This is a genomic window from Dyella silvatica (assembly GCF_026283955.1).
Lineage (GTDB): Bacteria > Pseudomonadota > Gammaproteobacteria > Xanthomonadales > Rhodanobacteraceae > Dyella_C > Dyella_C silvatica.
Genome location: NZ_JAPDPE010000034.1, coordinates 1 through 41,590, shown reverse-complemented (window position 1 = coordinate 41,590; position 41,590 = coordinate 1). Strand labels below are relative to the sequence as shown.

26 protein-coding genes and 2 pseudogenes are annotated in these 41,590 nt (G+C 61.2%); 7 read left to right on the top strand and 21 right to left on the bottom strand.

The features are described 5' to 3' along the window. Window positions 1–131 precede the first annotated feature (131 nt). The 3 genes from OUZ52_RS09005 to OUZ52_RS08995 form a co-directional block, all read right to left on the bottom strand. Complete coding sequence (locus OUZ52_RS09005; protein WP_266158053.1) at window positions 132–1,271, bottom strand: aminotransferase class I/II-fold pyridoxal phosphate-dependent enzyme; 1,140 nt, start codon at window positions 1,269–1,271, stop codon at window positions 132–134. A gap of 16 nt (window positions 1,272–1,287) precedes the next feature. Continuing rightward, window positions 1,288–1,968: a helix-turn-helix transcriptional regulator gene (locus OUZ52_RS09000; RefSeq protein ID WP_266158052.1), complete on the bottom strand. Its 681-nt coding sequence runs from the start codon at window positions 1,966–1,968 to the stop codon at window positions 1,288–1,290. Window positions 1,969–2,107: 139 nt separating this feature from the next. Then, window positions 2,108–3,427, bottom strand: coding sequence for a hypothetical protein (locus OUZ52_RS08995; protein ID WP_266158051.1), 1,320 nt, complete (start codon window positions 3,425–3,427; stop codon window positions 2,108–2,110). A gap of 736 nt (window positions 3,428–4,163) precedes the next feature. Between OUZ52_RS08995 and OUZ52_RS08990 the strand changes: the two genes are divergently transcribed. From OUZ52_RS08990 to OUZ52_RS08970, 5 genes are all read left to right on the top strand, one after another. Continuing rightward, window positions 4,164–4,613, top strand: a complete 450-nt coding sequence (locus tag OUZ52_RS08990; RefSeq protein ID WP_266158050.1) for a PaaI family thioesterase — start codon at window positions 4,164–4,166, stop codon at window positions 4,611–4,613. Window positions 4,614–4,690: 77 nt separating this feature from the next. After that, window positions 4,691–5,197, top strand: coding sequence for a DUF2165 family protein (locus OUZ52_RS08985; RefSeq protein ID WP_266158049.1), 507 nt, complete (start codon window positions 4,691–4,693; stop codon window positions 5,195–5,197). A gap of 823 nt (window positions 5,198–6,020) precedes the next feature. Further along, window positions 6,021–6,746 (top strand): ATP-binding cassette domain-containing protein, encoded by a 726-nt coding sequence (locus tag OUZ52_RS08980; RefSeq protein WP_266158048.1) that lies wholly within the window; start codon window positions 6,021–6,023, stop codon window positions 6,744–6,746. Continuing rightward, window positions 6,743–7,471: a DUF6624 domain-containing protein gene (locus tag OUZ52_RS08975; RefSeq protein ID WP_266158047.1), complete on the top strand. Its 729-nt coding sequence runs from the start codon at window positions 6,743–6,745 to the stop codon at window positions 7,469–7,471. Before OUZ52_RS08980 ends, OUZ52_RS08975 begins: the two co-directional genes overlap by 4 nt. A gap of 201 nt (window positions 7,472–7,672) precedes the next feature. After that, a complete protein-coding gene (locus OUZ52_RS08970) occupies window positions 7,673–8,488 on the top strand; it encodes a hypothetical protein (protein ID WP_266158046.1) in 816 nt (271 codons plus the stop codon). A gap of 15 nt (window positions 8,489–8,503) precedes the next feature. On the opposite strand, the gene OUZ52_RS08965 is transcribed toward OUZ52_RS08970, so the two are convergent. The 4 genes and pseudogenes from OUZ52_RS08965 to OUZ52_RS08950 all read right to left on the bottom strand — a co-directional run bounded on the left by OUZ52_RS08965 (window position 8,504) and on the right by OUZ52_RS08950 (window position 17,978). Further along, the gene (locus OUZ52_RS08965) at window positions 8,504–12,721 is read right to left on the bottom strand and encodes a beta strand repeat-containing protein (protein ID WP_266158045.1); all 4,218 of its coding nucleotides are present in this window, start codon (window positions 12,719–12,721) and stop codon (window positions 8,504–8,506) included. Between the two features lie 82 nt (window positions 12,722–12,803). Beyond that, window positions 12,804–14,498 (bottom strand): ShlB/FhaC/HecB family hemolysin secretion/activation protein, encoded by a 1,695-nt coding sequence (locus tag OUZ52_RS08960; RefSeq protein ID WP_266158044.1) that lies wholly within the window; start codon window positions 14,496–14,498, stop codon window positions 12,804–12,806. Continuing rightward, window positions 14,495–15,831 (bottom strand): annotated as a pseudogene (locus OUZ52_RS08955) (CHAT domain-containing protein). The gene OUZ52_RS08960 and the pseudogene OUZ52_RS08955 overlap by 4 nt, the downstream one beginning before the upstream one ends. An 896-nt stretch (window positions 15,832–16,727) precedes the next feature. Further along, complete coding sequence (locus OUZ52_RS08950; RefSeq protein ID WP_266158043.1) at window positions 16,728–17,978, bottom strand: sensor histidine kinase; 1,251 nt, start codon at window positions 17,976–17,978, stop codon at window positions 16,728–16,730. Between the two features lie 308 nt (window positions 17,979–18,286). Here OUZ52_RS08950 and OUZ52_RS08945 point away from each other — a divergent pair, with 308 nt between their 5' ends. Together OUZ52_RS08945 and OUZ52_RS08940 are read left to right on the top strand one after the other, a co-directional pair. Beyond that, window positions 18,287–18,865 (top strand): OmpA family protein, encoded by a 579-nt coding sequence (locus OUZ52_RS08945; protein WP_266158042.1) that lies wholly within the window; start codon window positions 18,287–18,289, stop codon window positions 18,863–18,865. Between the two features lie 9 nt (window positions 18,866–18,874). Continuing rightward, complete coding sequence (locus tag OUZ52_RS08940) at window positions 18,875–19,264, top strand: DUF4280 domain-containing protein (RefSeq protein WP_266158041.1); 390 nt, start codon at window positions 18,875–18,877, stop codon at window positions 19,262–19,264. A gap of 105 nt (window positions 19,265–19,369) precedes the next feature. Here OUZ52_RS08940 and OUZ52_RS08935 read toward each other — a convergent pair whose 3' ends face one another. The 14 genes and pseudogenes from OUZ52_RS08935 to OUZ52_RS08870 all read right to left on the bottom strand — a co-directional run. Beyond that, a complete protein-coding gene (locus OUZ52_RS08935) occupies window positions 19,370–21,142 on the bottom strand; it encodes a DUF3300 domain-containing protein (protein ID WP_266158040.1) in 1,773 nt (590 codons plus the stop codon). 247 nt (window positions 21,143–21,389) lie between these two features. Next, the gene (locus OUZ52_RS08930) at window positions 21,390–23,810 is read right to left on the bottom strand and encodes a hypothetical protein (protein ID WP_266158039.1); all 2,421 of its coding nucleotides are present in this window, start codon (window positions 23,808–23,810) and stop codon (window positions 21,390–21,392) included. A 24-nt stretch (window positions 23,811–23,834) separates the two neighbouring features. Further along, window positions 23,835–24,476, bottom strand: coding sequence for a peptidoglycan-binding domain-containing protein (locus OUZ52_RS08925; protein ID WP_266158038.1), 642 nt, complete (start codon window positions 24,474–24,476; stop codon window positions 23,835–23,837). A gap of 287 nt (window positions 24,477–24,763) precedes the next feature. After that, complete coding sequence (locus tag OUZ52_RS08920; RefSeq protein WP_266158037.1) at window positions 24,764–25,420, bottom strand: PGRP and LysM peptidoglycan-binding domain-containing protein; 657 nt, start codon at window positions 25,418–25,420, stop codon at window positions 24,764–24,766. Between the two features lie 15 nt (window positions 25,421–25,435). Then, entirely contained in the window at window positions 25,436–27,010 is a 1,575-nt protein-coding gene (locus OUZ52_RS08915; RefSeq protein ID WP_266158036.1) for a hypothetical protein, read from the bottom strand. Next, window positions 27,003–28,274 (bottom strand): OmpA family protein, encoded by a 1,272-nt coding sequence (locus OUZ52_RS08910; protein WP_266158035.1) that lies wholly within the window; start codon window positions 28,272–28,274, stop codon window positions 27,003–27,005. Before OUZ52_RS08910 ends, OUZ52_RS08915 begins: the two co-directional genes overlap by 8 nt. 19 nt (window positions 28,275–28,293) lie before the next feature. Next, window positions 28,294–30,594 (bottom strand): type VI secretion system Vgr family protein, encoded by a 2,301-nt coding sequence (locus OUZ52_RS08905; protein ID WP_266158034.1) that lies wholly within the window; start codon window positions 30,592–30,594, stop codon window positions 28,294–28,296. Window positions 30,595–30,797: 203 nt separating this feature from the next. Next, the gene (tssH, locus tag OUZ52_RS08900; protein WP_266158033.1) at window positions 30,798–33,449 is read right to left on the bottom strand and encodes a type VI secretion system ATPase TssH; all 2,652 of its coding nucleotides are present in this window, start codon (window positions 33,447–33,449) and stop codon (window positions 30,798–30,800) included. 53 nt (window positions 33,450–33,502) lie between these two features. After that, entirely contained in the window at window positions 33,503–34,633 is a 1,131-nt protein-coding gene (gene tssG / locus OUZ52_RS08895) for a type VI secretion system baseplate subunit TssG (protein WP_266158032.1), read from the bottom strand. Between the two features lies 1 nt (window position 34,634). Continuing rightward, window positions 34,635–36,545, bottom strand: coding sequence for a type VI secretion system baseplate subunit TssF (tssF, locus tag OUZ52_RS08890; protein ID WP_266158031.1), 1,911 nt, complete (start codon window positions 36,543–36,545; stop codon window positions 34,635–34,637). 77 nt (window positions 36,546–36,622) lie between these two features. Then, window positions 36,623–38,464 carry an MltA domain-containing protein gene (locus tag OUZ52_RS08885; RefSeq protein WP_266158030.1) on the bottom strand — a complete coding sequence of 614 codons (1,842 nt, stop codon included), beginning with the start codon at window positions 38,462–38,464 and terminating at the stop codon, window positions 36,623–36,625. A 191-nt stretch (window positions 38,465–38,655) separates the two neighbouring features. After that, window positions 38,656–39,731, bottom strand: a pseudogene (locus OUZ52_RS08880) (IS3 family transposase). A gap of 199 nt (window positions 39,732–39,930) precedes the next feature. Beyond that, the gene (locus tag OUZ52_RS08875; RefSeq protein WP_266158029.1) at window positions 39,931–40,491 is read right to left on the bottom strand and encodes a suppressor of fused domain protein; all 561 of its coding nucleotides are present in this window, start codon (window positions 40,489–40,491) and stop codon (window positions 39,931–39,933) included. Next, on the bottom strand, window positions 40,488–41,590 hold a 1,103-nt coding region (locus tag OUZ52_RS08870), incomplete at its 5' end, for an RHS repeat-associated core domain-containing protein (RefSeq protein ID WP_323135330.1). The genes OUZ52_RS08875 and OUZ52_RS08870, both read right to left, overlap by 4 nt.

Sequence of the window (41,590 nt, the reverse complement as noted above, 5' to 3'; positions counted from 1 at the left end):
TACCGCCAATCATGCGCATCGCGAGTCGATGCTGGCCGTGGGCAGTTCGCACAAGGTCATGCTCGACAAGCCCGATATGGTGGTGGCGGCCATTACCAAGATGCTTGGCAAGGTAACCCAGCCGTGAAGGCTTACCGTGGCGCTCGGCCTGCCTGGGCCTTCAGCCATTCGCGCATGGCCTGGATGCCTTCCGGCACAAAGGAGCGGCCAAAACCGATGCGAAAGAAGTGGTTTGGAACATCATCCAAGTCGGAGCGATAAACGCTGGCCGGCAGCAACAGCACACCGGCCTCCTCGACCAGTCGCCGGGTAAAGGATTCCACGCCGTCGGCGCCGTTGTAGCGGATAAAGCCGATGCAGCCCCCATCTGGCACGTGCCAATCGAACAGCTCGGAAAATTCAGCGAAGAAGGCGTCGAGTACGCCGATATTGTTTTCGACGATGCCGCGATTGCGTTGCAGAATGGCCTCGCGCGCCTTGAGGGCCATGCATGCCAGGTGCTCGGACGGCGCCGCGTTACAAATGGACAAATAATGTTTGTAGCGCTCGAAGCGGATCAGCATCGAGCGGTCCTGGCAGGCCAGCCAGCCGATACGCAGCCCGGGCAGGCCATAGGCTTTGGACATCACATTCAGCGAAATACCTTTCTCGTAGACATCCGCCGCTTGCGCAAGTCGGGTGTGCGGGTCGCGTTCGATCAGGCGATAGACTTCGTCGCTGAACAGCCATAGGTCGTGCTGGCGGCATAGCGCGACGATGGCCTCGAACGATGCCGGTGGAATGATGTGGCCGGTGGGGTTGTTGGGAAAGTTGATCGAAATCAGCTTGGTGTTCGGCCTGATCGCCGCTGCGAGCTTTTCGATATCCAGATGCCAGTGATGCTCGCTGTCCAGCGATACCCCGGTGACCGCGCAAATGGATAGGGGAATGGTTTCTGCCGACTGATAGTTGGGGACAACGACGATGGCGTGATCACCCTCGTCGAGCAGTGCGCGCATCGCGACATAGATGCCCTCCTGCGCGCCGCAGAAGCACAGGATCTGCTCGGCACTCAGGTTTTCATAGGTCTTGGCAATCTCGCTGCGCAGCGACGGCGAGCCCCAGGTCTCGGTGTAGCCCAGACTGCTGCGCTCGAAGTTGGCGCGATCCTCCGGTGTGGCCATGTGCAGCAACTCACCCAGCGTCAGGCTTTGCAGATCCGACGCCGCCATGTTGTAGCGAGCCTTGAACTCCCACTGCGAGAAGTGAACTTCCAGCGCGAAATCACGCATGTTGTGGCCCATGGATTTATATCGCCTGTTTCGTGCGTGGTCGTGGTTTGGATGGCCGCCTGGTTGGCGTTTTGGATGGCCTTTGGGCTAGGCGTGTTGCTTTGAGGCGGTTGTAGATCGTGGCGCGCGAGCAGTCGAGCAGTGTCGTCATATAGGCGATGCCGTTGCGTATGCTGAACAGGCCGCGCGTATCCAGCATCGCGATAAGTTCGTCGGTTTCCTCGGTGGTGAGGCCGGCCAGCGTGGTGCCGCGCTGGGTCAGGAATACGCCGACGATTTCATTGACGCCTTCGCGCCAATCCCCCGAGAACAGCAGTGCAGGTTGCGGCTCGCGCTTGGGCAGCGTTACCAGCGCGGATAGTTGGTCCAGTGCACGGGCAAACGGCTCCAGGTCGTGGTTGATGCATAGCAGTCCGATCGGCTTGTCGCGGCCGTCTCGCAATACGCTGGTAATCGATCTGAGCCGCCTGCCATCCCAGTTGGTCTTTGGGTAGGGGCCGATGATGTCGACGGAAAGATCGGCCAACCCATCCTCGTCATTCAGCGATAAATCGCCTTGCCGGCGGCGGGAGTAGGCATTGGCGATATAGGCAATGCGCCCGCTTTTGAGGTCATGCAGCACGACTTCGGCATGCGGGGCGAGCAGCAGTGCGATGGCATCGCAGATCGGCTGGAAGGGTTTCAGTGCGGTTGGCATGAGTGAGACAATATGTCTAATTTATACATATTGTCAAAGTATCGGTCATGGCATGGAGTGCGCCGGAGGGGCGGATGCACCTTGGCGACAGGACGCCCCGGGCGTCAACAGCCGGGGCGCCATCTGTCATCGCGCAGACTCAGGGAACTCCTGGCGCGGGCGATGCCTGCGAGAACGCCCAGACAAAATCCATCGGCATGTACTGCAGTGTCGGCGGGGTAGCGCTATTCCAGAACATCGACGGCAGCAGGGGGCCGTTGCTGCTTTGACCGCCAGAAGTGAAGCCGAAGCTGGGATTGATCTGCCCGCTGTTGTTTACCGAAGCCTGCCCATGGCAGGTAATGCATGAGGACGATGGCACGAAGCCGGCCTCGGTAATGGAGTTGCCCAGCAGCGTCGCTTGTCCCGTGGTATTGGTAAACAGCGTTTGCGAACCCTTGAGCCGATAGTTCTGCCACTCCGCCGATAAGCCGGCCGCGGTGAATTTGGCGAGCAGGGCGGGGGTCAGTGTGCCTGGCGGGTAGCCGCCATTGACGGGCGTTTTGGGTGCGACATCCGCCGGGGTCACGCCAAAGGCATCGTGACAGCCGATGTAGTCGCAACGCCCCGAATTGCCGACCCATTCCCAGGTGGCCCAGGTCCAGTTGCCAAGGCGCTTGGTCATGATGTGCAAGGCGATTAAGCCGTAGAGATTGCCTTGGGAATCATAGTTCCAGTGGTACTGCGACTTTTGCGCGGCGGTAATCGGTGTCCAGCGGGCCTTTATTTCGATCGCGGTGGATGGAAAGGTAATCGGCACACCCGCCGTAAAGGCATTTCTCAAACCCTGCGTGTAAAAGAGCTGGTTGTCGATGATGAATTGAAAGTCGCTCTGATTGCGCCGTACTTCCTCGCCGCCGCCGGCTTGGATTTCCAGGATCTCCGGTGTCATGCCGACAGGCGGTTTCTTGGGGTTGAGCTTGAACAGCTGAGCGGCGTCGACCGGCTTGCGGAAAATTTCCATTTGCAACGGCTTACGCATTTCCAATTGCCGCCGGATCACATTCTGGAAAGGCAGCACCAGGCGCTTCAGCGGAAAGTTGGTCGCTGTGCTCGGCCATTGCGGTGGATGCGCCGGATCAGGTGATGCCGGAAACGTAAGGCCGTCATCGGCCCAGGTTTCCCATAGGGCATCGTTGGTGGTGACGTTGTTCGGCCCTACCTGATGCTGTGAAGGCGAGGCCTTGTTGATGCCGATAAAGATCTGCCAGTTACTCATGTCCGGCTCATTCATGTCCGGATTGGGATCTGGCTGGCCGCTCAACCAGCCGACACCAGGCCCGCGCAGGTGGAGCAGGGCCGGATTGATAGCCTGATTCTTGACGGTATTTTGAATGGCGGCGGCATCGGCCTGATTGATTCCGATAAAACTGCAGGCACAAACCATCGCTGCCATCACGGCAGGAACGAATATTTTCATAAACCCCTCCCCGAGATGTGAACCTCCGCGTTCACTTATTAAGATATATAGCAATATAAATGTTCATGCAACATGAAGTGTGATTATCAAGGTGATATTTGATTGTCGCAAGAAAATGCACTCATCGATTCATGGTGGTGATTTAAAGAGGTTGCCTCGATTTAATTGATGGGCTGCCACCTTCCATTAATAACCGATGGCTATGCAAGGGCCGAATTGGCTCTGCGGCGGCTTATGCCGCGATCGGCTTATAGAATCAAAACATCGCAAGTCATCAGGCCATTCAACTTCACCGTTCGTCAGGGCTGTCTCACGCAGTCAATATGGTCGGTGGCGGGGTGGTCTAAATAATGGCCTGAGCGAAGGCCGTTCGATGATCTTGAATTAGTGGACACGCATCAGGCGGTAATAAACATCGGCGTGTGTGGTTAGGACTTAGAGACACGAGATAAAAGCGTGTGTCGCCGCTGAAGCATGGTCGGCGACTATCCACGTCTATCCATTGAGCCCTGCAGGCGGGCACTTGCCAGATACCTTGCGCGTACCACTAACCGCGGGCGCAACGATTCGTCAACGCGTTTGATGAGAAACTGCCCGCCCCGGCTTTAGGGATGCGACGGTATAGGTGCGGGCGCACTTTCGCTGCTACGTATTGAACCGAGTGCTGTTCGCTCCGCGGCCACTTGCCGACTCGTCTCGGCGACTCATTACAGCAGCCAGGTTTGGAGATCCACTCATGAGCATGATCAAAGAGATAGGCCGTGGCCTGAGCGGGCTCGAGCAATTGCGCGCCTTTATCGCCGCAGGCCAGCGCCCAGGTATTGCCGTGTCGCTGGACTTCGACCTGATCGAGGCGGATGAAGGGTACGCCGTGTTCGCCGGCAAGCCAGGGCCGCATGCCTACAATCCGATGGGTGTGGTGCACGGGGGTTATTCCGCGGCCTTGCTCGACTCGGCCTGCGGTTGCGCCGTACATACGCGACTCACTGCCCAGCAGGGCTACACCACGCTGGAACTGAAAGTCGCTTATCACAAGGCCATGACCGAGGAGACCGGCTTGGTGCGCGCCGAAGGGCGGGTGCGCAGCATCGGCCGCCGAGTCGCCTTTGCCGAAGCCAGCCTGATCGATGTGCAGGGCCGTCTCTATGCATCGGCTACCTCCACGCTGCTGGTCATGGATGCATGACGTGCTGGCGCTGTCGGTGCTGAGGGGCGCCGCTGGCTTGCGGCTTCAACAAGATAACTGACATGGGTTGTACCTCGATGCCTATCCGCCCCTTTCGCCTGCCGAAGATTTTGCTGGTCGCTGCCTTGGCGCTGCTAATCAGCTTGATCGCTTTTGGCAACATGACCGATTACGGCAGCAACTTCGCCTACGTCCAGCACGTCATGTCGATGGACACGATCTTTCCCGGTTCCAGCATCACCTACCGCGCCATCACCACGACATGGATGCAACACGCCGCTTACCTGCTGATTATTGCTGTGCAGACATTGACTGCATGGCTGTGCTGGGTCGGGGCATGGCGTATGTGGCGCCGCCGTGCCGCCTCGGTGGCGCAGTTCGAACAAGCCAAGAAGCTGGCCGTGATCGGCCTCAGCCTCGGCTTAGGGCTGTGGCTGGTGGGGTTCATGGCCATTGGCGGCGAATGGTTTGGCATGTGGATGTCAGTCCACTGGAACGGTGTGGCGACGGCTGCGCACCTGGTACTGATTCTGTTGGCCGCCTTGATCTACCTGGGGCAGCACGAGCCCGAGCCGACGAGTTGAGTCGAGATCGTCCACGCTTGCAGGCCACTGGATAGATGCCGATGCGCGATAGCAGCTTGATGTCGGCGACATGGTGAGCGACGCCAAGAGCAGGCCTATCGATTGTTTGAGCCGCCATGCGGGGTGAGCACGGCAAGCCGTTGCACTACGTCGCCTTTTGCGAACGTTCTAGTGGCGTATATCGCACATGGAGCAGGCGTCCTCGTGCGGCGACACAGGGTGATGCCGTGTCGCTTGCATCGTTTGATGACGAAAGTTTCCGAGTGAAATCAGACTCTATGTCGATGCTGGCGAATGAGGCGGTAAGGGCGGCCTGATACGTCGCGGATGCGCAAGTTATCGCGAAGATATACGCGTCGGTGAATGTATCAGGACTATCGAGATGATAAATATTTTTTATATCACTAGGACTCAATTGGATTGTTTGACGGTTTATTGATTGCCATGTCTGGTTGTTATGGAAATCGCTTGTTTATTAGGTGCTTGTTGAAAAACTCAGATCATTTCATTTCTGCTTTCAGTGGCTATGATTTGAATATTCAATGGATGAGTGCGATGACTTGTCTAGTGGAAAAAAGGCTTGAATTCCACATTCAAATTTGAAATCGCAAGATCTTTCAATTACGGTGTCCATGCTCGCCCTACGTATCGAGGACAGGGAATTTCAGCACTTGAGGACAGGATGTTCTTGCTAATTTGTTGAGCTTGAGTCGCTATCCAACGCATGGATCTCGTTACGTAGGTCGAGCCCCTTGTCTCTGCAACGACATCGGCGCACACGTCTTGCGGCAAGCAACGTCAACAAGATTTTCCGGGGGAGGTAGTGAAAAGTATTTTTCGGCCCGAGGTTCTTGAGGCACGGTTCCAGGGAGACGTTGAACCTATACGAATCACCTCTTCTAGAAGCGGGTGGATTTCGCTTAAGAATGTTGGATTTCGCTACTCGAAAGACGATTCATGGATCTTCCGTGGACTAAATCTACGCGTCGAAGCGAACGAATGTGTTGCCTTTGTGGGGCCAAGTGGTTGTGGCAAATCGACACTGATTAAGATTTTGCTCGGCTTGCTGGAGCCGGATGAGGGCGTCATCGAAATTGGTGGTATCGACCTTCGAAATCTTGGGTTAACCAACTATCGTCGAATGGTTGCCGGAGTGCTTCAGGACGATCATTTGTTTGCTGGATCGATGGCGGACAACATCTCATTCTTCAGCCAATCGGCAACACTTGAAGACATCATCAGCGCGGCGTCCATCGCCTCCATCCATGGTGACATTGCGAGCATGCCGATGGATTATGAAACGCTCGTGGGGGATATGGGTTCCGCGCTGTCCGGTGGACAGAAACAGCGTGTCATTCTCGCCCGCGCCATCTATCGCAACCCCAGCATTCTTATTGTGGATGAAGCAACAAGCCACCTAGATGCCGTTAACGAATGGGCGATTTCGGATCAAGTGAGGCAGTTGCGAAAGACACGCATCATTGTTGCGCATCGAAAAGAGACGCTCCAAACCGCAGACCGACTTATCAATTTGGCTGAAGCCCAATGACTACTTACTTTTTTATGCGACTGTTTTTCGTGATGGTCGTACTTGGCGTGTCGAGCACGACCCTGGCAACCGATGCCGACTACAGTCCCGAGGACTTAAAGGTCTTGGCGATCAAGTGCCCCAACGCCCGTGCTTGGCTGGCATTGCATGGAAACCAACAGGGAGTTCAATTAATTCAGACAGCCACATCCCAGCCTACCGACCCAGCGTTACGCGCCCAGCTTATCGAAATGTCCAAGGCCGATGCCGATGTCAGAAACGCGTGGATAAATGCAGGTTCACCGTATCCGTCCAAGCAGGCCGACGCCATGATGGCGTTGGATGCCAAGAACCTCCCTTTTCTTCAACAGATGGTTGCCAGGTATGGCTTTCCCACGGTGTCCCAGGTGGGACGCGATGGCATGGATGCGGCTTGGTTGCTGGTGCAACATGCCGACCGCGCGCCAGCTCTTCAGATCAAGGTGGCTAAGCTTATTCAGGCTCGGCGCGGCGCGGATTCCCCAAGATCGAATCATGTCGCGATGCTCCGTGACCGCATTTTGGACAACGCGGGAAGAAAACAGCTCTATGGTACCCAACTCACCATGCAGAACGGAAAGTGGCAGCCGAACCCCTCCGAGGGCACACCGGAAGAAATTGACAAGCGACGCGCCGAGGCAGCCATGTTGCCGCTGGCCGAAAACGTATGCGTCATAAACGCTCTAGTCCCACCAGGAAATAATTAGTCGTCATGCCTGTTTCAGCCGATGGAAGACGCTGCTGCGGATAGCCTTTGGGTACCATGCAAACAGCCGCTTTAGGCCACAAGCTGTATGTCTTTCTGCATCGCTAGCTTTTCTTTTCTGCGCTAGATAGTCGTGGCAGGATGCATGACGCCAAATAGCTTTGCTGAATTTTCTTGCGCGTTGCGGTGACGGAGGCTGGGAATGGAGATCGCTATAACGCCCGAAACCCTGCGTGGGCGGCGATTGATGATCGGCACCCCGATGTATGGCGGGCAGGCCACCGGGCCTTTTCTGCGTTCGCTTTGCGAGTTGTCTCAGTTGTGCGCCAAGCTCGGCGTGGCACTGGATACACGGTTCGTCTTGAATGAGTCGCTGATTTCACGCGCGCGGGCGGAGATCGCCGCCAACTTTCTGCAGTCCGACAGCACGCATCTGCTTTTTATCGATGCCGATATCGGCTTCAAGGCAGAGGATGCGTTGAGCCTGTTGCTGCTTGCCGACGAACACAGCCCTTATGACATCATTGCCGGCGCTTATCCGCGCAAGCAAATCGCCTGGGATCAATTGAGCCGAGCGATGGCGATGGGCATCACCGATGCGGAAACGCTAAGCCAGGTGGCCTCGCCACTGGTATTTAATCCGTTGCCAGGGGCGGGCGGCCGCGTGGCGCTGGGCGAGCCGCTTGAGGTTGCCGAAGTCGGCTGCGGCTTCATGCTGATCAGGCGCGCCAGTTTCGCGTTGTTCGAGCGGCACTATCCGGAGCAGCGTTATCGTAACGACGACCCTTCGGTACCTGAGGCGCAACGTGAGCGGGTGATGTATTTCGATTGCGGCATCGATCCGGTGAGCCGTCGCTATCTGTCGGAAGATTATTGGTTCTGCCAGCGCTTGCGCGCGGTCGGCGGGCATATCTGGCTGTGCCCGTGGATACAGCTGGAGCACATGGGCTCGATGATTTATCGCTCCGATCCGGCCCTGCTGGCACGCATTGGTGTGCCGCTGGCCGGCGGGCGCTGAGCCCGGCTGCGACGATCAGAAATCGCCGCAGCTGTTCTTTTGCCGGGTAGAAACGCAGTTGGCGAGATTGGGGCGTGAGCGCACGCGAGCCCACTCGCGAGTCAGCGTATCGCCGTCCTGGTCGCGGCTGCTGGTGGTCAGGTCGACCGCCGGACACAATGCCACGATGCCAAAGTTGCGGTCGTACACATACGAGGATGGCGTATCGCGTACCAGGTCGAGGGTATAGGTCTGCGCCGGCGCGGTGATGGTCAGCGCTGTCGCGTTGCTGCCCGCCTGGGCAAAGTAATAATTCATGGCGGTCAGGCCGCTGCCGTCGATGGCATAGCTGCCGGCCGGTGAGTTTGGGCCGGCCGGCGACTGGAACGACAGCGTGCCACTGGTGGCGCTGGTCGAGGTGTCGCCATTGCGGAAGCCGCTGAGGGTTCCACCGAACAGGCCATTTGGCTTGCCCACCGTGCGCTGTGACGGATCGGCGACATATTGCAGCATGGCAGGCGTGATTTGCAGGGCCGTCGCATTGCCAGGTGCCTGCAGCAGCACGTAATCCCCTGCTTGCAGGCCGCCACCGTTGATAGCGTAGGTACCGACGTTAGAGCCCTGGTTGGCGCTGCTGGTGAAACCGAGATTGCCGGTCGTCGCGGTCGCCAGCGTGTCGTTATTGCGGAAGCCGGTCACGCTACCGCCCAGTACGCCATTGGGGTCGCCGTAAATGCGGCTGTAGTCATTGGCGGTGTAGTACAAGGTCGCCGGCGTGATCATCAACGAACCGGGCACGATGGTCAGCAAATAGCCGGTCGGCGAAACAAAGTTGCCGCCGATGATATAGCTGCCGACATGGCTGGCCTGAGTGGCGCTGGTCACTGGCATGCCATTGATGGCGTTATTGACTTGATCGCCGAATAGAAGTCCATTGACAACATAAGTCAGTATCGGATTGGCCAGGCCATACTGCCGACTGAAGCTGTCCATGGTGATCGTCGCGGTAGGCTGCTTCCGGTATATGAATTGGCTGGCGTTGGCGGCCGGCGATACCGCGCAGGCCGCGCCGTAGGTGCAGCCGAACAGATTCGGTTGCGCCCCGTTACCGACCAGGCCGCCGCGATTTTCCCCGTTCCAGGTCGACGCCCATACGTGCCAGGAGCCGGGTGCGTTAATGGCGGCCCCGGCGGGATTCTGGAAGGTGCCGCTGACGCTGTTGGCGACCAGGTCGACCGTATTGCCGGCTACCGGGGCATTAAGCAGCACGTTGCCGTTGATGCTTTGCGCCAGCACATGGCCACCGGCGGAGATGCCGTTGCCGGTCAGCGCCATGGGCGTGTTCGAAGTGCTTCCCATGCCGCTGGCATTGACGGTGCCGATGCCGACGTCGCCGGCGTTGTGAAAAATGAAATCGCCTGCTGCGGAACCGGCCACGGTATCGGCCGAGATCTGGTTGGCATCGTTGCTCAGTTGCACGCTGCCTGCGCTGGATATCGCCAGCAAAGCCCCGGCGCTGATGGCGCCCACCTGGCTCACCCCGGCACTGCCGACCAGTGCAAGCGTGTGGTTACCCACATTCAGTACGCCACTGCTGTAGTCGCGCACCGAGCCACCGCCGCCTGCCTGTAGCACCAGGTTGCCGCTGTAGCTGATATTGCCGGCCTCGGCGGCCACGCTGACGTCGCCACGCTGCACGGCGCTGCCGAGCACCAGGGTGCCGGCCTGGATTTGGTTGAGATCGCTTTGCAGCAGGTTGATGCCGCCGGCGTAGGTATTGCCGGCGCCGATCTGAATCGGATCGGCAGTGTCCTCAATCACATTGCCGCTGGTGTCCACGCTGCCGCCGCGGATATTCACCGTGCCACTGCTATGCACGGTGCCGTCGAACAGAAACGGATTACTGGTATCGCCGAGCAGGTTATAGGCACGCAGCACGATGTTGCCGCTGCCCGCATCGATCGAGCTGGGCGCGCTATTGTTGCCAGCCCCTTCGAGCATGATGCCGCGGCCTTGTCCCAGCGATGATCCGGTCAGCAAGATGTCGCCGCTGGTGCTTTGCAGGCTGGTATTGCTGGTCAGGTCGATACCGTTGCTATAGCTGGGTTGATTGTTCGCAATGAACTGGTCGCCAACGCCGTAGCCACGCAAGTCGATGGTGCCGCTGCCGGTCTTCAGCATAATGCTGCCGCTGCCAAAGCCGGGGTACGAGGAGGAGATGCCATCGCCCACGCCGACGTTGGGTTGGCTGCTGCCGAATCCGCTCATGCGAATGTTGCCGCTGCTGGTCAGCAACTGGATCGATGGCACATTGGCAAGATCCATCAAGATGCCGGAGCCGCCCCCATCGCCACGGCCGACGATGCTGATATCGCCGGTACCCGTGTTGATCGTGAGCCCTGGCCCGAAGCCGCCCTCAAGGAGTACGCCGGTTCGCGACAGGCTGTTGCTGCTCAAGCCCCAGCCACGCAACAGCAACTGTCCGGCGGGGGCTGTGTCGCTGCCACCGGTGCGGGTATCGATGGTGACGCCATTGCCACCCAACGCGATACCGCGCGCGTAACCCTGGTTCGGGTCGCTTTGCCCGTACATCAGGATGTCGCCGCCGTTACTCTTCAGCGTCGTCATGTTGGAGAAGTTGATCGCGTTGCCGCTGTTGTAAGTCGACGAGATACTGTTGAAGTACATGTTCAGCGGGCCGGCATTGGAGATCATGCTGAAGTTGCCGTTGCTGCTGATGCTGGTGTTCGAATCGAAATGCAGGGCGAGCGGGGCGGTGCCGTTGTCTCGCTGAATCTGTACACCGCTATTGAAAACGATGTTGGTGCTGCCGCCTGCGCTGGTGGCCGCGGTGCCGATGCTTACATGGGTGCCGTTGTTGAGCGCGCGATTGACATCACTGTCCTGCACGGTGGCGCCGTTGATAACCAAGTACGGAAAGTCCGGGATCTGGCCGGTGACGTTGCCGTTGACGACTTGCAGATTGGCGGCTGCGTTGATCAGCCATTGACCGGGCATGCCGTTGGCGGCGCCGGCGTCGGCGTGGAACCCGGAGGTATCCATGCCGTTGGAGGTAAAGGTTTCGATGCTGCCGCCATTGCCGCCGCTGGCACCGCCGCGGGCGCTGGCACTGCCAAAGGCATACAGGGTCTGGTCACCGACCACAGCGATAGTGCCGCCGTTGCCATTGCCCAGAGCATTGGCCGACAGCATCGTACTAGAGGCCATGCCCAACACATTCGTGGCATGCATGCTGATCGGGCCGGCGTTGAGTCCATCAGTCACTATGTTTGCCGAGGCGTCGGTGCTGACGTCGTATCCGTTGATCGTGATCGTGCCACCGGACACGGTACTGGTGCCGCTGACGTCAACCATGCCTTGCACCACGACCGAGCCGTTGCTTCCGCCCGAGAGCACTATCTGGCCGCTGCGGTTTTGCAGCGAATGGGCCTGGGCGATGCCACTTTGATTGACAACGCCTAGGCCATTGCCTGGGTTCGCGCTTTCGCTGATCAGGGCGATGCTGCCGCCGTCGGCGTATAGCTGACCGTTGTTGGTGACCGTGTTGCCGAAGTTGTCCGGTATGTTGATCACCAACTGCGTGAGGCCGTCTCCGCCGATGTCATAGGTGACCTGCTTGCCACCCCCCATGACTATCGTTCCGCCGGGCGCGGTGATGGTGCCGTTGTTATTGATATTGCCAAGCAAGGCCACCGTACCGTTGGCTGCGGTAGTGATCTTGCCTAAGTTGTCGACACGGTTTTCGCTGCCGCTGAAGACATACTTGCCGCTGGCGAGGCCGCTGTTGAAGTCGGCGTTGCTGATATCCAGTACCGAGGCCACCAGGCCGCCGACGTTGACCTGGGCATTGCTGTTGAACAGTACCCCGGCCGTGTTGATGACAAACACGCGTCCATTGGCGGTGAGCAAGCCATCGATATTCGAGGCACCGCCGCTACCGACTACCCGGTTCAAGGTGACGCTGTCGGCGCTGGGCTGCTTGAAGTCCACGTGATAGGTGTTAGCGATATCGAAATTATTCCATTCGACGATGCCGCCCTTGCTGTGCTGGGTAACCGTCATGGTCTTGCCCACGGTACTAGGCAAATCGACCTGGCCGGATTTCAAGGTAAAACCGCCCGGCAGGTTCTGTGCCCAGCTGGCCGGCGCCAGCGCCAAGGCAATCGCCAGCGTCAGCGGGCGCCGCAGCGAGCGCCATGCCAGGGAAGAGCTAGGTGAATAGTGCGCCTTCATAACGGGTCTCCGTACCGCCATCGTCAGCAATGGCCGCTTTAAACGCAGCGAGCTAACGCAGCAGGCTGTGGTGTCTGCGTGGTCAGAAAAATTTCTGTATCTGTAAAAACACACGGGGTTTCTTGTCGTCGCCGCTGTTGGCGGCCGCGCGCGAGTCGCGCCACGCCACCGTCAGGTCAACCGCGAAATCGCCGGGCTTGGCCCAGTTCAAGCCCACGCCGGGGCCACGCAAACTGCGAATAAGCCGACCATTGGTGGCCTCATGCGAGCGATTGAGCCAGCCGCGCGAGACGTCGTAAAAAGCGTAGGTGGTGAGGTCTTTGCGTAGCGCGTAGCGGTATTCGAGGTTGGCGATAAAGCCCTGGTCGGCCAGCACTTCGCCTTGCGGATAAGCGCGCACGGTATCGTGTCCGCCCAGCGAGAGTTTTTCGGATGCATCGAGATCGTGATTGGCTAGCTGGCCGCCGATACCCAGGAACAAGGTCTGCTTGGCCGTCAGCGCCTGTAGTCGCGAGAACTGAAACGTCAGCTTGGTGAAGTCGCCGCTGGTGTGGTTGCCGTAGGGCCCCTGGTCAAGTGCACGAAGATTGGGATCGGCAATGCGCAGGTTGCCCAGGTAAAGCACGCCGTTACTGCTGAAGTAGCCGCCACCAAAAAAATTATCGCGCCGCTCCCACGCCCAGCCGACGCTGACACCTTGCACCCGCTTGTGCGATTCGTAATGCACCGCACGCAACTCATCGGTCAGCTCCTTGCGGTCGATCGCCAGACGCAGAAAGAAATTCTGGCTGCGTTGGCGAATCAGCGGAAAGGTCAATGAGCCGTCGTAGATGCGTGCGCGACCGATCGCATCCAGCGCCGCGAAGTTGCCGCCCAGACTGTAATCGACCTGGGTGGCACCAAGGCCGGCGCGGATACCTTGATAACCCAGTGGCGCTTCGTACGAGACACGCCCAAAGGCCGTGCCGCCGCGCTCGGAGATCAAGGCGCGCGCGTCGAGATTGTCGCCATAGCCCAGCGGGCTGTTCCAGCGTACCGAGCCACCTCCGCGCAAGGTGCCTGCTTCACGGGTGCCGTAATTGTCGATGCCTAACGAGACGTTGAGCGGATGGCCCCGCGAGATCTTGACGGTGAGATCGGTGGTGCCCGGATCGGCACCGGACGAAAGCGCCGACTCCGCCTTGATCCCGGGAATATCCGAGATCAGCAGCATGGTCCGCTCATAGGTCTGGCCATTCAGCGGCTGCCCCGGCACCAGCGGCGCCAGCATGGCGCGAACGCGTTGCTCGTCGATCGGCGCGCCCGGCGACACTTGCAAATGGATTTGCCCCAGCCGCCCTTCGATGATGCTGACTTGCACCACGCCGTCTTTCACTTGCTGAACCGGGACCACCGCAGTGGCGAAAACATAGCCGTGCTGGCGATACATCGCGGTGATGCGCTGCGCGACCTGATCCAGATCAGCCAGGGTAACCGGCTTGCCCAGATGCTCGGCGATCTCGCTGCGCAGCTGCTGTGGCGAGAACACGCTGGCGCCGCTGAACACGACATCGCGCAGCACAAAGCTCAGCTGAGAATCGGTGACCGGCGGCGCTGCCGGCAGGCTTTGCGGCGGTGGCAAGGCCGGCGCCTGGTTGTTCTGCGGCAGCGACGGTGCCGCTAGCGCCTGCGGGCTTTGCGTGGTCGACTGGCCGAAGGCGGGCAGGGCCATCATGCCGAGTACGATCGACAACGGCAGGCGACGGCGACGCAACCAGGCGTTCCTTGCAGACATCATGATTTGGCTCCTACGGTGAGGCGCCAATCACCGATCACATCGAACGGCGCCCAGAAAAACGGATGCTCCATACCCGACGCTTTCAGCACGGCGATCTGCGCGCGCTGCATGGCCAGCTGCACATCGGTGCCGCGAGCCAGTTCGCCATAGAGGGTGGACATCAGCAGCTTGGTGGCGTCGTCCGATACCGGCCACAGCGAAACGATCAGGCCCGAGCTGCCGGCCGACAGAAACGACCGCGTAAAGCCCAGCACCTCGTCGCCATCGGCGACCCGGCCCAGGCCGGATTCACAGGCCGACAAGGTCACCAGCGAGACCTTGGACAGATCCAGCTCCAACACCTCGCGCGCTTCCAGAAAATGCACCTGGCCGTTTTCGCTGGCCAGCAAGATGCGCGAATAAAGCGGATCAAGCGTGTCGGCCTGGCCATGCGCTCAAACTGACGCTTGGTCGCATCGCCGTGCAAATACAGCTCACTGCCTGGAAACGCCGTCGCCAGCGCCTTTACTTCGGCTTCTGAACCGGGCAGGGCATATTGCGGGGCCACATCCGGGTTACCAAAGGCCACCAGCGTGCCGCGGGCGGAGGTGCCGCGCTGAATCAACTGCATGGCGATGCTGATCGATGGCGTAAACGCGATCGGATGCGTCTCGATCAGATAATGGCCATCCACCCGCAAGGCCTGAAACGGCAGATAGTGCAGCGGGCCATGCGGGACAATGGTCAGGCGTACGCCGGCTGGTAGATTCAGCGGCTTGATCAACAGCTCGCCAAGCTGGTCGGCGGCACCCGTCGCGCTGCGTTTGCCGGCGATGATGGCATTGCGAAACGCGTCGACCAGTCGAACCAGATCCGCGCGTGGAATCGGATAGCTCTGTTCGCGAATACCGTCATTGGCGATCACCCAGACCAACAGCCGGCCAGGCAGCGCGTGGAACTCCACCACGCGCTCATCCGGGTGCAAGCGCTTTTGCAGTTCGCTGACCGTGATGGTGCCGGCAAGATCGCTATGCAGTTTGGCGCGGTCGCGCACCTCATCGAGCAGGGCGCGCGCGCGGCTGCGCTCGGACAGATCAAACGCCTGCGCCGCATCGCCGTTTTGCGAATACAGATCGATCGCCTGCTCGAACGCGTTCTGCACGTTGGAAAACAGACCGATCTTGAACTCATCGCTACGAAACTGCGCGCGCACCTCGTCCAGCTTGCGCAAGGCATTGCCCCAGGTCGCGGCAGCCTGGGTCTTGTCGCCCAGCGCCAGCTGGCTGCGGGCGATGCCATCTTCGGCCCAGAACCGCTGGTAGCCGGCATCGCTGCCGCTGGCCTTCTGTTCCATCTGTTGATACAGCGCCAGTGCGGCAGCGGGCTTCTTCTCGGCCAGCAGTAAACGAGCTTCGGTGCGCTGCACCTGATTGACCAGGCTGTCGTCGATCTGGGTGGCTTTGAGCGCCTGCAGTTGTTCGCGCGCACCGTTGGTATCGCCTTGATCGATCAAGACGTTGGCCAGCGATAACTGCACCAACGGGCGGTACTGGGCCGAGCTGGCTTCCATCGCCTGCCGGTAAGCGATCACCGCATCGGCATATCGGCCCTGGCGCGTAGCGACATCGCCCAGCACCTTGCGCGACGGGCCGACGACCTTGCTCGGATCCTTCAACGGAATTTTCAGCGCCTCGTTGGCAAACGCCGAAGCGCGCTCGTCGTCGCCGGCATAGCCATACACAATGGCCAGGTCGCGATACGCACGAGCCGAAAGCTCACTATCCTTGCCTTGTTGCGCCAGGTACAGCGCCTGGCTGGCGGCGCGCGCGCTGCGGCGAAAGTCACCATCCTCGGCCAAGGCAACGGCCTGGCTGCAATACTGATAGCCGTCCATCTTCAGCGGCTGTGCGCCGTATAGCAGGGCGCCATCCGCGCTTAATGCAAGCGCCGTATCGGCATCTTCCATGCGCGCCTGGGCATTGAGCGCGGCCGAGGTATCGACAGCCATCGGGTCGTGTGAATGCAAGGCCGGCAAATCCTGCGCCGCACTCGTGCTGGCGTAAGCGATGGCGACGGCGGCGGCAAGCCGGGCCAACGAGATCTGAAATCGCACGTGGTCTCCCTCCAAGGGGCGCGAGGCAGTCGGCATGCTTGCCGGGCCATTCGAGACTTGCAGGCTAGCCAGCGCGGAGGCCGCGGCCTATTTGCAGGAGGACATAGCCCGTTCGGCGGACGCGCCGGCAGGTCGGGCTATCGCCAGGTATACGGCATACGGCGCCGGCTACGCAGGCCGCTGTGTTGCGTGGGTGCTGCGTTGGGTAGTTCAAACCAGAACAGACTGCCGCGCCCCGGCTCGGAGCGCAGCCCGATGCGTGTGCCAAGCAGCCGAGCCAAACGTTCGGCGATGGCCAGGCCCAGGCCGTAACCTTCACGCCGATCGCCATCGCCGCCATGCAATTGCACGAACTCTTCGAAAATGCGTTGCTGGTGAATGGCCGCGATGCCCGGGCCGTTGTCGCGCACCTCGATCCGTACCGATGAACCACTGCGCCGTGCGGCAATCAGCACGCGGCCCTGCGCCTGGGTGTGGGTGACTGCGTTGGTGGCGAGCAGCAGCAACAGGTGCGAGGCCAGCTCCAGGTCGCCGTGCACGGCATGCTGGCCGTCGTGCCACCGCAGGGTCATGCCGCGCCGTGCGGCCTCGCTGCACAACCACGACTGATCGCGACGAAAGAGCTCGCCGGCGGTAAAACACGTCGTATGGGTGGCGACAACGCCGGCATCCAACCTGGAGATCTCCAACAAGGCATCCAGCAGCCGGGTCATCGTGCCGATGCTGGCGCGCATCTGCTGTAGCACCGCCTGCTGCTCGCCGATGCCTGGATGCATGCTGGCGGTAAACAGCTGCAGGGCCTGCAGCGGCTGGCGAAAATGGTGGCTGACCTGGGCGACGAACTGCGACTTGCCGCGTACTGCGGCCTGGCTTTGGCGCAGCTGATCCAGTGCGTCGATGGCGCTGTTGCGCTGGATCGACGCGCGGTCGAGGCGGTGCTCGGCGAGCAGCGCGGACAGCCGCTGCATCAGCCCGGCGAGCTCATTGAACTCGCCGCTGTCATGGCTTTCGAGCGGTGCTGGCTCGCGCCCCTCGACGACGTCGGCAAGCGCCGTCCGCAGCTGTTTCAGCGGCAGCAGCACGTGGTGGCGCAAGCTCCATCCGGACAACAGGGCCAGAAGCACGACGCCAGCGCCGCCGATGGCCGCGAACCAGCCACTGTGTTCTCGCAGGCTGAGAATCACCACCACTGAGCCAGCGGCGATGACACCGGGAAGCACGACATCGATGAACAGTCGCGACAGCAGGCCGAGACTGCGCCGCGAATCGATCGGCGCGCGGGTTACCCGCGCAGCATCGGCCGTGTCTTCGGTGGGAGCCGGATGGCGGGATATGGCGGCTGGCGTGGACAGCATGTCATCGGCTCGCAGGTCAACACGGTGCGGCATGATTTAGTGGGGCGCCGTCATCAATTTAATGGCGAGCCCGCTGCGGTTCGATACGGAATTCGGCCTAGGGATGGTCTGTTCTATTAGGCCTAGGCGTCAGCGTGGTCGTCCGCGCGAAGATCACCGCGGCGTTGCTGAACGCCGTCTGCGCCCGGTAGATCGGAACATTCCCGATAACATCGGGCATAGAGCGAATTGCATATCGAAAAAAAGCCGGCCGAACCACAGACTTTGCGGCGTCCATTGGTTGCTTCAGTACGTTTGTCGATTCAGCACGGCGTATTTCGCGTTGTGCCCAGGAGGATTCCATGAAACCCATTCGCGCACTGTCCCGCTTCGGTGGTGTCCTGGTGTTCGCGCTCGTTACGGTCGCGGCAGCGCAGGATGCCAAACAGCCGGCGCCGTCATCCGAGGTGCCGTCGGTGAAGTCGATCGTCGATCAACTCAAGGTGAACAAGGACGATTCGGTGAATACCGGGCCGACCCGTTCGCTGCGTCTGGGCTCGGCCGCCGCTGCCACCACCGCCGCGGCGCAACCGCCGCCGGCTTCGATCTCGATGCAGATCCAGTTTGCTTTCAATTCGGACCGCATCGAAGGCGTATCGGCAACCACCATGAGCAATCTCGCCAGCGCGCTGTCATCCGACGAATTGAAGGGACGTAGTTTCCAGGTGGTTGGCCACACCGATGGCGTCGGTTCGGCGGGATACAACTTGCGGCTATCGCAGATGCGCGCCGCCGCGGTAAAAAATTACCTGGTCGGTCACGGCGTCGCCGCCGAACGGCTTAAATCCGCAGGCAAGGGCGCTGACGAACTGCTTAACAAGGCCGATCCCACGGCGGCCGAGAATCGCCGTGTGGAGATCGTTGCCAGCGGCGGCGGCTGAGCGACGATCATGCCGCTTCACGTCGTCAACGGCGCCACTCTGATGTGCAGCTTCGGCGTGGCGCCTTCGTCGCTGGTGGTCTTGCCGATCAACAAGATGTTGTCGGGGAGTCAGCCCGCGGCGACCATTCAGGATCACCTGCCGATGACCAACATCATGCCGTTCGGCATGTGTATGTCGCTGGCCAATCCGCAAGTGGCGGCGGCGACAGCGGCAGCACTGGGTGTGCTGACGCCGCAGCCGTGCATTCCGAATACGCCTGCGCCGTGGATACCCGGCGCGCCGACGGTGCTGCTGGGCAATCAGCCCTGCCTCGACAATACCTGCACCTGCCAGTGCTTGTGGGCGGGAGTGATCAGCGTGGCCAGCCCCGGCCAGGTGACCGAGCAGATTCCCTGAATACCATCCGCTGAATACCAACGCGCCGGGTCAGGCACCCGGCGCGATTGGCGGCTCGCTTATCGCCGGTGTCCTTTAGCGGGCCTGATCTTATCGGGCCTGATGTTATCGAGCATGATGATTGCTCGGCGCCCGCGCGGATGCCGCGTGACCGCCACCACCGCCACCACCGGATGGACGGCTGGGCGGCGAGTACGAACGTGGCGCACTCGGCATCGGATGATAGGCCGGCGCACTGGGCCGATTGACGCTGGCGTAGTTGGGTCGCGGCGCCGGTGTGTACGCATGGGCTGGCTCACGCGGTGGCTGATACGGCCGGTTGTTTTCGGCCGGGCGATACGACGGTGCGCGCGCAGGCTGCTGATTGAACGATGCCATGTGTTGCGGTGCCGCTGGCGGTGCTGCTGCGTGCGCCTGCGCGAGCGGTCGCGATGCCGCCGCAAACGAGGGACGGCTGGCAGCGCGTTGCTGTGCGGCGAACGACGGCGAGTTGAAGTGAGACGAGTTAGCCGTATTGGTCAAGGCTGCGGCATGCATCGGGCCCATTGGCGCCGCGCGGTTCATGGCGCCAGCTCGTGCCGTGATGCCGGCAGTATTCATGCCTGCGGCATGCGCATTGGCTGCCAGAGGACTCTGCCGAAAGCCGGGGGTCGCCATGGCGTGCGAGAAGCGCGGCATGCTCATGCTGTTGAAGTTAGGCCGTGCCGCCGCGGCCATCGGCGTCGGCATGTGGGCTGCGGCCATGGCTCGATTGGCAGGATTGAACGCAGGGCGTGCGCCGGCTGCGCCAGGGGCGACCGGCGCATGGGCAAACGCTGCTCCCGCCGGGGCACCGGGCGGCATGTGTTGAAAGCCGTTGCCACGGAAGCCATTACCGCGAAAACCATTGCCGAAGTGATTGATCACCGTGGTCGAGTGCGAGATATAGGTCTGGTTGTTATAGACCACGGCTGGGCCGTGATAGCCCCAGCCACGATCGCCGTAGCCGTGGAAATGCGGGCCCCAGTGAATACCCCAGGCGCCCCAGCCCCACGGGTGTCCAAAGCCGAATCCGATGGCAATGCCCAGGCCAAAGCCGAGGCCGCCATAGTACGGGCCGTAATAGATCGGCCGCGGCCAGTCGTAGGCATAGCCGGGATACAGCACCACCGGGTCGCCGTAGATCACGGCAGGGTCGTAGGTGGGGACATAGACCACGTCGGGATTCGATGGTGCGATCTCGATCACTTGCGCCGGTGCCTCCACCACGGCAGGTCCGGCATAGACCGGCGGATCGTCGCTCACATCGCTGGTTACCGGCTCGGGCATCGTGTTGTCGCTGTGGCTGGGTACGGTGACCACGTTCATGTACGCATTCGACTTCAGGTGACCGCTGGCGGCGGCTTGCTCGCGCAACACCTGGATCGCGTTCATCACATCGGTCGGGTCGTTGACGTAAGCGTCACCCAGGGCGGTGGTCCAGGGCAGGTTGCTAGCCATCTGGTGCAATACGTCGGGGAAGGTCGTGAGCGACTTCACGCTGGGATCCCAGGGTTCTGGATCGACCGCGTTTTGCAGGGCCGAGCCCTTCAGGCCGGGGTTCTGTGACTGCCAGTCATAAGCCGCGCTGATCTGATCGGGATAGGTCGCGCCGGCAAGCACCTGCGCCACCAACTTGTCGGGAAAGATCGCGATCGGCGCCACCAGCTGCCGCAGCTGTTCCGCGGTTGGCGGCACATAGGTACTTTGCGGAGCCGACGCGGCGGGTGCCGGAGCAGTCGCCGCCGGCGCGGGTGCGGGCGGCGGGGTGTTGTCGTCCGCTTTGGGACAGCCTTCGAGCATGATGGTGCTGATCGATAGCGCGAGGACGGCCGGTGCGAATTTTTTCAGGGGCAACATGGCATACCCTTTTTTGATGGGCGCTTGCGACCTGCGCCAGAGGCTTGCGGCGGCATGGATAGCGAGGAGCTGCATGCTCCGCCTGATCCGGCCGGTTCGAGTGCAAGAACGTGGGCTGATCGGCATCGTTGACCCATTACGCCATCGCACGGTGGCGCGTTCAGCGCTGGTTGGTGCTGGGCGGATGAATGACGTCACACCACTGCGCTTATCGAACGCTGGCGTCACGAAATTTGAACAGAGCGACTCAGGACAACGGGTTTGCCATCGCACTGCCGCCGGGCAGCGGGGTTGACGAGCTGCCCTTGCTATCAGCGGCGTTGTCGGCGGCGCGCGCCGCGATGGCTTGCGCTTCGGTTTCGGGATCGACCCGGCCGGCCTGTTCGATTTGCCCGGCAGTTACCGTTGCGGCCCTGCCGCTGGGCTTGCGGGTGGCGGAGATTGGACCGCTGCCGGTTTTTTTTGCATCGGCTGTCGATGATGAGTCATTCGAATCGCCCTTGGCCGCCTTCATCACCTCGTCGGGGGTATCGAATACATCGTTTTTGAGCTGGTTGGCCTGTTGCGCCTTTTGGTTGGCCAGGCCGATAGCTTCACCGACGCCGTCGAATTGGGTGCCAGAGGTCAGCTGCTTGACGTCCGTGCCGATCTGCTCCTGCTTTTTGTCAATCGCATCTTCAGCGCGCTTGGCCCCGGCGGCGACATCCTCGCCGCTGTGGCGGAGCTTGTCTTTGTCGTCCTTGACCGTATCGGCGATGTTCCCCGCCTGATCGAGCTTGTGCTTGACTGGGTCCCATACCAAGCCGGCCAGCTTGTCGCCGATGCCGAAAATTTTCAGCACCAGGTTGAATATCGGGAACACCAGATTGCGTGTCAGCAAGGCTGCGAGCATCGGCAGGCGGCCGAGATAAATCTCCATGCTGAGTACATCGCGCTGATCGCAGTCGTCGTGCGCGGCAAGCAGCTCGCGATAGAGATCTTCGGCGACGAAATCGATCAGGCAATCCACATAATGACCCTGGTCGCGGATAAAGCCGAGCACCAGGTCGGCGAGTTTGTTTTCCAGTTGCGACACGGTAGGCAGCTTCTCGGCACTAAGGTCGCCCTGACCAAGGTTGTCGATGATCGAGCTGCCGCTTTTTTGCAGGTCTTTCTTGTCATTGGCACCCGGGCCCGGCGCGGACTCGCCGAAGATCAACGACCAGATCAAGTCGACGATACGGGTGGCTACCGCGTCGTGCACCGCGGCCAGTACCAGCGCTTGCGAGGGCAGGCCGTAGCGACCGTGCAGATGCGAGTAGATCTTCGGCAGCAAGGTCAGCGCGATGTCGCTGATGGTGCTGACATAGGTCTCCAGAAACGGCGGCAAGGTCGGCGCGCTGCCATCGCCGCCGCCCAACAGGCCTTTGGCCAAACCATTGGCCATGGCCTGACCGAGCCCTGCCTTCAGGCGGGTCGATTGCGATGGCGGCGTGCTGCTGAGCACGGCAAGCGCCTTGCTCAAGGCGGCGGCGCTGCCATCCGGCATCTGTGCTTGTTCAGACTCGACCGTAGCCAGCCAGCCGGTGATATCGCCCGCGCGATCGCTGGCATCCTGGCGTCGTTTGGCGATCGATGTTTGCAGGTCGTGCAAGCTGTCGGCGGCGCTTGTTGCCGGCCCGCTATCGCCGAGCAGGGGCAGGCTGGCGAGGCTGCTTTGCGCATTCTTCAGGGTCTTTTCGAGCGCACTGGACTTGTCGCCATCCGGGCTGTTATCGGCCGGCTTGTCGCGCAGAAACCAGATGTCGTAGCTTGGTCGCCAGTCGTTCTGGATCGCCGACATCGAATACTCGTGACAGGCCTTGATGATCTGCCATTCGTAGGCATCCCGCGCGACGTTGTACATCGCCTGGTAAGCGTCCTGCACCTTGAACAGCCAGGCGGGAATCTGCATCACCGCACTGGGCACGCTGGGGCCTAATTGATTACTCAGACCGGGAATCGACGGTAGGCCCAGGCCGCCACCCTTGGCCGGATCGAGCGCGCTCTTGCAAGTTTTACCCAGCGTGGCCCAGGCCTGCGCCAGCTTGACGCCGCTGCCGTGCACGCTGGGGTAGTCCGGCGCCTGCGTGTTCACCGCGTCGCCGGCGCTGCGGATCTGCGCCAGGATGGGGTCGAAGGTCTCCGGCCCGGCGGAGGCGGTCTGGCTGCCGCCAAGCAGCGAGCTGGCGGTTTCCAGCATGGCGCCGGCGGCACCTTTGCTGGCCTTGGCCTGCTGCAGTACGCATTGGGCGGAGCGGGCAAACGAATACAGCAAGACGTCTTCGCGAATCAGCGCATCGCGGAACGCCAGGCCATGACTGCCGGCCTCGCCGGGAAAGCTATCGCAGCTGTCGTCGTGGGCGTAACTGAAATGGATGAACTGAATCGGTTTTTTCAGCACCAGCGGAACGTGAAGCAATTCGGCGCTGCCGCCGTCGTTATGCGATGGCTTGACCGGGAAAGCCGTCTTGGCGGCGCTGTCATTCAGCGCATCGCCTTCCACATAATGCGGGGTGCCACTGGCGCCGGCAGCGGCCTTGGGGTTGAGACCGCCGGCGACGCTGTCGATGGCCTGGCTGACCGGGTTATCCGTCGCCTTGTCGGTAAGGCCCTGAACCGCCTGGCCGGCTTGATCTAACAGTCCCATCGTGGCTCTCCTTCGCGTGGCCGCTCACACATGCAGCTGGTTGAGCTTGGCGCGGGTAGCGTCATCGACGTCGCCACTTACCTTCAGCTGGTTCTCGCACTGGAAGCGGCGCAGCGCTTCCCGGGTGGCGTCGCCGATCTCATCTTGTTCGCCGCCGCAGTCGTAACCGAGGTTGCTTAGCCGTTGCTGCACGCCCCTGGGCTGATCCAGCGGATCGAGTTCGCCGATGGCGACCTGATAAACCTCTTTGCCCTGGTTAAGCATCAGCGTGGCGGATTTGGTCTGGCCGGGAATCGGCTGGTCGATCTTGCCCTCGCCATCGGTGTTGCTGTGGATCACCTGGTCACCGAAGGTCAGCGTATACGGCTCGTTCTTGCGCGGCTCATCCATGTTCAGCAATTGCAGCTTAAGCCGGGTCGGCTCGCCCTTGCGGATAAAGCGATGGCGCGTATCGGTGGCTTTGGCCACGCTTTTATCGCCCTTGTCGGGCAGAAACAATTGATCGCCTTCGACCAACATATTCGGGCTTTTGCGCTGCTTGCGCAGGGCCGCGTTGTTGCTGTGTTCCCAGATCGTCTTCCATAAATAGCCATGCTCCTTGGCGATGCTGGCCAGGCTTTCGTCACTGCCTACCTCATACAGCGAATCCGAAGCGGGAGCGTTCATGGCGGGTCCGATCATGCGCGACGGCGAGGCGCAGGTTTGGCGTGGTCGATGCTGGAAAGCGGGCTTAATGTGGCAGGACTCGGCGCGGCAATCGATAGACAGTTCGGACTACGCGGCGCCCGTTGGTGGTAAGGCGAAAGGCCTAATGGCGGTGCCTAGGGCCGGGTCTGTTTGCCTGCAGGGCGGCGTCATCGCTCGGTCGTGTACGGACGTACACTCCCTCACTCTTCCTTGCCCTGCGCGCAAACAGATCCCGGCGCGGGCTACGCGAATAGCGTGAACAGGCCCTAGCATCCGTGGGTGGATTTGAGCTTGGCCTGGGTAAGCGGGCCGCAAATGCCATCGACCTGAAGCTGCAGGTCACATTGAAACTCTTCCACCGCCGAGCGAAATAACTTATCGCGCGCCGTCGCATCGGCCTCGGCCGGGGCGCCCGCGGCGTAGCCCAGATTGTTCAGGCGCTCGCGCTGGCCGGACAACTCGTCGACCGGGTCGAGGTAACCCACGCGCAAAGGGATGAGCAAGCCGTCGATCGGGCTGCCGCTTTTGCGCACGATGATGCGTACTTCTTCGGTGGTCGGGGCGATATCTTGCGCAAACTTGCCGTGGCCATCGGTGGTGACCGTGCTGCTGCCGCCCTCCAGCGAGAGGTCGCAGCGCGTATGCGCCAGCGGCTTGGCATATGGATGATCCAATACCACGATTAACTTGAGTGGCGTGCCCTTGACTGTGAAGCGATGGGTGTTATCGGTGGGGCGGGTGAGGTCTTTATCGCCCTTTTCGGGGATAAACAGCACATCGCCCGGGTACAGCACATTGGGATTCTTGCGCTGGCTCTTGAGCTTGGCGTTGCTCGGGTGATTCCAGAGAATTTTCCAATCCGCGTAGCCGAATTGCCGGGCCACCTTGGAGAGGTAATCGCCTTGTCGAATGATGTATTCCATGTGCGCTGTTATCGACTAGCCGCGGGCTTTGGCCAGATCCATCACCTGGACACGCTCCAGGGTGTGGTTTGCTCCACGCGAATAGCGCAGATGCCAATAAAACATCGCCCAGGTATCGTCCTCATCATTGAACATGGTCTCCCCATAGATTTTAAGAATCAGCACCGGCAGGCCAAACTTGATCGCCTCGCCGGCCGGATACACGGCCAATGCATAAGCCGAGCCGTGATGATTGACGATTTGCCACATGCCCGCGGTGATGTTCGAAGCGATTTGCGCGGCATAGCGAAACTCCGAGTGGCTCAACAACGTAAAGGTAATTTTCTGGTTTGGCGGCACCAAGGGCGCGCCGGCTTTCTGATAAGGCGTAAAGCCATCCCAGCCCTTTACGTGTTTGGGCGTGACGAAACTATTGCCCCAGCGCACATGCGTATGCATGCAGTCGTGTACGCAAAACGGCGCCATGGCGATTTCTTTCAGCGTCGGGTCGTTTGGATACGCGCTTAAAACCTTGGCAGGTGCCAGCATTCTGGGGGCCAGATGCAGGCTGTCGAATTCGCCCTGGCCGGCTAATTTTTCGATATCGAACGGCTGGCTGCTTTGCGTATCGGGGCCCCACGGAGTGAGCGCGTTGACCTTGCCCTTGGCGACGGCGCCGCTAATCGTCCTGGCTGCCTTGGCCGGGTCGACCATGACGTAGTCACCGAGCGCCGGCTCGACCGTGTAGTGGCTGAAGGTGGTGTCCCAGGTCGTGGGCGGCATGGCGCTGTTGTTGATATCGGCAAAGAATTCCGGGCCAATCGGCGGCAGCATGTCTTCTTTGCCCATCTTGCTGTGTCCGGGCGGAATACTCTTGGGTCGCTTGAGCTTGATCTCGGCGACGATGTTGTCGAGCGGCTGATTCGCCATCACCTGGATCAACGGATAAATGCGCCCGGCACCGAGCACGCCGCCAGGTTCGAAGTTGTTGCGCTCCTTGCCGCAGACCAGGCTGACCACGACCACGATATACAGATTGGGCAAGTTGATCGTGCATACCGTGCCGCATACAGCGTCGACCGGCATGCTGGGTTTGGCCGGGTCAGGCATAAAGCCGGGGCTGTTGTAGATGTTGTCCGCCACCGGCGCCGGCGGCGAGCTGGCTTCGGCTGGACCGAGGTCGTAGCAGAACACGTTTTGAAAACTCAGGTCGGTGTTCATTTCGAGTTGCCAGAAGCCGGCGCTGCTGTCGGGTACGTGGCCGCTTTGCAGGTACTCGCTCAAGACCAGAAACGGCGCGGTCAGCGGCACCTCGATGGTGTTGCCGCGCGCGCTTACCGAGACCGGGCCCCAATCGATGGATTCGCATACCGGCATATTCATAAAATTCATGCCGCGCACACGGCACGACAGGTTGCTGATATGGGCTAGCTGCGCCGAGTTGGACATGAAGTCGAGCTGGTAATGCCAGATCGATTTCAATGCGTTGTCTTGCTGCGCACTCGGGTCAGGCTCCGGCAGCGGCGAACTGACACCGACGCCGGTGCCGGTATGGCCATGGGCCGCGCGCAACAAAGTGCCGCTGTTGAGCACATCGTCCAGATTAGGCATGGTCGCTCAGTTCACTGTTTTCTACGGACGCCACCGTGCTTATCGCCGGTGAGACGATTTGCGTCACGCGGTATACCGTGCCGGGATGGCCGACGATCATGATCTCGCCGCGTTCGTCGGTGATATACATCTGGCTGCTGCCGTCTGGCGCCAGCACTTGCACCTGTGCCTGACATACCGGCTCGCCACTGACTTCATTGCGAAACCGAAACAACACCGGCATCGGCGCCTGTTCGCAGGCGGAACCATCGACCAGACGATCATAGAAGCGGCAGGCGAAAGTGTCTTTGTCCTGATCGTATTTGCGCGAGCGATCCGGCCATCGGCCGGACCGTCGCCGTTCGCCATCGGACCAGAAGCGCTTAGTGCAACCGGCAACCCCGTCGGCGGCGCGCGGGCAGGGCCACTTGGCCGGGTCGACCTGGGCGCCGGCTTGAAACAGCAAGATCAGCACGCGGCGATTGGGTGCGTTACTGGCATCGCGAAGACGGCGCTTGTCCGCGTCCGAGGCATCGTCGTCCTGCGTTGACAGCACCAGCAACGGATTGAACTCGCCGCAGCCCTGGTAATCGCCCTTGCCCCCGGCATCTTGTCCGCCGGCCAGGAAATCGCTATCGCTGAGCACGAAGCTGCTGCCGCACAACTGATCCATATAGTCCTGGTACAACTGGGTGCGTTTGGCTGCGTCGCTACGGTAGTCGTCGAGGGTTGCTTCGCTGGGCTGCGGCGGCGTCGTCGATGGCGGCACTGCGGCCGCGTCATCGGCGGCGGGTTCGTTTGCCGGCGCCGGCGCCAGCGCGATCAACATGCTGCTAAGCGCGTTGTCACCCCAGCGGTCGTCGCCTTGCGGCTCGCGGTAGAGTTTTTCCCAGAGCTCGGTTTTGCGGCTCAGCGCGGCATAAATAGCGCAGGCGCGGCGCCCGCTCAGCGTTTTGTTGTCATCGTCGCGGCCGGTCGGGTCCGCGTGGCCGAAGACAGTGATGGGGCTGCCTGGGTGCGCCTTCATCAGCTGCGCCAATAGCTGCAGCTCGGCTGCGGCGCCGGGCTTGACGAATGACGAGCCGAACTCGAAGCGCACGTCATCCACACGCCAGCAGGCGATCGGCTTGAGCGGTGCCTTGATCAGGTTAAAGGCGTCGTCGGTGGTCGGCGCCACCAGCGGTAGCAGGGGCGCTGCTTCGGTGTGGCGTGCCGCCACCCCGCCACTGCTGCCTTGCAGGTCGCCCGATGGCGGCTGTGTTGCGGCACTGTCTGGATCGATCATGAACGTACCGGTGCAGGCATCAGGCGGGTTTCCAGGCGTCTTGATCGAGGTTGGGAAAGCTCACCTTGCATTGGCCGGGATCGATATGGGTGACTTTGTAGCGGCCTTTTTCGTCGGTGGTGCCTTCGGCCACGGTGCTGCCGTCGGGTAGCGTGACGCGCACGCTTTCGCCGGCGACGGGCTTACCGTTGTCGTCGACCAGTTCCACTTCGATGTAGTGGGTTTTCTTTTTGTTTTCGTCGGCATCGGGATCATGCACGGCGGCATGCCCCGGCGGCTTGGCCGGCCGTGTCTTGCCCAGCGGCGAGACATCCATCTTTTGCCCGGGGATGGCCTTGTCGGCCACCGCGGCGGCAAGCACGGCCAGTGGCGGCACCAGTGAAGCGGCCGAGCCGGAAGCTTGTGGCCCACCGCTGTTAATCATCACGATGGTGCCGACGATGGTCACCCCGGCCGGCGAGATGGTGATGTAGTTGCCACCGACCTTGAGCGTAATCATCGCGCCGGCTTCGATCACCACGTTGGCGCCGGCATTGAGGTAGTAATTGCTGGCAACCTGCTCGCTGTGGCTTTGAAACGATTCGCCGACCGCGCCGTCGACCTTGACCGACTGCGAGCCGCTGATCTTGATCGCCTGCTTGCCGCTGATCTTGAGGTTGTCGTCGCCGGCAATTTCTACGGCATGATCTTTCTTGATATAGAGATGATGGCTGCGGTGAACTTCTTCCAGGCGGTCGCGCTTGACCACCAGGTGGCGATCTTGCTCTACCCACTCGCGGCTGTCGTTCTGTACGCGCAGGTCGAGATCCTTTTGCGCATGGATGAAAACCTGCTCGCTGCCTTTCTTGTCTTCGAAACGCAGCTCGTTGAATCCATCGCCGCCCTTGCTGGACCAGGTCTTGATGGTCGACTTGGTCATTTCGCCGGGCAGCTCGTAGGGCGGCGTGTTGTCGCCGTTGTAGACGCAGCCGATCACGATGGGGCGGTCGGGGTCGCCTTCGAGGAAATCCACAATCACTTCCATGCCTACACGCGGCAGATAAAAACTGCCCCAGCCGCGTCCGGCCCAGGTTTGCGCCACGCGTAGCCAGCAACTGCTCTTGTCGTCGTGATGATCGCGGCGATCCCAGAAAAAATGCACCTTCACCCGGCCATGCTTGTCGGTGTAGATCTCTTCGCCCGGGGGGCCGGTCACCACCGCGGTCTGCGGGCCGGGCATGCGCGCCCTGGCGGTGGTCAGCGGCGAGCGGTAAGGCACGTCGTGGGGGATCACCGAGAAATTATTGTGATAGCTGCTACTGCCGTCGCCATCGAGGTTGTTGTTGCCATGATGCTCGACGCTGACGATGAGAAAGCGCTGGTTGAGATCGTCGTCAGGGTGATCCTCGAGATCGAAGACGTAACCGGCGGTAAGCAGGCGGGCATCGCTTTCGCCGCGCAAGGTTTCGTGCTCGGATTCTTCGACCTCGACCAGCAAGCGCGCGAGTTTCTCGCCTTGGTTGCGCTCGGTGTAGCCGGCTGGCGAAATAAAACGTTCGTAATTGCTGTTGTCGCCGATCTTCACCATCGAATCCGCGCTGGCGGTCAGGTCGGTGGCCGGCTTTTCGAAGTTGTAATCGTGGGTGACGATGCGCCCGCTGCGAATCAGCTCGCTGCGGCTGATGCCCGAAATGGTGTCGCCATCCTGATAGTTGCCATGTAGCCCGAAGCGAATCTGAGGCGGATCCAGCGGCGGGTTGCCGTCCTTGTTGTCGACCAGGACCAAGGTCTCGGTCTTGGCTTCGTGGCGGAAGTAGTAATAAATGCCGGCGCGTTCGAGCAGGCGTGCGATGAAATTGAAATTGGTCTCGCGATACTGGGTGCAATACACCAGCGGTTCGTAGGTTCCGGTGAGCTGGAACTCGTAGTCGCTGAACTGAAAGTCGGCGAAGATCGCCTCGACGATTTCGGGAATGCTCTGGTTCTGGAAGATGCGGCAATCTTCGTTCAGCATCATCAGCCGAATCCAGGGCACGATCTCGCAGTGATAGGTGGTCAGCGTTTCATCGCTGGTGCCGGCCGCTTTGCGCGTGCCCAGCCGGGTGAAGCTGGATACCAGGCCGGTCCAATGGCGTTCGGCATCGGCGGTTTCGATGCCCAGGGTTACCCGCTTGCCGATCAATTTGTCCGGGGTGATGTCGTCGCGCTCGGACAACAAGGTCAGCTTGAAATGAAACGGCTGCGAAAGATGCTCGCTGCCTTCGAAAGTCTGGATCAGCAGTTCGTCTTCGCCCAGCGGCGTGCCCAGGGTGAAGGTACGTTCGCGAGTGGTGAACGGCATGGCGGCACGCGCTTGATGGCAAGGTGCCTATCCTGCGGACTCGTTATCGCGATGCCTATTTGCGGGAAGGTCTAGGCCGTGTGGCTATATCCGCCGGGCTGGTCGGTCGAATGGCCAGTTCGCTTCGACCAGCGCCGATCCACGTGGCGTCGTTGAACGATCGGCGCGCGGGCGTACCGACCGTTGGTTGCGGCATCGTTCGCTCAGGCTTCGGACAAGGTATAGGCGAAGCGGCCGTCTTCGCCGACGCTGGCATGGATGCGCTGCACGGCTTGGCTCCGGCTCATCCGCTCCAGAACCTCAGCGGCGATCTCCGGCAGCAGGCTGCCGCTGAGGATGTTGTCGATATTGCGGGCGCCGGAATCGACCTCGGTACAACGCGCGGCGATGGTTTCGACCAGGGTGTCGTCGTAGTCGAAGCGGGCACCGTGGTTGGCGGCGATGCGGCGGGCGATCTTGCCCAGCTTCAGCCGCACGATCTTCTTCATGTTCTCGTCTTGTAACGGATAGAACGGGATTACCGTGGTGCGGCCGATAAAGGCCGGCTTGAAGTGCTCCTGCAATTCCGGCCGTAGCAGTTCGTTGAGCTGTTCGGTGGTGGGCACCACGCCATGAATCGAGCAGGCCTGCATGATCAGCTCGGTGCCGGCGTTGGAAGTGAGGATGATGATGGTGTTCTTGAAATCGATTTCGCGGCCTTCGCCGTCCTCCATCACTCCCTTGTCGAAGACCTGGAAGAACAGCTCCAGCACATCCGGATGGGCTTTCTCGATTTCGTCCAGCAACACCACGGAGTAGGGGCGGCGGCGCACGGCTTCGGTCAGTACCCCGCCTTCGCCATAGCCCACATAGCCGGGCGGCGAGCCCTTCAGACTGGAGACGGTATGCGCCTCTTGGTACTCGCTCATATTGATGGTGATCATGTTGCGTTCGCCGCCGTAGAGAATGTCGGCCAGCGCAATCGCGGTTTCGGTTTTGCCCACACCCGAGGTGCCGACCAGCAGAAACACGCCCTTGGGCTTGTTCGGGTCTTCCAGGTTGGCGCGTGAGGTGCGTACGCGCTGGGCTATAGCCTCCAGCGCATGGCTTTGGCCGATGACCCGTTCTTCCAGTTGCTCGCGCAGTTTGAGAATGGTCTGGATTTCGTCCGCGACCATTTTGCCGACCGGGATGCCGGTCCAGGCGGCGATGATTTGCGCCGCGGTATTGGCATCGACCAGGGCGTTGACCATCGGTGACGGGCCTTGCACGGCCTTGAGCTGGGCACGCAGTTGGTTGAGTTCGTCGATCGCGGCGGTGCGCTCGGGCGCATCGGCGGCCAGTGCCTCGACGGCATCGAGTCGGGCGTGGATCTGGCCGACCAGTTCCAGCTCCTGTTTCCAGCGTGCTTCCAGCGTCTCCAGGCTAGCCTGGAGTGCGTTGGTTTCGGCATCGATCTCGGCGATGCGTTTGCCGTGGTCGCTGCCGCCGCTGGCCTCCTTGATCAGTTGTTCGCGTTCAGTGGCCAGCGCGTCGCGCTGCTTGCGGGCATCTTCGACCGTCGCCGGTATGGCATTCAGGCCGATGCCGATTCGCGCGCAGGCGGTATCGAGCACGCTGACGGCTTTGTCGGGCAGCTGCCGGCCGACGATGTAGCGCGCGGACAGCTTCACCGCTTCGGTGACGGCCTCATCCAGCACGCGGACCTGGTGATGCAGTGCCATCGCCTTGGCGACCCCGCGCAACATGGTCACCGCCTTGGCCTCGTCGGGCTCCTCGACCTTGACCACCTGGAAGCGACGGGTCAGCGCGGCGTCTTTCTCGAAGTATTTTTTGTACTCGCCCCACGTAGTGGCGGCAATCGTGCGCAGCTCGCCGCGCGCCAGCGCGGGCTTGAGCAAGTTGGCGGCGTCGTTCTGGCCGGCCTGGCCGCCGGCGCCGATCAGCGTGTGCGCCTCGTCGATAAACATGATGATCGGCTTGCTGCTGGCTTTGACCTCGTCGATCACACCTTTCAGGCGATTCTCGAATTCGCCCTTGACGCTGGCACCGGCTTGCAACATGCCGAGATCCAGCGATAGCAGCTCGACCTGCTTGAGAATCGGCGGCACGTCGCCCGCTGCGATGCGCGCGGCCAGCCCCTCGACCACGGCGGTTTTGCCCACGCCGGGTTCGCCGGTAAGAATCGGGCTGTTCTGGCGGCGGCGGGTGAGCACGTCGACCATTTGGCGGATTTCCTCATCGCGTCCGAGCACGCTGTCGAGCTTGCCTTCGCGCGCACGCTGGGTGAGGTTGCTGCAGTATTTGTCGAGGTTCGGCGTGGCGCTCGGCTTGCCGCTCTCCGCCGGGTTGGTGGGCGTGCCGATAGTGCCGCCATCGCTGTCGCCGAAGCTGCGCGCTTCGCGCGCTTCGGCCGAGGCCTCGACCAGCGCAGGAAAATGTTGGCGCAGTGTTTCGATATTGACCTCGGCCAGCGACTTCGCCGCCACCAGCCGGCGCAGCTCGGGCACCGCCAGCAACGCGACCAACAGGTGACCGCTGCGTATTCTGGTTTCGCCAAACTCGATCGAGGCATAGGTCCATGCCTGTTCCAGCAGCTCGGGGATATGCGCGGACAACGCCGGGGTGCGGGTGTTGCCGGTCTTGAAACCATCGAGAATCTGGCCCAGTTCGCGCTCTAGTTTTTCGGGGGCGATATCGAACTGACGCAGGATGCGGCGGATGTCGCTGTTATCGACCTCCAGCAGTTTCAACAAGACATGTTCGATTTCCACATCGTGGTGCGTGCGCGACAGGCACAGGCCGGCGGCCCCTTCCATTGCGCCTCGGCAGGTGGTGTTCAGTCGTGCCACCAGTGCTCGCAGGTTTACCGCCATGACCTATCTCCTTAGTAAACAGTGATGCTGCCGGCCAGCCCGGCGCGCGGGTTTCAAGTCAACCCCATGAAGACAAAGCGGCACTCGTCGGCCGCCTGTTCGCTGCGCCGCCCGGCCAGCCAGCTGTTCCAGCCCAGGCGCGCGGGTCGGCTGCCGCCGATGCGCGTGCGTGGCACCGCCTCGGCACGCAGTAGCAGTTGGATGTCCAGATCCAGCGCCAGCCCGGTAAGAAAACGCAGCAGCTCGACCACCGCGCCAAGCAGTTCGCGATGTGGCAGCAAGGCTTCGAAGCGGCGCAGGCTCAACGGGCCGATGCGCAGGCGCACCGTGGTTTGCCGGTCCCAGTAGTGACTGCCCAAGACGCAGCCGTCGCCAAAGCGTTGGTTGCTGCGCCCCAGCCGGGTGCGGTCGGCGAGCGGGATGCGTTGCCAGGTACCGTGACAACCGATCACCTCGACCGTGGCGCCGACGACGTCACCGACGACTTGGGTCAAGGCGCCCACGCCGTGCGGCCGCTGCGCGACCAGTCCGCTGTAATAGCCCAGCGCGGTGCCCGGTAGTTTGCTCTTGCGTGCGTCGTGGTGTGCGGGATGGGCCAGCGCATGCAGCGCCGGTGTGCCCAGGCCGATCAAGTCATAGACATGGCGCAGCACGTTGTGGCCGCCATGGATACGATGGGTGCCGAACTCCTCACTCAGCTCGGTACGGTGTTTGGCCCAGGCGCGCCAGAACAGGCCGATCAAACGATGGTTAAAGATATCCAGAAAATCGCGCGGCGCCGGATCGCGGAACTTTTGTAGCGCGATCAGCCATTCGGTGTAGTGCAGCGGAAGTACGCCGGAAGGGCCGGTGAGCCCGACGAAGTTCACGCTCATGCGGTAACGCGCGGCGTGCTCCGCGGCATCGGCGTCATGCTTTAGCGCGTGCAATTCGCTGGCCGGAAAACTCAGGCTTGCCGGCACCGTGAAGCGCAGCGGTTCGCGCAGGCCGGCCGCGCCCGAGCGGGGCGGCACGCCATGCACGTGGTAAAGCAGGCGCACCGCCTGAAAGAAACCATAGCGATGCGGTTCGCGCAGCAAACCATCCAGCGGCGCGCGTGGGGCCAGGCCGGGCAGGCTGGCTGCGCCGGCCAGCAGTGACGGTGTGGCGACGGTGGATTCGCGCGGGACTTGGCTGTCTTCCATCTCAGACCAGGGGCTGCGCGCCGGCGCGCGGGGCGAAAGTCGCCAGCGGCTCTTCGCGCTGCAGGCTGTGTGCGGTGAGCCGGGTAAACGAGTTGGCAGTGCAATAAAGCCCGAAAAACAGTTCCAGTACCCGGGCCAGTAGATAGGCTCCCGAGCCTACGTATTGTTCTTCGTCAAACCGCAGTTCGATTTCGGTGCCGCGCACGAACGATTGTCGCGGCGCCTTGCCGATCCGGCCCAGCGAAGGGCGACTGCTGACCTCGACGATGCCGGCGATCTGCTTGCGCAAGGTGGCTGAGTCGGTGAAGTTGTACAGGCTGAGAATTTCCAGCAAGGCGTCGCGGCCGCCTTCGACAATCGATAAATGATTCAGTGAAAGGTGCGAGATCAGCCGCCATTGATTGGCCATGCGCATCGGTGCGCGCCAGGTCGGGGTGGGCTTTTTCAGCAAGCGTGCCTGGCCGATGACGCCGCCGTTTTCTATCTGCAAGGCGCTCTCCTCACCGCCAAACGGCAGCAGCGACGGTAGATCGCGATTGGTGCAGGTGATCGACAGCGACAGGGTTTCCACCGCCGGGACGCACGGGTCCATCGCACGGTCGACCAGGGCAATGGCGACCTCGGTACCATCGTCATTGGGACGCGCCGATGGCTGCCGTTGGGCGTGCCAATAGCAGCCCTTGTCCTCGCTACCGAGGCCATGGCGGGTCGAGAAGAATGGCAAGAACTCGGTGCCGACCGCGGTGTCGCCGCTGCGGGTCAGGCGTTGCACGCGATCGATCGAATACACCTCCAGACCCAGCGGGCGGCGCACGTCGGGAATCACCGGGTACTGGCTCAGTTCCTGGCTGACACGGATCGGCTCGGCCTGCTGGGTGAACAGGTTGACGATGGGTGTGCAATGCAGCCGGAAGGTATCCCGGTTGACGGTTTGTTCCATCCGCGCCGCACGCTCGGGCCGTCCAAAGGTACGCAGGGCGATGCGTAGCTCGACCGAGCGGCTGAAGCGCTTGAGGTCCAGCCCATCGATATCGATGAACAGGAATTTCTCCGGCAGCGTGAAGTACTCCTGCAGCAGGCGGTAGCCAAGAAAGCTGCGCGGGTCGTAGTCGAGCAGTCCGTCGTCGCTATCGAAGCCGACCGCGCGGATGTTTTCTGCCGCCAGCGTCTGCGCGGCCACTGGCGTTTCACCCTCGGGCGCTACCACCGATATCGCCTCGACGCTGTTGAGCAATAACTCGTGCAGCGCATGCACCAAGGGGCTTTCGCCGTCGAGATAAAAGCGCAGGCGGCGGATCTCCAAGGCGGCCAGGCTGGCTTTGCCGACGACCCCCAGGCGAATACGCACGGTAGCCGCGACATGGGTGCCACGCACGGCGAAGGCCGAGCGCTCGACCGGCTCGAAGGCCGCTTCGCTGACTTTCAGCGGCCACACATCCACCGGGTAAGCGGTGCGGTAGCGCACCGGCATGCCTTGCACCGCACGGGTCAACAAGGGCGTGCCGCGCGGCAGCGATTGCACGCCGCTCAGTTCCGCGCCTGGGGTGGCGGCAAGCTGGGCGATCGACATCGACGGTATCGGCCGCAGGTAGTGCGGATACAGCACCGACAGCAGGGCTTCGGTGATCTGCGGAAAATCGTCGTCCAGCTTCTTGTGAATGCGCGAGGCGATAAAGGCAAACGATTCGATCAGCCGTTCCACATGCGGGTCTTCACAGACGTCGCCTTCCAGTGCCAGCCGCGCGGCAATTTTCGGGTAGCGCGCGGCAAACTCCTTCGACAGCGAGCGCAGGCTGGTCAGCTCGTTTTCGTAATAGGGCAGCAATTCGTCGAGCATGGCCATGACAATGGGTCGCGGCCCCTGCCGCGCTCCATCGAAGTCTCGAACGATGGCGCAGGCGGCGATATCCATCGGAGGGTCTAGAACCTATGGCGGTGACCATGCATGCGGCGGCGCCACCGTGCCTGCGGCGCTGCGGTGGTGTCCGCTCAGTTCTCTACGCAGCTTTGGTCGTCGGGAATCACGCAGTCAGGCGCCGCGGCCGAACTGCCCAGGCTGCGTGTGCGTACCCGTGGATTGAGCGCGCCCAGGGTCAGCCCCTTGGGCAGCAGCAACCACATCCGGCCATTGGCATTCATCGCCGCCGCCATATTGCCGGCGTCGTCGCCGAAGCCCCAGAAAAAGTCGCCGCGCACACTGCCGCGAATCGCACCGCCGGTATCCTGCGCAAACATCAGCCGGTCGATGGTGCCGGCGCCATGCGGTGCCGCGGTAGTGACGAAGACCGGTGCGCCCAGTGGCGTAGTGCGCGGATCGACCGCCAGCGAGCGGCCGGCGGTGAGCGGCACGCCGAGTGCGCCCAAGGGGCCTTGCGGACCATCCGGGATCACCCGGAAAAACACATAGCTGGGATCGCCGATGCCACTGCTGGCGCCGACGCCGGACCTGGCGGTTTTCTTGTGCCCCGGATCGACGGCCATGCGCGCCGCCTCGCTGCCGGTCATGGTGATGGTCGGATGGGTTGCCGGTGCCGGCGTCGATGTATCGGCCGCGCTGGCTGGCGCCTTGCCCAGCAGCTGGGCGATCATCGCCTGCACCTGCGGGTCGCGGGCCCTGGGCGCCGGGGTGTCAACAGGCAGTGGCGCCGTCGCTGCCTGCACGGTGGCGGTCGGCGGACTGCCGCTGTGTCGTCCCAGCTGTTCAATCATCGATTGAACCTGCGCAGTGCGCGGTGCCGAGCCGGTCGCGGCGGCGACCGGCGTCGGCGCGCTGGCCTGGGTTGGATAGCCGGCGGGGTGATCGCCGCTGCGTTTGAGCTGGGCAATGATGGCGCTTACGTCGTCGTTCGTGTTGGCCGCCGTGCCGGCGGCCGAGGCTGCACCCAGGCGCAGGCCGCGGGTCTTGATCGCGCTGTCGGCCAGGGCGCTGTCGCTGGCTGAGGCATTGGGCAGAAACGGCTGGCCATTCTGTTCGGCATAGGCGACGCGGATCAGGTTGCCGTTTTGCAGGCGGATCTTGCCCGAGCCTTGCACTTGCATGGAGTAGAGCGCGTAGGCGTCGTCGACCCAGGCGATCACCTCGGCGTCGATGCCCGAGCTCTCGATTTGCTGGCGGTTGTAATAAGGCACGATGCGCTCGCCGTCGATACGCACGCGATAGCGTTTATCGGCCACGCCGGCGCTACTGTCCTGCAGCGCCAGCTCGTAATCGTGCGCATCGCTGCTGCCCGGTGCGGCGGCGAGCAGACGGTTGCCCTCGATGCGAAAGGCCTGACGGTTGGCGCCACTCAGCGAGCGCGCATCCAGCTCATACAAATCATGCGGCTGGGCATAGACCGGGTAGCGAAAATGCTCGTTGCGCTCGCTGCTGCCATCTAGCTGCGGCTCGTAGTAGCCGGTGATGCGGCCATCGATCGAGGTATCCGGGTTCATCACCTGATAAACCTGAAAATGCGCCTCGAAGAAGTGCCGTGCCGTGTCGTCGCTGCTGCCGTCGGCCGGCGTCAGCCCGGTACAGGCCGTACTCCAGGCATCCTTGCGCGCCAACACCGCGCAGCTGCGACTGAACACAGCGAGGCTTTCGCGCACCGCATCCGTGCGCCACCCTGGAATGCTGTCGAACGGCACCGGCTGAAAACGCGCGTACTTGGTGACAAAGGGTTGCCCGAGGTCGAATTGCCCTGGGTCGCCAGCCGCCGGCGATGCGGCGGATGAGGATGACGCTACCGGCGCCACCGTTTGCGCATAGGCGGCGATGCTGCCGCAAAGCAACAGTATGCGGACACCGCCGCTAAAGGCATGCTGGATATAGGTGCGACGTCGCAGCGACATGAGGGTCTCCCTTACGCGAGAACGCCCACCATGATTGGCATCGACGCGCGTTATCGCCATATCTCGGACGCGCTATGGCGACTGCGGGAGATGGCCGGGCGTTGGCGGCGAGGTGTTTGCTATTAGCGTAGTCATTCGGCTCAGGTCTGCTCAGGTAATCCCCCCGCTTTTAGCGGACGCCAAAAGTGGAGCTAGGCAACAAGGGCTAATTTCTGCATCGGCGTGATGCCGCCGAGCGCCATATTCGGGCGCTCGTGGTTGTACGTCCAGAGCCAGCGTGTGGCCATGTCCTGCGCAATCAAACAAGGTCCGTGCAAGCCACGCATAGCGCACGGTTCGGTTGTAACGTTCGACGTAAGCGTTCTGCTGCGGCTTACCTGGTTGGATGTGATCGATCCGGATATCGCGCTGTGCGGCCTAGGCCAACAAGGTGCCACTGATGTATTCGGGCCCGTTATCGCAGCGGATCGCTGCGGGCTCGCCGCGCCATTCGATGACCTGTTCCAGGGAGCGAATCACCCGGGTCGAGGGCAGCGACAAGTCGACCTCGATCGTCAGTCCCTCGCGGTTGAAATCGTCCAGCACGTTGAATAGCCGGAAACTGAGCCCGTCGCTGAGCTGGTCGTGCATGAAATCCATCGACCAGACCTAGTTGATCGTCTCGGGTACAGCCAGCGGCTCAGGCCGCTCATGCGCAAGCCGCTTCTTCGGCTTGACCCGCAGGTTCAATTCCAACTCCCGGTAGATGCGGTAGACGCACTTGTGGTTCCAGCCGAAGCCCTTCACGTTGCGCAGGTGCAGAAAGCACAGCCCGAAGCCCCAGTCACGATACGCCGTGGTCAACCTCACCAGCCCATCGGCGATCATCGCGTTATCCTCGCGTGCCTTGGCCTGATAGCGATACCCGGTCTCGCTCAACGCGAATGTCTGGCAGGCATGCCGGATGCTCGAACGCCCGCCTTCAACTGCCCAGCGGGCCATCTCTCGGCGCTGAGATGGCCTCACCATTTTTTTCCATCGCCTCCTTCAGCAGCTCCGCGCTGAGCTGGGCGTCGGCGTACATCTTTTTCAAGCGCCAGTTCTCGTCCTGTAGCTCCTTGAACTGGGACATCAGCGATGCGTCCATGCCGCCGAACTTGCTGCGCCACTTGTAGAACGTTGCTGAGTTGATGCCGTGCTCGCGACACAATTGCGGCACCTGTGTACCGGCCTCGGCTTGTTTGAGCACGGCCAGAATCTGGCTGTCGGTGATTCGGGATTTCTTCATGGAACCTCCTCGGGGCAGACTACGAGAAAATTCCACTTCTGGCGCCAGCTAACGGGCGGGGGATTGCCGGACTACGAATTAAAAGTGAGGCATGGGTGACATGCTATTCCCGAGGCTGGAACTCGCGCCCCTTTGTCAACTCTGACATTTTCCTGATCCCAATGATTCACCTTGAACCCTAAAAGACCAAGGCCTAGATTCAAGTGGCTCTGGTGTAGTCGTAGAGGTCTGGGTCCACAATTGCTAGCCGATCCTCAAATTTTTCCCAGCCATGCTCGGCTTCGAATCTGACTTCGTCATCGAGCATAGGAACTAGCCACGCAAAAATTACGTCCCCTATTTTTTCCGTTGAGACAGAGGTGAACTCATCGGGAAAATAGACGGGAATCGTTACATAAAGCGCCTTAGGCTCGAACGATGGGAATAACGCTCCGCGTGGTCCAATAACTTCACCTCTTAGGTAGGCGTGCCCACGTGTGATTGCCTCTAACCCAGCTTGTTGAATAATTCCAACGATATTGGATGGTACGGCGTCGGCGCGAAAAAGCATTATCAGCTCTTGCCGAATGATCTTATTGGATAGCGTTGATTTTAAAGGGTGATTGCTTAGCCCCAGAGTCGCAAATGTCACGCTACCTTCGATGGGGCCGCTTTCGGTGCGAACAACCTGAAACGGCATGGAATTGCCATCGGCATCTTTGCTCCAGCCCTCAGCAATTTGACCTGAAAACTTCTCTAAATGCTCAACTATATTTGTCATTTGTTGAATCGCCCATCGTTATTTTGGCCGCTTCGATTGCATCCAATGCATTCAAGCCTAACGCCTTCTTGGTAGGCGTTTATTATATCTTGTCTTGTTGAGGAGGTCGGAAAGTAACGATTTGTCCACGAGGGAACGTGACTGCCGTCCCAATCTCGCTTTTCTCCGCTGAAGGGGGGGACAAGCACTTCCGTTTTGCAAGTAAAGCACAGGCGCCCACCATTGGGACCCGGCTCTGCATTGTCCCAAGCTTTCTGAACTGTGGCGTTGCGGAAGGTGCTTCTATTTGTCAATGCGCCGCGTACATTCGATCCTTGAACGGCAGGGCAGGTGCTATAGATGGCCTCACGCTGCATGTCTCGAAGGACTGAAGCAAGGAATTCGACGTCGGCTTCGGTGTAACGAATGCTGCCGGCTGGGCCAATTGTCTGATAGGCATAGTCCGGGTCGATGGCCCGAATTTGTCTCATCAGCGTTTTGAGCTGTGTCAGGACGAATGGGCTCGTTTCGGTTAGAACCTCCCTCATCTCCTCTTCGTCTTCATCTGCCAAGCCAGTAGGGTCCACAGACACTAACGGGTTCCCACCTACATAGGCGTAAGTACTGATACCACCATTGAGCCCCATGGGATCAGACTGACAGTAGCGCCCCGTTGCAGGTTCGTAGCAATCCCTAAATCCGTTAGTGACCAGCCCTGACTCTAGATTGAAGTATTGGCCAGGAAAGCGAAGGTTGAAGACGTAGCCGCTGCTTGACGTAGGCTGCTGCTCACCAAACGGATTGCCCTGGTAAGACCACAGCCACTGCGTGATGCCGGCAGCATTGCTGATAGCGCGTGGCGTACCCAATCCATCTGCGTGCACATAATTAAAGGTGCTGGTCGTGCCGTTGGTATCAACCATCGCCACCGGCAAGCCTGCCATCCAGATGTAGTCGCGATTGATCGTGCCGTACTCGCCGATCAACTGACTGCCTTCGTCATAGGCAAAGCGTTGGCTGCTCACTTGGGGCAGCATGGACGTCTTGGCAATACGCTGTCCCAGGGCGTTGTAGGTATACGTGCCGACCGTGCTGCCGTTGAGCTGTACGACGGTCATGC

Coding starts and splice junctions, on each gene's coding strand:
- OUZ52_RS08965 (WP_266158045.1), bottom strand. CDS start 12,721: ATGAAGGCGCACTATTCACCTAGCTCTTCCCTGGCATGGCGCTCGCTG.
- tssF (WP_266158031.1), bottom strand. CDS start 36,545: ATGGATATCGCCGCCTGCGCCATCGTTCGAGACTTCGATGGAGCGCGG.
- OUZ52_RS08975 (WP_266158047.1), top strand. CDS start 6,743: ATGACTACTTACTTTTTTATGCGACTGTTTTTCGTGATGGTCGTACTT.
- OUZ52_RS08905 (WP_266158034.1), bottom strand. CDS start 30,594: ATGCCGTTCACCACTCGCGAACGTACCTTCACCCTGGGCACGCCGCTG.
- OUZ52_RS08875 (WP_266158029.1), bottom strand. CDS start 40,491: ATGACAAATATAGTTGAGCATTTAGAGAAGTTTTCAGGTCAAATTGCT.
- OUZ52_RS09000 (WP_266158052.1), bottom strand. CDS start 1,968: ATGCCAACCGCACTGAAACCCTTCCAGCCGATCTGCGATGCCATCGCA.
- OUZ52_RS08925 (WP_266158038.1), bottom strand. CDS start 24,476: ATGAACGCTCCCGCTTCGGATTCGCTGTATGAGGTAGGCAGTGACGAA.
- OUZ52_RS08945 (WP_266158042.1), top strand. CDS start 18,287: ATGAAACCCATTCGCGCACTGTCCCGCTTCGGTGGTGTCCTGGTGTTC.
- OUZ52_RS08995 (WP_266158051.1), bottom strand. CDS start 3,427: ATGAAAATATTCGTTCCTGCCGTGATGGCAGCGATGGTTTGTGCCTGC.
- OUZ52_RS08915 (WP_266158036.1), bottom strand. CDS start 27,010: ATGCCTAATCTGGACGATGTGCTCAACAGCGGCACTTTGTTGCGCGCG.
- tssH (WP_266158033.1), bottom strand. CDS start 33,449: ATGGCGGTAAACCTGCGAGCACTGGTGGCACGACTGAACACCACCTGC.
- OUZ52_RS09005 (WP_266158053.1), bottom strand. CDS start 1,271: ATGCGTGATTTCGCGCTGGAAGTTCACTTCTCGCAGTGGGAGTTCAAG.
- OUZ52_RS08930 (WP_266158039.1), bottom strand. CDS start 23,810: ATGGGACTGTTAGATCAAGCCGGCCAGGCGGTTCAGGGCCTTACCGAC.
- tssG (WP_266158032.1), bottom strand. CDS start 34,633: ATGGAAGACAGCCAAGTCCCGCGCGAATCCACCGTCGCCACACCGTCA.
- OUZ52_RS08885 (WP_266158030.1), bottom strand. CDS start 38,464: ATGTCGCTGCGACGTCGCACCTATATCCAGCATGCCTTTAGCGGCGGT.
- OUZ52_RS08935 (WP_266158040.1), bottom strand. CDS start 21,142: ATGTTGCCCCTGAAAAAATTCGCACCGGCCGTCCTCGCGCTATCGATC.
- OUZ52_RS08985 (WP_266158049.1), top strand. CDS start 4,691: ATGCCTATCCGCCCCTTTCGCCTGCCGAAGATTTTGCTGGTCGCTGCC.
- OUZ52_RS08920 (WP_266158037.1), bottom strand. CDS start 25,420: ATGGAATACATCATTCGACAAGGCGATTACCTCTCCAAGGTGGCCCGG.
- OUZ52_RS08990 (WP_266158050.1), top strand. CDS start 4,164: ATGAGCATGATCAAAGAGATAGGCCGTGGCCTGAGCGGGCTCGAGCAA.
- OUZ52_RS08940 (WP_266158041.1), top strand. CDS start 18,875: ATGCCGCTTCACGTCGTCAACGGCGCCACTCTGATGTGCAGCTTCGGC.
- OUZ52_RS08970 (WP_266158046.1), top strand. CDS start 7,673: ATGGAGATCGCTATAACGCCCGAAACCCTGCGTGGGCGGCGATTGATG.
- OUZ52_RS08910 (WP_266158035.1), bottom strand. CDS start 28,274: ATGATCGATCCAGACAGTGCCGCAACACAGCCGCCATCGGGCGACCTG.
- OUZ52_RS08950 (WP_266158043.1), bottom strand. CDS start 17,978: ATGCCGCACCGTGTTGACCTGCGAGCCGATGACATGCTGTCCACGCCA.
- OUZ52_RS08960 (WP_266158044.1), bottom strand. CDS start 14,498: ATGATGTCTGCAAGGAACGCCTGGTTGCGTCGCCGTCGCCTGCCGTTG.